Origin of the sequence: Roseibacillus ishigakijimensis, from assembly GCF_016595415.1 — a bacterium.
Taxonomy (GTDB): Bacteria; Verrucomicrobiota; Verrucomicrobiia; order Verrucomicrobiales; family Akkermansiaceae; genus Roseibacillus; species Roseibacillus ishigakijimensis.
In genome coordinates, this window is the sequence record NZ_JAENIO010000030.1 from 1 (window position 1) to 50,561 (window position 50,561).

Here is a 50,561-nt window from a genome sequence, read left to right on the forward strand (position 1 = left end):
CTCCCCCCTCCCCGCACTGTCCTATTCTGAACGCATCGATTTTCAGCTTGTCGAAAAAGAGCTTTGGAGAACTCGAAACCCCACCCCCTCAGCGAGCAGAGCAATCATTTTCGCTTGGGCGTGCTCTTCAATGGGGAACCCCTAGGGATTCGCCCCCCTACCCGGTAGGAGGATGGCGAGCAGGCGGGCGAAAAAGTGTTGCCCGTTTGTTGCCCGTTTGCCCCTGCTTTGGGCTGCATTTTACCGCAATTCGACTGCTTTTTTGAACAAATCAGGCAGTCTCTAAAAATGCGCGTAACTTGTTGAAAATCTGGCAGAGGGAGAGGGATTCGAACCCTCGGTGACATTCCTGCCACGCACGATTTCGAATCGTGTGCCTTAAACCGGACTCAGCCATCCCTCCGATGCGTGCGGAGGCGGAAGCTACTATGGGAGCTGCCGTTTTGACAAGTCCTCATTTAGTGAGTTTTCACCGGTATCCGGAGCGGGGGGAGTGAAGGTGAGGGGATCGGTCTTTTGCCAAATGCGCCAGCAGAGGGTGAAGCAGGCAGCCGCGAGACCGGCGGCGAGGCCCCACCAGACGCCGACCGCCCGCCATTGCCAACCACTGGAGAGCCAGATGGCGATGGGGATACCACAGAGCCAGTAGGCGACGAAGCCGATGAGGGCGGGCACCCGGGTGTCGTGCAGACCGCGCAGGAGGGCGCTGGCGGTGATTTGCAGGCTATCGAAGAGTTGGAAAAGGCCGACCACGACGAGGATGGCGGCGGCGAGGGAGATGACGGCGGGTTTCTCGTTGAAGAGGGAGGCGAGGTTGTCGCCCAAGGTGAGAAAAACAGTGGCGGAGAGGAGGGCCCAGAAGGCGGCGATGAGCCAGCCGGACAAGACGATGGGGCGGAGTCGATCGGGTTCCTGGCGTCCGGCGGCTTCTCCGATGCGCACTCCCAGGGCCATAGCGAGGCCGAGGGGGACCATGAAGGCGGTGGCGGCGCACATGAGGGCAATCTGGTGGGCGGCAAGAGCGGTTTCGCCAAAGCGGCCGATAAGAAGGGCGGCGGCGGAAAAGGCGGCCACTTCGCAGGTCATCTGGATGCTAGCGGGAAAGCCGATGCCAAAAAAGCGACGGATTTCGGTTCGCCGGGGTGGGGTGAGCCAGCGTTGGGGCACCCAGTCCGCGAGGTCGCGTGATTTGATGAGCCAGGCGAGCATGCCCAGGACGATGGCGACGCGGGAGACCAGAGTGGCGATCCCAGCGCCCTCCAGACCGAGGGTCGGGCTACCAAGGTTGCCGTAGATGAGAATCCAGTTGAGGAAGATATTGAGGACGACGCCGGCGAGAAAGATCCAGAAGGCGGGCCAGGGGCGGTCCATGGCATCGGCGTGGCTTTTCAGCGCCATGGCCATGAGGGCGGGGAGGAGGGAGCTCATGATGAGCAGGTAGAAGGTGGGGGTGCGGGCAACGACTTCCGCAGGTTGGTCAAAGCGATCGAGAAAGGGGGTGAGCGCGCAGAAGAGCAGGGCGAGGAGGGCACCGAGAACGGTGGCGACTTGGAAGCCATGGCGGCAACTGGCGCGCCCGGCGGCGGGTTGGTTGGCCCCCCGGGCATTGGCGGTGAAGACCGAAATCGCGGTGAGCACGCCGATGCCGAAGACGAAGGGGAGATAGAACAGGGAGTTGGCAAAGGTCAGGACCGCGAGCTCGGTGACGCCTACTTGACCCAGCATGACGGTGTCGGCGACCCCCAGCAGCATTTGGCTGACTTGCCCGATGACGAGGGGAAAGGCGAGCTTGAGGGTGAGGCGGGCTTCTTGGGCGAGGATCATGGGCGGGTGGAGAAGTAAGCGGGGCAGCCCCTCTTTGGGAAGCGGGAAGATGGCGCTCTTTTCTTCCTTCCTTCGGCGGGCCTGCAACTGGGCAATTTGCGGGATTTAGCGGATTTTTCCGTGCATTTTGCCCGATAATGAAAGGAGGCTGCTGCGTTAAGGAGTGGACCTCAGGGGATCATTGGCTAGGCTGGGGTGGAATGCTTGCTGCGAACCCCCTGCGAACTGATATGAAACGACTGATCATGGTATCCAACCGCTTGCCGGTAAAAATTTCTGCTGATGGAACGGCTACTCGAACGGCGGGAGGGCTGGCCTCCGCGCTGGAGGGTGCGGAGCTGGAGGTGGAACAGCTGTGGGTGGGCTGGCCGGGAGGGGCGGAAGAGGACTTCGCGGATACCGGGGCGATTGCGGATCAATTGCGGGAGCAGGGAGTGTGGCCGGTCTTCCTCTCCCAGAAGGATTTGGATGGCTTTTACGAGGGGTATGCCAATTCCACTCTCTGGCCATTGTTGCATTATATGGTGGAGCGCACCCACTTTTCCCAGGAATGGTGGGAGGCCTATGTGCGCGTGAACCAACGCTTTGCGGACAAGGTCCTCGAGGTGGCGGAGGAGGGCGATATGATTTGGGTGCACGATTATCATCTCTTCCTGTTGCCGGAGCTTTTGCGAGGCACGGGCAAGAATCTTCGCGTGGGCTTTTTCCTGCACACTCCCTTCTGCAGTAGCGAGATATTTCGGGTTCTGCCTCATCGCGCCGAGTTGTTGCGCGGCTTGCTGGGAGCGGATGTCATTGGCTTCCACACCCATTCTTATCTCCGCCATTTCCGGTCTTCCCTTTTGCGGGTTCTGGGCTTGGAGTCGGCGATGGATCGCATTTGGCACGGGGGACGGGAGGTGCGCTTCCTGGCGGCTCCCATTGGCCACAATCACATCGGATTCGAGAAGTGCATGCAGCGGGATGACTTTGAGAGCATTGTCGAAACACATCGCAAGGAGTTGAATGGCAAGAGATTGGTTCTCAGTGTGGAGCGGCTTGATTACACGAAAGGGGTGCCGCAGAAGCTGGCGGGAATCCGGCGATTTTTGGAAAACAATCCCTCCAAGCGGGAAGAAGTGGTCTTTGTGCTCATCTCGGTTCCCTCGCGGCAGGGGGTGGAGGAGTATGACCAGCTGACTGAGGAGGTGCAGCGTTCAGTGGGCGCGATCAATGGCGATTTCGGCGGGGTGGGTCATTCTCCCGTGCAGTTCCTGCACCGGGGGTTTCCTCCTCAGGATTTGGCCGCGCTCTATGCCCTCTCGGAGGTGTGCCTGGTGACACCCCTGCGCGATGGCATGAACCTCGTCGCCAAAGAGTTTCTCGATTGCCAGCGGGAGGAGGTTTCCGGCCGGCCGGGGGTGCTCATTCTGAGTGAATTGGCTGGCGCGGCGGAGGAGCTTTCCAATGCCATCCAAGTCAATCCCCACAACACCGACGAGGTGGCGGGAGCCATTGCGCGGGCTTTGGAGATGCCGGATGGGGAACGGCGCAAGCGCATCCAGTCCATGCAAAAGCGTCTGCGCCTCCGCCATAGTGGTCCTTGGGCGCAGAGCTTCGTGGAGGAGCTCGACCGGGTGCCGGAGCGGGAGCAGCGGGTCGCCATCGCCGAGATGGTGCCTTTGGCGAAAAAGATAGCGGCCAGCTGGCGGGAAGGCCAATCGGTGGGGCTCTTTTTGGATTATGATGGCACTTTGCGGGACTTTACCGATAAGCCGGAGGATGCGGTGCCCGATGAGGAGCTGCCTCCTCTGCTGCAATCGCTGGCAGAATTGGAAAGGATGAAGGTGGCCATCGTGAGCGGGCGTCCCCCGGCTTTCTTGCAAGAGCACCTCGGTGGCTTGGGGCTGACCCTGGTGGGCGAGCACGGCTACCGGTGGTTGGGTGAAGGCATGACGGAGTGGGAGCTGCTCAATCCCCATGTGGACATCGACTGGCGGCACCAGATTCGCGAGCATCTCGAGGAGGCCGCGCTCTTTACCCCGGGCACCCATGTGGAGGAAAAGCAGTCGGCGGTGGTCTGGCACTATCGCAATGCCGAGCCCGAGTTCGGGGCCTGGCGGGCGCGGGGGCTCCTCGACGAGCTCACCGCCATGGCGGCCAATATGCCGGTGACGGTTCATCATGGGAAAAAGATCGTGGAGGTCTCCAGCCTGCAGGTGAGCAAAGGAGCCGCAGTGGATCATCTTCTAGATCGCTGGCAGAGCAAGATTGCCTTCGCAGCCGGGGATGATCAGACAGATGAGACCATGTTTGCCCTCACCCCGAGCGCGAGGGAGTTCTATACTGTCAAAGTTGGTTCTGGCTCGACCCGTGCTGATTATCGGACCGATACCAGTGGCGTGCGCGTCTTTCTCGAAAGCCTGCAGCACGAACTTTCCCACTCAAGCAACCGATGACCGACCTCAAAAGTAATCCTTCTTTGCCTGACCTTTCCGACGATTATCATATGGCTCTCATTGGCAACGGGCGCACCTGCGCTCTCGTCGATGCCGTGGGCTCCATTGTCTTTGCCTGCCTGCCGGACTTCGATTCCGGCACCGTTTTCGCCTCGCTCTTGGATGAGCAAAAGGGCGGCCGTTTCGGCATCGCGATGGTGGATGGGCAAGTGGTGTCGCAGCAATATGAGCGGCATACCAATATTCTCGTCACTCGCTTTCAGGGAGCGGCGGGCATCTTCGAACTGATCGATTTCATGCCGCGCTACACCACTGATAGCCGAGTGGAGAGTCGGGAGGACGTGAGCTCCGATATCGTCCGGGTTTTGCGCGTGGTGGAAGGGGAACCGCAGGTGAGAGTGACCTTTGATCCAAAGCTGGAATATGCCCGGGGGGAAACTTGGGTGGAAGAGCACGGGCAGGGCCTCAAAGCCACCACCCACTGGGAAGGTCCCAGCTGTGAGATCTATGAATCGGTCTATCTCTGGACCAACCTGGATGCAGGAGCGATTCGGCGGGGAGAGGGGTTTTCCCTGAAGAAGGACGGGTTTTTGCTTTTGAGCTATCACGACAAGGTGCAGGTGCCCAATCCCGCGCGGGTGGAACTCATGCTGCAGCGGACGCGCGCCTACTGGATGCTCTGGGTGGAGCGCACCCACAAGACCAAGCTCTATCAGGAGGAGATGATCCGGAGTGCACTGCTGCTGAAGATGCTGCAATTCAGTCCTTCCGGTGCGTTGGTGGCGGCGGCCACCACCTCGCTGCCCGAGACCATTGGGGAAGAGCGCAATTGGGATTACCGCTTTTGTTGGATTCGCGATGCCTCCATGACCGTTGCGGTCTTGCATAAGATCGGGCACCCCTCCATGGCTTCCCGGTTCATCGACTGGATGTTGCAAACCATGCCCACCAAGGATGATTCTTTGCAAATCATGTATGGGATCCGCGGGGAGAGGGAGTTGACCGAGAAGTCTCTCGACCACTTGTCCGGTTACCAAGGCTCTCAGCCGGTGCGCATTGGCAATGCTGCCTACACCCAGAATCAGCATGATATCTACGGGGTGATGCTGGATGTCATCTATCAGGATTTGATGCTGCGGCGGCGCACTCCCGAGTCCCTCGACCAGATCTGGACGCGGGTGCGTTCGGTGGCCCGGATTGTCCTCGCCACCTGGCAGGAGCCTGATCGGGGAATCTGGGAAATCCGGGGCGAGAAACGGCATTTCGTTTTTTCCAAGATGCTTTGCTGGGTAGCGATTGATCGGGCCATCAAGATTGCCGAGCTGCTCGGCAAGACCACTTGGGCCGACTCCCAACGCCCCGCCCTGGCGCGCATCCACGAGGATATTCATGCCAAGGGCTGGTCAGAGAGCAAACAAGCCTTCGTGCAAGCCTACGGGGCGGACGACCTCGATGCCTCGAACTTGCTGATGGCCGAGTATGGCTTCATCGATCCCACTCATCCTCGCTTCGTTTCTACCGTCGAGCAGTCGGAAAAGGAGCTCTGCGAAGATGGCCTCATGTTCCGCTATCGCAATGAGGATGATTTCGGAAAGCCTCAGAGTGCCTTTACGGTCTGTTCCTTCTGGATGGTGAAAGCCCTGGTCCAAATCAAGCAAAAGGAGCGGGGGCGGGAGATGTTCGAGTCCCTGCTCGCGGCTGCCAACGAGCACAAACTCTACGGTGAGGACCTCGATATCAGGACTCGACGCCATTTGGGCAACTTTCCGCAGGCCTATTGCCATCTTGCCCTCATCGATTGCGCGCTGGCTCTTTCCGCCGAGGAAGATGACGAACTCATTCAGTCCTGATCACTGGACGCGGAGGATGACCTTCTCGGTCAGTTGAAAGTCCTCGATGAGGCAGACCTCGACCTTTCGCTCTCCCGCGCGATAGGCGAGGTAGGCTGTCGCGCCTTCGGCGAGGAGTTCGGCGGCAAAGGCCTTGGCTTTTTCGCCTTCGCCTTCCGGAGAAAGGGGGCAATCCAGAATGCGGAAGGGATCCTCCGTCGCGACGAGATAGAGCGAGGGGTGGAAGCCCTCGTAACCTTGCCGGGCGACCACTGCTTGCATCAGCTCCTGGTAATCCTCGTAGCTCATTCGCTAGCAGGCGGCTCGGCTGGCGGGGCTGGGGCGGAGGTGGCGGGGAGAGCGCTCTCCTCGCTGCGCCGCTCCAATTTCAAATCTTTGGAAATGAGAACGAAAAAGGCGCCCGAACCCAAAAAGGCAATCAGCAGCAGGATGGCGAGGGTGAAGTTCATCATCGTTCTCATGCCCCGACTCTATTGCAGGCTAAGACCGGAGAGCAAGGGCGGGGTAGGAAATTTCTCTCGGATGGAAAAACGCGAAAAAGCCCTGCCCGGAGTCTTTCCCGGCAGGGCTTTCGGTTGCTAGACGGAAAAATGCAAGCACCCGGGGGATCAGGGCGCACTTCCTTCTTTGACCCGAATCAGAAGGGTGGACGTTGTCGAAAAGTCCGTGCTCAAAATGATATCTTGGGCGCTTCCGGTAGCGGTGAAAGTGGACTCGGCAAGGGGGCTGAAGGTCATGGCTCCGGGTTGCAGGGTCTCAAGGTGATAATCCTGTCCCGCGCTCAGGCCTGCCACCTTGAGGGTCGTTTCTCCCGCCGAGGGATCGACCGTGATGCCGTCGATTTCAAGGCCGCTAGTCACCGGGGTGTTGACGGAGGCAAAGGGGAGGACGAGGGCAGGGGCCGGATCGCTTTCATGCTCCTTCATTGTGATTCCATGCCAACGGTTGCCATTGGAAGCATCGAGGAAAAGGGTCACCAGTCCGTCCTCGTCTCGTTCGAGGAAGGTCGACAAATCCAAATTCTTGGGATTGGAGATGAAAACTCCTTCCCCATTGGGCGTGAAAGTGCCGAGTAAGACCACTTGGCGGGGATCAGACGCAAAGACGTTGCGCACGCCGCGCTCGGCCTCAATGATGCCGGGGGCGTTGGCGTAGCTGGTGCTGGTCTCGTCCCAATCTTCGCCCGCACTTCCATCGAGGAGTCCGTAAACGTTGATCGTGCCTCCTGTGCTGGAGGCCCAGGGCACATGCAAGCGGAGTGCTGCCTGGCTCAGGTCGCCGCTCAGCAGTGAGATGTCGAAGCGGAGCAAGGGAATGTGCAGCCGGCTGGAGCGGTTGTTGCGGATAGCGATGGCTGCCACCTCTCCAAAAGTAGAATCCGGGGTGTTTTGGTCGTCATTGGCAAGGTCGGTGTCCGCCCCGCGTCCCAATTCGGTGCTCAGGATTCCCGGATTTGGGGTCGAGCTGGCATCGCTCGGATCGGTGCCGGCCAAGTATTCGAGTAGGTTGCTGTGGCCATCACTGTCGGAGTCGTCTTGTCCGGTTTGGGTGGTTTCGTCTCCATTGAAGAAGGAGCGCTCCCAGCCCTCGGGCAAGCCATCGCCATCGGTATCCGGGGTAGAGAGAGGATCGTTCCCATTGGAACCGGCCGCAAATTCCTCGCTGTTGAGGTAGCCATCGCCATCGGGATCCCCGCTCAGAATAAGGGTCGGATCTTCCAAATCCCGCTCCCCGGGATCATCGGTGGTGCTGGTATCACCAAAGGAGTGAATTTCCCAGGCATCGCCCAAGCCGTCGCCGAAGCCGCCTTCGCCATCGTTGTCCGGGGCGTTGTTGGTTAGGGTGGGGCTGGTTTCGCCAGAAATATTGTCCTGCTCTTCCAGATTGGTCGCGAAGTCGCCATCTGGATCATCGTCGGCTCCATAGAGAGCCACCGTGCCAAAGTAGAATTCCTCGAATTCGTCATCCAAACCGTCGCCATCCCGGTCCCCCGGTCCCGAATCCCCGTTGTTTGGATCCGACCCGGCGAGGTATTCCTCCTGGGCGGTCGCGCCGTCGCCATCACTATCGTCGGAGGCGTCATCGACCACGGTGATGGCTCCGTAGACTTCTTCCTCCCAACGGTCATTCAGTTCGTCCCCGTCGCTGTCGAGAAAGGAGCTTTCATCGAGAGGATCGGTGCCCGCCGTTTCTTCCTCCTCATTGGTGTAGAGGTCGCCGTCCGGATCGTGGAGGCCATTTTGTTCGGCCAAATCAAGGAAGTAGGTGAGTTCCCAGTCGTCTTGCAGTTGATCGCCGTCTGAGTCTCCAGGCACGGAGTTGATGTTGTTCGGGTCGGAAGGGACGGGGGTCGCGGTCGCTTCCTGAAAATTGGTGGCACCATCGCCATCAAGATCATCCTCCGGAAAGTCCGAGGTGGTCAAATTCCCAAAATACTGCAGTTCCCAGCCATCGGGGAGAGTGTCGCCATCAATGTCGCCCACGACGGATTGGTTCCAGTTGGGGTCCGAGCCGCCCTCGTATTCTTCCTGATTGGTGTCGCCGTCGCCATCATTGTCGCCCGCCGGATCGGTCGCTGTCGTGGTGTTGAAAAAGTAGTGGTTTTCCCACCAATCGTTCAGGCCATCGCCAGAGCCGCCATTGTCTTCATCCAGGAAATCCAAGGCATTTTGCGGGTCGGTGCCGGCTTCTTCCTCGGCGGTATTATCGCCAAAGTCGCCATCCGGATCGTCGAGACCTGATTGGAGAGCCAGTTCTGCCTCGTCAATCACTCCGTCATTGTTCCCAAACCACTCATCCTCCCAAAGATCAGTGAGCTCATCACCGTCAATGTCTCCGGGGATCGAGAAGAAGTCATCGGGGTTTGAGCCAGCCTCGAATTCCTGAATGTTGGAGAATCCGTCGCTATCCGGGTCGTCATCTTTACCATAAGTGGTGATGTCTCCAAAGTTGCTGATTTCCCAATCATCAGGAAGGTCGTCGTTGTCGGTGTCCAAATTGGAGACGAGGGTGAGAGTCGGCATCCGGTTGACGTCGGTATCATTGTCCGAGTAGGGGAGGTATTGGGAGTTTCCGCCATGAATGATAAATGTTAGAAAGCCGTCTCCGTCAAGAGCCTCTTTAACTGCGGCCAAGAAGTCGGCGTTATCATCACCAAAAGTGACCGTCGTTCCTTCATCGCTGGTGTTGTTAAAGGTTAGTAGGTTCTGGGTCGTTCCGGTGGCGAAGTCAACATCCCCTACCACTTCTCCTTCTGCCGGATAGGCGTCGTCGATGAATGGATTGGCCGCATCGTAGCGCAAGTTCTCGTCAATGAGGGAGTCGTCGCCAAGAAAAAGTTCCAAATTGCGGCCCCGCACATTGCCGGATGAGCCTTGCGCGGTGAGGGTGATGCTGGCAGACGAAACATCGTCACCTGAGAGGCCGCTCGCGGAAACATCGAACTTCAGGACAATGAGGAGATGTCTCAGATTTCCGTTCTGATAGACGTTGTTGCGATAGGAGGTGGTGTCGAAGCCACCGTCATAAACTCCACTGTAGTTGATTTCGGTTAGCGTGCCGTCGAATCCGTTGCCATCTGCAGTGGTGATATCGACTCCCCAGGTCTGTCCGCTCAGGGCGAAACCTGCGCCGAGGGGGAGGAGGGTTTTCAAAAAGGTTGGGTTGGTTTTCATTTGCTTGAAGGAGTGAATGAAGGAGTGAATGAAGGAGCCGATGGGGCGTGCTCCGGTTATCAATCACTATCATTCAAGCGCAAAACCACTCTCCGGGGATATACCTCTTCGTGGGTATTTTCAGCTTCCCCCGAGCCAGGTGCCGGCTTGGCGGGAGTCGCGGTATTTCATGGCGGCCTCCGTGCGGGAACGGACGTGAAGCTTCTCGTATATGTGCTTGAGGTGGACCCGCACCGTTTCCACCGAGATCCCGAGCCGATCGGCGATTTCCTTATTGGCGAGGCCTTCGCAGAGCTGCTCGAGGATGTCATTCTCGCGAGGGGAAAGATTCATCTCCTCGGGGGCTTCGGCAGAGGGCTGATGAAAGGCTTCCACGATGCGCCGCGCGATCTCGGCACTCATGGGCGCTCCTCCCGTGCAGACGCCCAGGATGGCTTCGCGCACTTCGGCCGGCGAAGAGCGCTTGAGCAGATAGCCCGAGGCCCCGGCCTTGAGAGCGGCAAAAATTTTGTCGTGGTCACGGTAAACGGTGACCATGATGACTTGGATCTCGGGGAGAAATTGTTTCAGCCGAGCAGTGGCTTCGATGCCGGACATCCCGGGTAAATTGATATCCATGAGCACGACCTGGGGGCGGAAGGCATCGATTTTTTTGAGGGCATCCTCACCCGTTCCCCACACGCCGAGGCAGCGGAGGCGGTCGCTGGATTCCACGATTTTGCGGAGACTTTCACCCAAAGGGGCGTTGTCTTCGACGATTCCGACATCGATCACTGGTTGGCTATTCATAGTGGAGAAGGGGTTTTTCGGTAGAGAGGGAGAGTGAGGAGAACGGTGGTTCCCTGGCCGGGTTCGCTGGAGATTTCGCAATTTCCTCCACAGCTTTGCATCCGGCGGGGAAGGTTGGAAAGACCATTTCCACGGTGGCGGTTCTCACACGGCGTGAAGCCTTTTCCCTCATCCCGGATTTCTACAAGCATCAATTCCCGCTCCCGATCGATGGCGATGCGGAAGTGAATCACCGGGCTCTCCGAATGTTTGACCGCGTTGTTGAGAACCTCCCGGATACTGAGGTAGACGCCGTGGCGGCGGCGGGGACCGATGGGGAGATCGGGAATGTCGCGGGTGATGTCGGTGCGGAGAGTGACTTGCGCGGCATCGAGGAATTCCCGGGCGAAGGCGCTGAGGTATTCCACCAAGGAGTGCAGGCTGTCCTCGGTCGGGGTGGTGGCCCAAACGATCTCGTCCAAGGCGGTGACCACCTGTCGGGTCTTTTGGGAGAGATTTCGCAAAGCCGGACGCAGGGTGCTCTCGTCGGGGTCCTCTTCCGCGAGGGCGGAGAGGAGGGACAACTCGGTGAGGGAGGCCCCCAAATCGTCGTGCAGATCCCGGGAGATCCGGGAGCGCTCGTTTTCCAGCGCTCCCTGCAGGCGGAGCTGCTGGAGCTTGCCCTTCATCCGGCGTCGCGCGAAATAGGCGCTGAGCAGAGCGGCCAAACCCAGCGCGCTGGCCAGGGTGAGGAGCAAAAACCAGGGGGTCTGCCAAAAGTGGGGTTGCACCCGGACGGCGACGACGGTGGGCTCTTCGGTGGCGAAGCCATCGCCATTGCGGGCCGTGACGAGGAAGCGGTAGGAGCCGGGCGCGACCGCCGGGTAGCTCACCTCGCGTTGGGTGCCGAGGAAGCGGGGCGCATCATCATGGCCCTCCAGCTGCACGCGATAGGTGACCTTTTCGGGAGCACTGAGGTTCAGTCCGGTGAAGTGGAAGCCGAGTCGCATCTCGCCCGGACCGACGGTGATGTTTTTCGCCCGCAGGGGCCGCGGCTGACCATTGACGGTGATTTGATCCACCGTCAGGGAGGGGGGTGTTCTTTGGATGGGGAATCTCTGGGGCTCGATACCGGCGAGACCGTTGACGGTGGGAAACCAGAGGCGGTCTTGTTGGTCGCGGATAATGGCGGGGTGGGCCCCTCCCACGCACTCGCGGGTGGGGAGTCCGTCGGAGCGATCCAAGCGCATCCAGCCGGGGGGAGAGGCTCCCGCCAGGAGGTGGGCGAGAAGGGCCTGGCGCGAGACTTGGAGAATGCCGCCCAACGAGCCCAGCCAGAGGGCGTCTTCGTTGCCGGGAGCGATCGCGAGGCCGGTCAAGCGCGTCTCGGGCAAGCCAGAAGAGGGGGCGAGGGGGTGCCAGTGGCCATTTTTCCAGAGCAGCAGGCCTTCCCCGAGAGTGGTGGCCCAGAGCTCGTCGGAGGCGAGGGGGAGGAGGCTCGATATCCAGCGGCGACCGCCCTCGCCGGGTTCCCTCACCAGCTGCCAATTTTTCTCATGGTAGGAAAGAATGCGACCAGAGGTGGTTCCCAGATAAAGTTTGCCCCCGGGGGCAAATGCCAAGGTGGAGATTTCCTGCCCGGCCAAGAGGGGCTCCCCGGCGAAAGAGGTGATGACCTCCCGATCCCAATGGTAGAGGCCGTTGCTGCCCCCAAACCACAAATGGCCTTTTTCGTCTTCCGCAATGGCCTTGACTTTGGAGATGCCCTCCTCCCCGGTGAAGACGGGCAGGATGCGGCCATTGGGCTTGTGGAAAAGGGAGCCATCCCGGGCGGCAAACCAGAGCTGGCCCTGGCTGTCTTCCAGCATGCTGACGATGGGGCGGGGGTAGCCCCCCGAGACCAGCTCGTGGTGGGTGAGCTGTCCCGCCCGGATTTCATCGATTCCGCCACTGCGGGGGCCGATCCACCAAGTGCCGTCCCGGGTTTCCATCGCGGCGTAGGAGGCCTTGCGATAGGGTCCCTGGTCGGTGGCAAAGAGGGAGACGCGGCGGGGCCGGAGGCGCACGAGGCCTTGCACCGGACTTGCCAGCCAGAGATTGCCTTCCCGGTCAAAGAGCATGTCGTTGATCAGCAGGCGACCCTGTAGCTCGGCCGCTACCGGGTGGGCGTGGCGGCTACCAGGTGCCTGGTAGGTGAGCTCCTGGCCTGCAAGCCGCCAGCGGCCACCCTCGGGATCGAGCAATTGGTGGGGAGATTTGAGTTGTTCGTCGCGTCCCCGTTGTTGCTGGCGGGCGAGGTCCTCGCGAGAGGCGTGGGCCAGCTCGGGAGCAGGGGAGGTAATTTTCCCCTTCTCGGGAGCGACCTGCCAGAGAGTTCGACTACGAACGCAGTAGGTGGACCCTTCGTGCTGGAAAAGGCGTGTGATCACCGGCGAGGGCTCTTCTCCACCCGTGGGGGGCAGGGTTGTCTCTCGCAGCTGCCCGCTTTCTTTCTCCACTTGAAAGAGTCGGCCGTCGAAGGTGGAGACCCAAATGCTATCGTCGTTCAGAGTGAAGAGGCGGAAAAATTGCAGCCGTTCGCCCTGACTCTGGCCGGGAGGGGAGAGCTTGGCGAACTCGATGCCGTTGAATTGAGCCAAGCCTTCCGCAGTCGCGACCCAAAGGGCACCATCCCGGGTCTGGGTGAGGGAGCGAACCACATTGCCGGGGAGGCCGTCTTCTGATTGCCAAATCCGCACGAGAAATTCTTGCTTCTGTCCGGCTGCACCGAGCGCCCCTGCGAGGAGGAAGCAGACGAGCAGAAGGAAGGGTTGCATGAGGATGGAATCTGCCCTTCCGGCCGCCCCCTGTCGAGCCCCGGAGCGAGGAAAGTCATTGCCCCGGGAGGCGAATAACCCTTTTGGGGTAAGGGTTTGAGCCTCGCTCTGCCGAAATGCAAAAACTTGCCCTTTGCCTGATAGCTGGGGAGGTCGCGGTCGGTAGGAGGGGCAAATGACGAGGGGAAAAACAACGTTGGCGGCACTCTTCCTCCTGCTCCTGACGGGGCAGGGTGCGGAGCAGCTCGGCCGGGGCTTGGTGGCGGTGAAAACGGACAAGGGCGAGGCCTTTGTCAGCTGGCGGGCCCTGGCCAGTGAGGCCGGAGATGCTGTCTACGAGCTTTATCGTATCAATGGTGACCAGGAAGAGCGGGTGGCCCTTCCCGGGCCCGGGACCAATTATCTCGACCCTTCTCCCGCCCCCTCCTATCGCGTCTCTTTGGCCGGAGAAGAGGGGGGGATGACGGTTGAGCTACGGGAGGAATCGTATTGGGAAATCCCTTTGCAGGAAAAGGAGGGCTATCGCGCCGGGGACTGCTCGCTTGCGGATCTGGATGGTGATGGCGAGTATGAATTTGTCGTTCATTTTGTGGGTGAAAGCCGTGACAATGGTTCTGCCGGGATGACCAGTCCCCCTATTTTGGAGGCCTACGAGTTGGACGGCACCTGCCTATGGACCATCGAGCTCGGGCGCAACATTCGTGAGGGCGAGCATTACACCCAGTTCATGGTCTACGACTTGGATGGAGATGGGCGGGCTGAGGTCGCTTGCAAGACTGCCGATGGCACCCGCGATGGGGAGGGAAAGATCATCGGAGATGAGGCGGCTGATTGGGTCAACCGGGAGGAAGGGAGCAAGAGCTACGGCCGCATCCTTGCTGGCCCGGAATTTTTGACCATTTTTGAGGGGCGGAGTGGGGCGGAATTGATCACCACCGACTACTTGCCCGGGCGGGACCCCATCGATGGCTGGGGTGGGCGTGGGGGCAATGGGGGCACGGATTCCTATGGCAATCGCTGTGATCGCTTCCTCGCCTGTGTTGCCTATCTCGATGGCGAGCGACCCAGCCTGGTGATGGCGCGGGGCGTCTACGGGCGCACGGCTCTGGTGGCGTGGGATTGGCGGGAGGGGCAGCTCACGCGCCGTTGGACCTTCGATACCGGGCCGGCCTACCCTCCCTACGAAGGGGTGTCCGAGTTCGCCGGGATGGGAGGTCATTCCCTCGCGGTGGCTGATGTCGACGGCGATGGTCGCGATGAAATCGTCTATCAGGCCATGACGGTGGATGATGATGGCAGCGGCCTCTACTCCACCGGACGGCGCCATGGCGATACCTTGGCGGTGGGCGACCTCGACCCGCGTCGTGAGGGCTTGGAGCTCTATCTCGTCACTGAGAATGAGGGTCACACCGTGCGTTGGCAAACCCCGGGAGCGGGTTTGCACGACGCGGGCACGGGCGCGCCCCTCTGGACACACAGCCCGGGGCGCGACATCAGTGTGGGGCTGGTGGCCAATATCGATCCGCGCCATCCGGGGATGGAGGTCTGGGGCCATCGCACGGGGTTGCGCACCATCGAGGGAGAAGTCTTTGCGCAAGAGCCACGCCAGACGGATTGGCTGGTGTGGTGGGATGGCGACTTGATGCGCGAAATCTACGGCGGCTATCGTCTTTTCAAATGGAATTGGCAGCAGGAAGAGACTGAGGAACTCCATCGCTTTCCCTGGCCCTACGAGAACCGTCGTCGCGGGCGCTACCTCTCGCGCTGGCCCAATCTCACCGGAGACTTTCTGGGAGATTGGCGGGAGGAAGTGCTTCTGCTCGGGCCCGGGGGCAAGAGTTTGCGCCTCTACACCACCACCATTCCCAGTGAACATCGGGTCACCTGCCTGATGCAGGATCGCGCTTACCGGCTCTCGGTGGCCTTGCAGAATGTGGTCTACAACAAGGCTCCGCGTCTTAGCTATTTCCTAGAGTAAGGGGAATCACAGCAGGCGGGTGCCATTGGGCACGGGGGAGTCGGGAGCGGCCAGCACGACCGCGCCGTCCTCACGGTGAAAGCCGGTGACGAGGCATTCCGAGCGCACGGGACCAATTTGCTTGGGAGGGAAGTTGACCACCCCCAGCACCTGGCGGCCGACCAGCTCCTCTGGTGAATAGAGAGCGGTGATTTGGGCACTGGATTTGCGCAGGCCAATCCCGGGCCCGAAGTCCACCTGCAGTTTGTAAGCAGGCTTGCGCGCTTCTGGAAATTCCTCCGCGGACACGATGGTGCCGACGCGGAGGTCCACTTTGGTGAAGTCCGCCCACTCGATCGAGGGATTCTCGTCTGTCATTGCGGACCCTTTTTGGGGAAAGAACTGTCTTCAGGCAAGGATGTCATGAACCACCTTGGGCGCACTGGTTGGCCCGATGAGCCGCTGATTGAGCCCTTGATAGGGGAAAGAATGCTGGTGGGGATTGAGCCCGAGCAAATGCTGGATGGTGGCCTGGAAGTCGTGCACATGCACTGGATTCTCGGTCACCGAGTAGCCCAGCTCATCGGTGGCCCCGTAGGTGAGGCCGGGCTTCACGCCGCCGCCCGCCATCCAGGTGGTGAAGCAGTCCGGATGGTGATCGCGGCCCAGCAGTTTGGACCCGCCACGGGCTTCATTCATCGGGGTGCGGCCGAATTCTCCTCCCCAAACGACCAGGGTGTCTTCCAGCAAGCCGCGCTCCTTGAGGTCGGAGAGCAAGGCCGCGATGGGGCGGTCGGTTTCGAGGCATTTTTTGGGGAATTGGGTTTCGAGGTCATCCACTTTGGCCGTCCCGTGGAGGTCCCAGCCCCAGTCGAAGAGTTGCACGAAGCGCACCCCTTGCTCGATGAGTCGCCGGGCGAGCACGCAGTTGTTGGCAAAGGAGGCTTCGCCGGGCTTGGCGCCATATTTTTCCAGGGTCGCCGGACTTTCTTTGCTGATATCCATCACTCCCGGCACGGCCACCTGCATGCGGTAGGCGAGCTCGTATTGCTCGATGCGGGTGAGGGTTTCCGGGTCTTGGAATTGTTGCAATTCCATTCGGTTCAGTTGATTGAGAGTGTCCAGGCTGCGACGGCGAATGTCGCGGGACATGCCGTCGGGATTGGAGACATAGAGGATGGGATCGCCCTTGGCGCGACATTGCACCCCCTGGTAGACCGAGGGGAGGAAGCTGCTTCCCCAAAGTGATTTGCCGCCCGAAGGGTTCTTGCCTCCAGAGACCATGACCATGTAGCCGGGCAAGTTATTGTTCATCGAGCCGAGGCCGTAGGTGACCCAAGCGCCCATGGAAGCGCCTCCAAACTGGGCATTGCCGGTGTGCAAGAGCAGCTGCGCGGGAGCGTGGTTAAACTGGTCCGTGCGCATGGACTTGATGAAGCACAAATCATCCACGTGCTGGGCGAGGTGGGGCATGGTTTCCCCTACCCAGGCCCCCGACTCCCCATATTGCTGGAAGTCGTAAATGGAGCCCAAGAGCTTGGGACGGCCTTTGATGAAGGCAAAGGTCTTGCCTTCAATGAATTCTTCCGGACAAGGCTGGAGGTGATGCTTCATCAGCTCCGGCTTGTAATCGAACATCTCGTGCTGCGGCGGCGAGCCGGCCATGTGCAGGTAGATGACCTGCTTGGCCTTGGGGGCAAACATCGGGATCTGGGGCTGGGCCTCGGGGACGGCACTGGCCGCCCCGGCGGATTGACCGAGAAGCTGGTTCAGGGCAATCGCACCCAGTCCGGCATTGCAGCGTTGCAAAAAGTGACGGCGGGTAAGGGCCTGCGCGCGAGCCAGGCTGACTTCGTTGACGGGGTCGATTCGGTTCATCTTATTTGCAAAGGAAAGCGTCGAGGTTGAGCATGACATTGGCGACGACGGTCAAAGCGGCCACTTCGGCTGCCTCCTCGTCGCTCACGGGTTCCGGAACGGTGCCTGCCAACTGGTGGGCCTCGTCGCGGTTGTTCTGATAAGTGGGGAGAGTCTCTTCGTAGAGGGCGCGCAGGGCGTCCACCTGGGAAGAGGTTCCCTCCGTCAAGAGCACCTGGCGGAAGCCCTCTTGGATTTGCTCCTCCAGGTTGTCTGAGGACTTTTTCATGGTCCGGGCGAGGGCTTGGGCGGCTTCCACAAAGACCACATCGTTGAGAGTCATGAAGGACTGCAAGGGGGTATTGGTGCGGAAGCGGCGCAGCACGCAGACATCCCGGGAGGCCATGTCAAAGGTCTCGAAGAGGGGGTGGGGATTGGAGCGCTTGAGGTAAGTGTAAATCGCCCGCCGGTAGCGGTCCGGTCCTTCGCTCTCGACCCAGATGGTGTCGCCGAGGAAGGCGTTGGCAAAGCGCTTGATGGGGGTCGGCGGGTAGACCGGTTCACCATAGAGCTCGCGATTGAGCAGGCCGGAAACGGCGAGGGCTTGGTCGCGCACCACTTCGGCGGTCAGGCGGAAGCGGGGACCGCGGGAGAGATAGATATTGCGCGGATCCTTCTCCAGGCGGTCCGGAGTGGCCGCCGAACCCTGCTGGTAGGCGGCCGAAGTGACGAGCAGCTTGAGCAAGGCCTTCTGGTCCCAGCCCGTTTCGACAAAGCGATGGGCCAGCCAGTCGAGCAAGTCGGGGTGGGAGGGCAGGGTTCCCTGCATACCGAAGTCTTCTTCAGTCTCCACAATGCCAATGCCGAAGAGGCGTGCCCAGTAGCGATTGACCGCTACCCGCGGGGTGAGGGGATTGTCAGCGGCGACCAGCCATTGCGCCACTCCCAGGCGATTGCGGGGAGCATCGGCAGGCAATTCACCAAAGGCCTTGGGCAGAGCCGGAGAAACCTTCTGGCCCAGTTGCATGAAGGAGCCGCGGGTCATGAGATGGGTCTCGCGCTGCTTGTCGGCCGGCAAATCCTCGGTCACCGGCACGCGAATGGGCTGGGGCAGCTCTTTCTTCAGTTCCGCGATTTGCCGCTCGATGGGATTGAGGGTGTTCTCGGTGAATTTCTTGGCAGGCTCACTGACTGCGGTGGTGGCAAGGCGAACGCGACCGGCGCTGGTGCGCACCCAGGGACCCTCGAAAACCAGTTCCACTTCGAGGCGGGAGTCGGGGGCGAGGGTGACGGGAGAGGCCAGCTCCAGCACTGCTGTGCGGCGCGCGCGGAGACCTTCCTTGTCATGCTTCACCGCCCAACCGTATTTCTCGGGCTTTTCGCCGATGACCTTGCTGATGTCGTGGTTCGGCTGCGAGTGATCGGCCACGGCCTTGCTGAAGCGATGCCACTCCTGCGTGCCGTCGGCTTTCTTCTCCAGCAGCCGCACATGGGTCAGCACCACTGCGCCGCCACTGGCGCGACCAACGAATTCGTTGTGACTGACGTCGGGAATGAGCTCGAGGCGCAGGGCCGAGACGGGGCCGGCGGGCGCTGGTGCGGAGAGGCGATAAGTCGGGTAGTCCGGATTCGGGCCGCTGGCGAGCACCGAGCCGTCGTCTTGGGATTGCAGGACCACACCGTCGGTGCCCTCCATCTGGTCAAAGGTGAGAACTTGCCACGGCTTATGAGCGTCCACTTGAGTCTCCAGCTCGGCAATGCGGGCCTTGATTTCGCGGGTTTTCTCTTCGTGGCCGAAGGGCATCACCGGCATGCGCGGGCGGTCGTCGCGCTTGTCGGAGTCCGCCGTCTGGTTGAAGAAGGCGTAGAGTTGATAATACTCCTCGTGGCTGATGGGATCGTATTTGTGGGTGTGGCACTCGGCACAACGCACGGTCAGTCCCATGGTGGAGTTCACCGTCGTGCTCAAGCGGTCCTTCACCGCGATGGTGCGGAACTCCTCGTCATTGGTGCCGCCTTCGTTGTTGTTCAGGGTGAGGCGGTGGAAGGCGGTGGCGAGCTTCTGTTGCTCGCTGGCTTGGGGTAGCAAATCGCCTGCGACCTGCTCGATGATGAACTGGTCGTAAGGCATGTTGTCGTTGTAGGCCTTGATGACCCAGTCGCGCCAAGGCCAGATGTCGCGATGCTCGTCGCCGGAGTAGCCCACGGTGTCGGCGTAGCGGGCGATATCGAGCCACATGGAGGCCCAGTGCTCGCCATAGGCCGGAGAGGCGAGCAGGCGGTCGGCCGCCTCCGCCACCGCTTGCTGGGGATTCTCGCGATAGGCTTCTTTGAATGTAGAGACCTCCGCAAGGGTGGGGGGCAAGCCGGTGAGGTCCAGCGCCAGGCGACGGAGCAGCTCCACCGGATTGGCCGGAGCGGTGGGTGCCAGGCCCAGCTTCTCAAGCTGGGCGAGGACAAAGTGGTCGACCTCGTTTTGGGGCCAGGCCGAGGATGCGACTGCCGGGGGCTCGGGATTGGCGACAGGCGCGAAGGACCAGTGGGTCTCGTATTCCGCTCCTTCGCGAATCCATTGTTCCAAGAGCGCAATTTGTTCGGCGGAGAGCTTGTGGCCGTGTTCCGGCGGGGGCATGACGTCGTCAGGGTCATCGGTGAGGACCCGTTCCATGAAGAGGCTTTCCTCCGGTTTTCCGGGGATGATGACCGCATCGCCACTCTCCGGATTGGTCACTCCCGCAAAGGTGTCCAAGCGCAGATCCGCCTTGCGATCCCCCGGGTCCGGTCCATGACAGCCGATGCAGTTCTTGGAAAGAATGGGACGGATCTGGAAATTGAAGGAAATATCAGCAGCGAGACTTCCGGAGCCAAGGCTGAGGAGGAGTAGGTGACGGAGAACTCTGGACATGGTTGAAGGAGGAATCGGGGGGCAGGTAAGCAATTAAGCACCTGCCTTTTTCGGGGTTGCCGGCGGGGTCGTTTCCCGCTCTTTGCTACTTGTTTACTGCCATCCGGACCGGAAATTACCCAAAAATCGGGATTTTTGGGCCAGGGAAGAGGAGGGTTGGAGCTTGTCGGCCCCGGTTTCATTTGGCAGCTTGGCGAGTGATGGAACAACAGACTTTTGGAAAAAATCGCCCCTTGGGAAGAGGAGGGGCCGTCCTTGTTTGTCTACTCGCGCTTGCTGGGGGACCGCTCTGGGCGGAGCTGCAGGCCGACGGTTTTGCGGCTCTGGGAAAAGGCACTTCGGGAGGGGGAGAAGCCAGACCGGTCCGGGTGGCGGATGAGGCCTCTTTCCTCGCCGCGGTGAAAGGTCATGAGAAAAAGGTGATCCACGTCGCGGGTCCGATTGTTCTCAGTAAAAGTGTCTCTATCGGCTCCCACACCACTCTTTCCGGGGTGGCCGCGGATGCGGGCTTCTCGGGGGGGGCTTTCAAAATCCAAGGCGAGAACGTCATCGTGCAGGGGCTTAGCTTTGGGCCCGCGAAAGGCGACTTGATGGAGATTTCCGGGGCCCGCCGTGTTTTCGTGACCCAGTGCGATTTTCGCGATAGCAGTGACGAACTTTGTTCCATTGTGCGGGGGGCAGATCTGGTGACCATCTCCTGGTGCCGGTTTTTCTTCGAGAACCCGGATAGCCATTCTTTTGCGCATCTCATTGGCAATAGTGACAAGGCAACCGGGGATCGGGGCAAGTTACGGGTCACTCTCCATCACAATTGGTACACGACCGGGGTGCGTGGACGGCAGCCCCGGGTTCGCTTTGGCCAAGTCCATCTCTACAACAATCTTTATGATTTTGCCGACACCGGCTACGCCATTGGCACGGGCAAAGAGTGCCAGGTCCGCGTCGAAGCCACTCATTTCGCCGGAGTTCGCCAGGCGTGGAAGGACCACGGTGGCAGCAAGGATGGGCGTATCGGCTGGCGGCACCTCAAGTTTTCACAAGGCTCGCATGAGCCCGGCTACATGGAAAATTCCTTTCCGGTCTTTGAGGTGCCTTACGAGTTCCAGCCCGATCCGGTGGAGCGGGTTGCCGAAATCGTGCGCGAACGGGCGGGCCACCGCTAGCGAAAAGAGCAGCCTTCGAGGTGGTCGTTGACCAGTCCGCAGGCCTGCATCAGGGAATAGGCGGTCGTCGGCCCTACGAACTTCCACCCTCTCGCTTTCAGCTCCTTGGCCAGTCGGGTGGAGGTGGGGCTGTGGGCGGGCAGAGAGGCTTTCTCCACGTGGGCCGGGCGTTCGCTAGCCGGGGGGACGAATTGCCAGAAAAAGTGGTCGAGGCTGCCGTAGTCGCCCACCAGCTCGCAGGCGCGGCGGGCATTGTTGATGGTGGCTTCGATCTTGCCCCGATGGCGGATGATGCCGGCATCGCCGAGGAGGCGGGCGACATCCTTCTCGTCAAAGCGGGCGACTTTTTCGAAGTCGAAGTTGGCGAAGGCGGCACGGAAATGGTCGCGCTTGCGTAGAATGGTGAGCCAGCTCAGGCCGGACTGAAAGCTCTCCAAGGCGACTTTTTGAAAGAGGAGGTGGTCGTCATGGACCGGACGTCCCCATTCGTGGTCATGGTAATGGCGGTAATCGTCCGCTGAATTGCCCCACCAGCAGCGGGGCAATCCGTCAGGACCATAGGCCAAGCCCTCTGGGAGCTCACTCGTCACCAGCGGCGTCCTCCGCGTCGGCTTGATCTTCCATCACCTTTTCCTGGAAGGCCTGCATGCGCTTCTTGAGAGCCTCCTGTTCGTTCTGGGCTGCTTCCATCCCGATTTGCATGCCCTTCTGGGTCAGCTCGGGCATGGTGTGGAGGACCTTCTGGCCGAGAGGAGTTTGGTAAAAGGCGTCGAGTTCGCGCAGCTCCTCCAAGGTGAAAGTCTCGGTGTAAAGTTCGGTGAACTTGGCGATGACTGCCTCCTGATCGATATCTTCTTCCCACCAGGCGGTGAAGATCGTGTTCAGTTCGGCCACTTGGGCCTCATTGAGACCCATCTGCTCGATCATGGGCTGCAGGCTGGGTCCCATGGCGGCATGAAAGCCGACGGCCATCTGCTCGCGCACCTTCATGGTGTCGAGGAGTTGGGCGGCCGCAGCGGCTTTGGGCTCCCCGTCTTGAGCTGGTGCCAAGAGGGTGAGCAGGGCGAGAGTTGAGGAGATAAGAAGTGCTTTCATCGCACCCCCACTCTAGGTGGGTTGCTCGCCCCTGGCCATGACAACTTTTCCGGTGCGGACCGTTTCGATGATCTTGAAGGAAGAGAGCATGCCGATGGCAGCATCGATCTTCGGGCTATCACCTTGAAACATCGTGATCATGGACTTCGGAGTGAGATCGAGGGCCTTGCCGCCGAAATGGTCGACGATTTGCAGCGCTTCGGTGCGCTGGCTGGCGTCGACGAGCACTTTGACGAGGAGCATTTCCTTCACCACCGCGTTCTCGGCGGTGTGCTCGTAGCAGTGAATGACGTCGATGAGCTTGTTGACCTGCTTGATGATTTGCTCCAAGCCCTCGGGATCACCTGAGATGCCGATGGTCATGCGGGAGAATTGCTTTTTGCGGCCTTCCGAGACCACCAGTGAGTCGATGTTGAAGCCCCGTCGGGCGAAAACCTGACAAATGCGCATGAGCACGCCGGGGTTGTTGTTGACGAGAACGGAAAGAGTGTGGGCGCCGCCGCGGGAAGTGTCCTCGGCCGGGGTGTCGGTAGTGACAATCGTTTTCATGGAAAGAGTTTAAAAGTTGAAGAAAATGAAGAAGGAGACAAGGAAAAGCGGGCGACCGGAGCCGCCCGCGTGAAGGGAAGGTCTGGCTTCAGGTGGAGCCAACGGGCTTGGCCATCTTGGTCTTGGGCGGCTCGGTGATCATGTCTTCAATCGCTGCACCGGCGGGAATCATGGGGAAGACGTTCTCGGTCTTCACGCACTCGGCATGAATGAGAATGGGACCGTCGTTGTAGGCGAGCGCTTCCTCGATCTTGCGGGAGACATCGGCCGGGCGCTTGATGTTGACGCTGGGAATGTCGTAGGCGGCGGCGAGTTTACAGAAGTCGGGGTTGCCGAGGAGATCGACCCCGGATTCCCGGTTGTCGAAGAAGAGTTCCTGCCATTGGCGCACCATGCCGAGGTAGTGGTTGTTGAGGACCACGATCTTGATGGGGAGCTTGTGAATCTGCGCGGTGGCCAATTCGAACAAGGTCATTTGGAAGCCGCCATCACCAGCGATGGAAATGACGCATTTCTCAGGCTGTGCCAATTGCGCTCCGATGGCCGCGGGGAAGCCAAAGCCCATTGTGCCGGCCCCGCCGGAGGAAATCCAGTGGAAGGACTCGTCGTTCTTGTAAAACTGGGCGGCCCACATCTGGTGTTGGCCCACGTCGGTGGTCACGATGGCCTTGCCTTCGGTTTGCTCGTAAAGCTCGGCGATGACCTGCTGCATACGCAGACCACCCTGCTTGCGGTAGCTGAGAGGGAACTTCTTCTTGTAACCATCCAGGCGGGTGAGCCACTCGGCGGTCTCGAGGGGCTGCACTTTTTCCAAGAGGTGGTTGAGAGCGGCTTTGGCATCACCCACGATCTGGACATCGGGGCGGATCATCTTGTCCATCTCCGCCGGGTCGATATCGATATGGATGATCTTGGCGTCCTGACAGAATTTGTCGGGCTTGCCGATGATGCGGTCATCGAAGCGGGAGCCGACATTGATGAGGAGGTCGCATTCCACCATGGCCTTGTTGGCATAGGCGGTCCCGTGCATGCCCAACATACCCAGAGAGAGGTCATGTGTCTCGGGGAAGACGCCCTTGCCGAGCAAGGTGGAAGTCACCGGGCTGCCCAGGGTGGTGGCCAGCTGCATGAGCTCCTTGTCCGCTCGTGCAATCATGCAACCCTGTCCGGCCAAGATGACGGGGCGTTTGGCCTGAGCGATGAGAGCCGCCGCCTCCTCCACTGGAGTGGGATCGATGGTCATCGACTCGGTGGGATCGTAGCCGGGCAAGTCCAGGGGAGGATTGAGGTCTCCGGTGAAATCTCCCGAGGAAATGTCCTTGGGAATATCGATCAAAACAGGGCCGGGGCGCCCGGTGGTAGAGATGTGATACGCCTCGCGGGCGATGCGAGCGAGCGCGTTGGTGTCCTTCACCAGATAGTTGTGCTTCACCACCGGGATGGTGATTCCGAAAATGTCAGCCTCTTGGAAGGCGTCCTTACCCAACATCCAGGTCACTTGCTGGCCGCAAAGCACAATCATGGGCACCGAGTCCATCATCGCGGTCATCAGTCCGGTCACGGTATTTCCTGCCCCAGGGCCGGAAGTGACCAGCACGGCGGCGGGTTTGCCCGTGGCCCGGGCGTATCCGTCTGCCATGTGGACTGCGCCTTGTTCGTGGCGGACCAGAATAAACTTCATCTTGGTCTTGACCGTTTCGAGCGCGTCGAAGATAGGAATGGCAGCCCCGCCCGAGTAACCGAAAATATATTCGATCCCGAGGTCATCGAGGGTTTTGATGAGCGCTTGCGCGCCGTCGAGTGCTTGTTTCTTGGCCATAATTTGGGTTGAGAGGGTTTTTCGTCTCTGGTGGCTCGATTTGCAAGTCGAAAATTGTTATTTTTGGGCAAAAAGGTGATTTTTTAGGGTGCTCTCAACCTGAAAACGACGTTTTTTTCGGGAAATTGAGGTTTCTTCGCTTCTCTGGTGAGGGAAAGCGCGCCATTTTTGCCAATTGTTCTCTCCTTCGGTAAGGTGGACTCTGCGGTCTCTGGGAGGCCGTCTGCAGACTGTTTAAGGTTTCTGAAGCAAAAAGGGCCCGTTTGGGAAAAGCTTTGTGAGTTGGGGAGAGGTTTGTTTTTCAAGTGTTTTTATAAGGTCTGGTCAGGAGAAAGAGTGAAGGGGTTTGCCGTTCTTCGGAAATTCTCTTAAAGATAGAGGGAATCATTCGGGGACTATGAAAATGCACGCTTGTTTACTGGCGAGTCTGGGGGGGCTCGTCCTTGGGGGAATGTCGGTCTTTGCCCAATCGCCGCCGGTGGCGGACCCGGAGGTTTGGTTGCGAGCGGATTTGGGGGTGGTGGTCGATGGCTCTGGAGGCGTGGAGCGCTGGGAGGATCAGTCGGGGAATGGGCATCATTTCGAACAGGCCAGTGAGGACAAGCGCCCGAGCGTGGCGACGAGGGGGCTGGTGCTGGCCGGGGGGCAGCTGGGCCGTGTTCCCCGCAACCTCAATGGCAGTTCAAATTATGGCGGCACCCTGGCCACCGATTTTGTGGTCGAGGAAGCGATCGAAGTCACCGAGTTGGGGATTTTCGACCAGGATGGCGACGGGCTGAGCGAAGACATCACGGTTGCGATCTGGCAGCGTCTGGACAATGGCACTCCCGGGGATCCTTCTGATGATGCCGAGGGGGCCATTCTTTTGCAGGTGATTTTCACCCCTGCGGACTCCGGTTTGCTGGTGGGCCGGGAGCGTTGGAAGCCTCTGGCCAGTCCGCTCACCCTTGCTCCGGGCAATTACACCATCGGGGGCTGGGGCTACGGGGGGCAGCGTTACCAGTATCTGAGCAATGACAGCGGTTGGCCCCGGCAAGCGGTGCGGCGGGTGGGGTCGCGCAACTCCGCCAGCAATGCGCCGGGGAGCTGGGGAACCAGTTTTTCGACGCTGGATGATCGCTACCTGAGTGCGGCCAATTTCCGCTTCCAGCTGGCAGGGGAGACTCCGGTCGAGCGGCCCGCTCTCCGCTTCGATGGGAGCAATGATGGTCTTCAAGCTGTCGAGACCCTGGCCCTGGGTCGGCCGGGCAGCGTTTTCGCCGTTTATGAGCGCGATTGGAATGACAGCGGTTTTGTCCTCCAAAATAGCGCGGGCAATCATTGGTATCTGGACCACGATACCGCCTATGCCCTGGGTTCGGTGAGCCAGCGCAATCGCGACTGGCGGCAGCCCTGGCGGGTGGAGGTGGCCAGCCTTGCCAGTGAGACCCGGGCCTTTGTGCAAGGGGAGGACTGGACGGACAACCCCGCTCCCAACAATGCCGTCCCCGGTCGCCTGGCCTTGGGGGGCGGGGCCGGACGGTCCAATTCCCCGCTGGCGGTCCGCATCGCCGAGGTGCTGGTTTATGAGCGGGAGCTGACTGCCAGCGAGCGCTGGGAGGTGAATGCTTATTTGGCGGAACGCTACGAACCCACTCCTGTGGCGGTGGCCAACCCGGAAATCTCTCCGGCGGTGGCCGTGGGCAGCGGCCCGGTGGAGGTCACCCTCAGTTGTCCCACCCCGGGGGCGGAAATCCGCTACACCCTCGATGGCTCTGAACCCACGGCGGCAGACTCGCTCTACAGCGCTCCCTTCACTGTGGCCCGGGGCAGCGAGGTGCGGGCGCGCGCCTTTCTGGCTGATCATCCGGCGAGTGGAAGCGCGGCCCGCTATTATGAAGACAGTGCGGCGAGTGAAGTGCCGGTGGCCAATGCCGTGATGTGGCTGCGGGCGGGACTGGGAGTCGAGCGCGATGAAAAGGGGCTCATCCGCCGTTGGCAGGACCTGAGCGGCCACGGCAATGATCTCACCCAGGAGATTTCCGCGCTCCGTCCCACTTGGCGCGAGCGGGGAATGGAGGTTGGCCAGGGGCAGGCAATTGTGCCCTCCTCCCAATCGACCGCTGGGGGTCACAACTTCAATGGCACTCTGGGCATGGATTTTGTGGTGGATGAGGAAATTTCAGTCACTGAAATGTTGGCTTTTGACCATTTGGAGGATGGTTTTGCCTCCAGTGTGACGGTGGCTATTTGGTCGCGCAACGATGGGGGCACGACTCTCACCCCCCAAGACGATACGGCGGGGAGCTCTCTCATTGAAATGGAATTCACCCCGGCCGATCCCGGAATTCTCGGGGAAGGGGGTTTCCGCACCAAGGTATTGCCCGCTCCGGTGACCCTGCCTCCTGGCGATTACACTCTTCTGGCCTGGGGCTTCTCGGGCTCCAATCGGTATCACAACAGCTCCAATGGGAGTTGGAGCCGGGGGCAGGGGGTGGAGTTTGTCAATCGCTCCCGCAATGGCTCCGGGGCCGGGGCTTGGCCCACGACGATCGATTCCCATCCGGTGAAGTATGAGGCCTCGGGCAACTTTCGCTTTGTGCGCAGCGGGGCCTCGCCGACGTCCTACCCGACAGTGACCTTTGATGGCTCCAATGATGGCCTCATCGCCGTGGAGGGCTCGACCCTGCCCGCCGAGTCCACGGTCTTTACCGTCTACAATCGACGGGGGACGGACGCTGGCTATGTGCTGCAGAGTGCGACCAGCAATGATTGGTGGTTCTTGCGGGATGACGGGGCTTATCTGGATGGCTGGATCAACAATCGTGCCATCCCCCGGGGGCAGATCACGGTCGCTTCTTTGCGGATGACGGCGGGCGGCAGCGACTTTTTCATCAACAGCGACCTCTGGAATGAATTCTCCACCCGCACGGGAGCTCCCGGGCGCCTGACCCTCGGGGGCGGGGAAGGGCACTCCATCGATCCTCTCTGGGTTGATGTCGCCGAGGTGGTGGCCTTTGAGCGCGCGCTCTCCGAGGATGAGCGGCTGCAGGTGGAGAACTGGCTGCGCACCCGTTACACGGGCAGCGACCCCGTGGTGCCGGCGGTGGTCTTTTCTCCTCGCGGGAATTACGGAACGGGCGCGGTCACGGTGGGCCTGGAGGCTCCCCTGACGGGCACGGAAATCCGCTTCACGACCGACGGCAGCGAGCCTGATGCGGGCAGCAATCTCTACGCCGGGCCGCTCACCGTCGCTCGCGGCACTCTTCTCCGCGCGCGCGCTTACTTGGGCGGGGTGGCCGGTCCCCTCGGCGAGGAGTTCTACGGTGAGGAGAGTGCTCTGGAGCTGCCCGTGGCGGGAGCGCGCATGTGGTTGCGCTCTGATCGGGGACTGACCTTGGATGCGAACGAGGGCGTCGTGGAGTGGCAGGATTTGACCGGAAACGGCAATCATGTGCGACAGGGCATTGCCGAGCTGCGCCCGCACTGGCACCCGCAGGGCTTGCGGGGGGAGGAAGGCCTGATTCAGGGCACCGGTGCGCCCGGCAACCGGAATTATGGCGGGAGTCTGGGCGAGGACTTCACTGTTTCCGAGGCCGTCGAGGTCACGCATCTGGGGGCCTTCGATCATTTGGGTGATGGCTTCTCCGGCACCATCACGGTGGAGCTTTGGTCCCGTGACGACCAAGGCACAGCCAGCCGGAGCGACGATAGCGGGACAACTCTTTTGGCGAGCGAAACCTTCACTGCGGCCGCTCCCGGCGAGTTGGTAAAGACCCAACAGCGGCTCAAGGCTCTCGCCAGTCCCGTGACCCTGCCGCCCGGTCACTACACCGTCTTTGCTTGGGGCTATACGGGAGGGGACCTCTATTACGAAGGTGGGGGGGCCACGACTCTTTCCGATGACAGACTGGCTTTCACGGGGGCGATCTACCACGGCACGGGCGGGATGTTCCCTTCCATCGTCGATGGGGGGGGCGCTCTGGACTACCACGGGGCCGCCAATTTCCGGATTTTGCCCGAGGGCGAAAGTTCGGCCGTCCCGGCCCTGGTCTTCGATGGCGTGAATGATGTCTTGCAGGGGGGGGAGGAGATGGATTTCGGGCGTCCCTCCACCGTGCTGGTGGTCTTTGAACTGGATCGCGAGGACTCCGGTGATGTCTTGCAGAATACCAGCGGCTTCAATTGGTCGATTGACCGGGGCGGCTACTATGTGAATGGCTGGGTGCGGGACGAGAACTTCGCGCTCCAGCAGCCCACTCTCGCTGCGATGGTCAATGGACCGGATTTCACCACGGCCTGGCGCAACGGGCAGGAGGTGACGACCAACCGATCGCTGGCCAGTGCCAATCCCGGGCGCCTTCTTCTCGGAGGAGGGGAAAATGGCGTTTCGACCAATCCTCTCGCCGTGCGTATCTCGGAATTGCTGGTCTACGACCGGGTCCTCGATGAGACCGAGATGAATGAGATTTCCAACTATCTCGCCGCTCGCAATGGCCTCTATCAGCCCAAGGCTGAAATTCCTGAAATCGGGCCGCTGGCGGGCTATGGCACGGGGTCGGTGGAGGTCGATCTTTCTTCCGTCACCCCGGGGGTGGAGATTCGCTACACCTTGGATGGCAGTGAGCCGACGGCTTCCTCAGCCCTCTACGCCGGACCTTTTTCGGTCCCCCGGGGCACGCTGGTGCGCGCGCGGGCTTTCGGTCCCGGTCTGGCGGCCAGTCCCATTGCGGAGAGCTTCTTCGGCGATCTGGCCGCCCATCCTCTCCCGGTCACCGATCCCGCTCTTTGGCTGCGAGCCGATGTGGGGGTGGAATTGGATGAAGCGGGCCGGGTGGAGCGCTGGCGAGACTTGTCGGGATTCGGCCGCGATGCCTCCCAAGTGTCTTCCGAGCGAGCACCGGTGCGGGAGAGAAGCCAGTTTGGAGGTCAAGGACAGTCCCGGATTCTTGCCCCTTATTCCGCGGCAACCGCGCCTCATACCTACAATGGTTTCCTCGCTGCCGATTTTCAGGTCGATGAACCGGTCGAGGTCACCCACCTGGGAGCGATGGACTCCGATGGCGACGGTATCGCCGGGTCTATTACCGTGCGCCTCTTCCGCATGGATGACGGGGGAACCAGCGGAAATAGCAGTGGCGATCGGGCGGATGATACGCTGGGGGAAGAGTTGGCCGCGATGACCTTTACCAATGCTGAGCCGGGAGTGCTGGAGGAAGGGGTGCGCCTCCGTCCTTTGGCTGCTCCCGTGTTGCTGGAACCGGGGACTTATACCCTTTACGCCACGGGTTATGTGGGGGCGGACAGATATCTCAGCCAGGATTTGAATAACCAGCCCCAGCACTTTGGCATCACTTATCTCAATCGCAGTCGCTACTCTGTTCTCGAAGAAGATTTGTTCCCGGGCATCCCGGTGAATGATGATCGTTATCTCATGATGGCGAATGCCAAGTTCCGCCCGGCGGGCTTCGACCAGACCGCGCCAGCGACCGACGTGGTGGTTTTCGACGGTATAAATGATGGCTTGCTCGGTCCGGATGATTTTCTGGTCGAAAGACCCTCCACCATTTTCCTTGTCTTTGAACAACGGGAGGGAAGATCGGGTCGCCTGCTGCAAAGTGGCAGTGGCGCGAACTGGCTCCTGGGCACCTATTCTTCAAACCGTCATGGCTATTATGCCAACGGCTGGGTCTACCTGGATAGCTTCTTCCTCGGTCAACCTGCTTTGGCCATCGCTGAGCAAGGAGAGTCGGTGAGCCGCTACTTCCTCAATGGTTATCAGCTAGCGGAGACCCCCAATATCCTGGGAAATCTCGGTCGCGTGGCTCTGGGGGGAGGGGAAGGAACCTACAGTGGTGAGACGGGCAATACCGCGCTGGCCGAGGTTCTCATCTATGATCGGGTCTTGACCCCGGGAGAACGGCAGGAGGTCTCCCGCTATCTCTCGCACAAGCACGGACTGGCCGCCCAGTCCCTGCCCGAGCCGACCATGAGCCCGCTGGGGGGACTCTATGCCTCCAGCCAGAGTGTGACCCTGACCCCGGCGGTAGCGGGCGCGGAGGTGCGTTACACTCTGGATGGCTCCGAGCCTGATGAGAGTTCGGCCCTCTACACCGGCAGCTTGACCGTCTCGGCAGACACCGTGGTCAAAGCCCGCTCGTATCTGGCGGGTTACCGGCCCAGCCCGGTGAGCGAAGGGATTTTTTACATCGATTCCTCCGCTCCCGAGCCTCCTTCCCGAGCCGACATGCTTCTCTGGTTGAGTGCCGCGAAAGGTATCGAGAGCGATGGCGCGGGAGTCTCACGCTGGCGCGATCTTTCCGGTCAAGGAGCCGACGCGCTGGCTCTGGAGGTGAGCCAATCTCCCCAACTCGAGCCTGCCGCAATCGGCTCGGGGCCGGGCGTGGTCTTCGATGGTGTGGACGATCATCTTTCTCTGGCCCCCGGATACGAGGACTTTAGTCGGGGAGTGACGGCGATCTTCGTCTTCAATCCCGATGAGAACCTGACCAGGTGGGGGCGCTTGCTGGAGCTCGGACAGGGACAGAATAACGACAATTTGATTTTTGCTCGCAACGGCACGACCACCGATTTTGCTTACATCACTCGGGTGGGAGGTGCGTGGGATGAGCTGGTCGCTCCCAATGCCTTCCGCTCCGAAACCGCGCAAATCCTCACCGTGGTGCAGGCTCCGGATGGTCAAACGCGCATCTTCCGTAATGGTAATCTGGAAGTGGAGGAGGCCGTCAACATGCCCTCCAATGTTCTGCGGCACCTCAACTATTTGGCCCGGAGTAACTGGGTTTCCGATCAGTATTATTCCGGTGCGATCGGGGAAGTGATTCTTTATCAGTCTGCTCTTGATGATTTTGAGCGGGAAAACTTTGAAGCCGAGATTCGCGCAAACTATGGCATCGCCAGTTCCGCGACCGGGATCGTGGGGATTTCTCCCGATAGCTCGCCTCTTTATCCCTCGGGAGTGACCGTCACGCTGCAAAGCAGCACGCCGGGAGCGACCATCTATTACACCCTGGATGGCTCCGTGCCGGATGAAAGCGCGACTGCTTATGCGGCCCCCTTCACTCTCACGGGGTCCGCGCGGGTGCGGGCCCGGGCCTTTGCCGCCGGGCTGAATCCAAGCAACCTCTCGGAAGCCACCTACCTCGTGGGTGATCCGCCGGGAGGGGGGGACGGCTTGCTGGGCACCTACTACAACAACGATGACTTCACCGGTTCTTCGTTGGTGCGCCTGGATCCCAATGTCGACTTCAACTGGGGAAGTGGCAGTCCGGATCCGGCCATCGACCCCGACTCCTTTTCGGTGCGCTGGACGGGAAAAATTCTCGCCCGCTTCACGGAGGATTACATTTTCTCCACGCGGGACGATGGCTCGCGCCTGCGCATTGACCTCAATCAGAACGGCACTTTTGAGGACGAAAGCGAGCTCCTCATCGATGAGTTGGATTCCTCCAGCCTCGTCGAGCGGTTCGCCGCCCCGGTGTCGCTGGTGGCTGGTGAACTCTACGATATCGAGCTGGAGTATGTGGAGGAAACCAGCACGGCTTTCATGAGTTTCCGTTGGCAATCCTTCAGCGAACCCTTTGCCCCCGTCCCGCAAAGCCAGCTCTTCAGCAATGCCGAGTTCACTCAGACCGTGAGCACCCCAGTCATCTCTCCCGCCGGAGGCACCTATACTGAGGCCGTTGAAGTGACCATTGCCACCGCGACGGAGAACGCCACTCTCTACTACACCGCTGATGGCACCGACCCCGATGAAACTTCTGCCGTGTATACCGGACCCTTTATGGTGGCGGCAGATTCCGAAGTGCGGGCTCGCGCTTACAAGGCGGGCTTCAATCCCTCGGGCGTGGCCAGCGAGTTCTACGATATCGATGCCCAGCCGCCGCTGATCACCTCTTTTGATTGGAACGGCAGTCCGCTCCTCGGCGGGGAAGTCTTTGCGGCCACGGGCGAGCTTTCGGTGACCGCGACAGACAACCAGGGGGTGGCCAGCGCCGAGTTCTTCTACCGGCCTGTGGCGGGCACGAGCCGGGTGCTGCTCGGGCGCGATACCAGTGTCGGCAACGGTTTGCGCAGCAGTTGGAATGTTGGCAATCTTTCCGATGGTTCCTATGAACTTATTGTCAGGGTCTACGACACGGCGGGGACCTACTCGGAGGAAAGCCTCACTATCTCCATTGCGCTGGCTCCGCTGCCTGCCCCGAGCATCACCCAGCCGCTTGATGGACTGGAGGTCGAGGTGCCTACCGTGAGCCTGCGAGTCGAGTCGCAGCCTTCAGCCAATGTCCGCATCCGGCGCGACGGGGTGTTGATTTTCTCGGGCTATACCAATTCCTCCGGGGTGCTCACTTACCATGCCACCTTGCCCACCGGCCTGAGTTCCTTTGTGGCCACCGCCGTCAACCGGGCGGGCAGCAGCGCTGATTCCAATATCGTCTCGGTCACGCGGGTGCGCGAGTTTCCCCAGCTCACTCTTAGCTTTCCGGATAATACCTTGGTGGAAGGCATGCCCATGCGGGGCACGCTTTCTCTCCCCACGGCCGCTCCCGAGGAGGTGACGGTCAGCCTCCGCACCACTCATGCAGGGGAAATTCAAAGCCTTCCCTTGGTGACCATTCCGCTGGGGGCTTCCAGCGTGGAGTTTGATTTCGTTCCCATTCAAGATTCGCGGGTGGAGGCCCCGCTGAACCTGCAGGTGACGGCGACCGCCCTGAATCACCGCGATGGCGTCGCCAGCTTGCTCTTGCTGGATGATGACACCCCGGTGCTCACTTTGGAAGTGGACGAGACCACGGTCTCCGAGGGCGCGGGCACCGTGACCGCGCGCGTGCGACGGGGCAGTGCGACCGGATTGGCCCAATTGGTCTACCTGAGCAATTCCGCGCCCGATCAAGCGAGCGTGCCAACTTCGGTCACGATTCCAGCCGGGGCGACCGAGATTGGCTTTGTGGTCAATGTGAATGACGATTTGCTGGCAGACGGCAATCAAATGGTGGACCTGCAGGCCAGTGTGCGCGTGGGTAATCAGGTGGTTTCCACCTCCGCGGTGGTGAGCTTGGAAGTGCGTGATAACGAGGGGCCTTCCTTGACCCTGATTTCCAATGCGAGTTTGCTCAATGAAGGCAGTCTCAATACTTTCACTCTGCGTCGTTCGGGAATCTCTACGGCCCAAGCGGTGACCGCGACCTTGACCCAGATGCCGGAGGGCGAGATCAATTCTCCGGCGACCCTCACCATCCCGGCTGGAGCGGAGGAAGCGACTTTCACCGTCACGGCTCTGGAGAGCGCCGCCAGCGGGACCCGCAACGTCATTCTGCGGGCGGCTGCGACAGGGTATACCGATGGCTTGGCGCGCTTTGCGGTCACCGATGTGCTCTTGCCTGATTTGGCTGTTGATCGTTTAACGGCTCCCTTGACCGCGCGCACGGAGTCGACCATCGCGGTCGATTACCGGGTGCGTAATCTCGGGCTGGCCGACTTGCGCGAGACCACCTTTTTGGAGCGGGTTTACCTCTCGCTGGACCCGTCGCCCAGCGGGGATGATGTGTTGGTTCGCCAGGTCGAGCAGAGTGGGGATATTTTGGCCGGGGGAAGTTATTCCCGCAGTGTTTCCCTCTTTGTGCCTCGCGAGGTGGGGACCTATTATCTCATCGCCACCCTCGACCCGGTCAATGCGGTGGCGGAGGTTCTGGAGACCAACAACACCACGGTGCGGGCGATTCCCCTGGAGGTCACTGCTGCCTACTCGGCGGTGGTCTCGGCGCATGAGACCGTGATCCCGGCCAACACCCCGATTGAGTTCACTGGCTCCGCCACGAAGGGGGATGGCTCGGCGGCAGCCAATGCCATGGTCAATATCCACATCGGGCGGGGGGATTCCGAGCGTGTCATCTCCGCCTTTACAAACTCGGTGGGTCAGTTTGCCACAACCTGGACTCCGCTCCCCAACGAGGGTGGCTCCTACACCATCGGCGCGACCCATCCCGGGACGTCCGTTGCCCCGGTGCAGGATGCCTTCGATATCTTGACCATTGGGTTCGATCGGCCTCCCCCGGTGCGCTTGGACGAAGGAGAAACGGTGGTGGTGGAGACCATCCTGCGCAATCCCAACAATGTCGATCTCACCGGAGTTTCCGTGGCGGTGATAGGTGATGTGCCGAGCGGGTTGACCATCGCTCCCATGGTCCCGAATACCACTTTGGCCGCCGGAGCAGAGATGACGGTTGCCCTTTCAGTTTCGGCCGCCAGTGGTTTCTCCGGCAGCGGGCAGTTTGGGCTCGAGGTGACCACCGCAGAGGGGGTGGCCCGTGGGCAACGTTTCTCCATCCAAGCCGATTTGCTTGTTCCGGCGCTGAGCTTTGTGCCGTCCAGCTTGAATGCCTCGGTGTTGCGAGGGGGCTCGAAGGTGGTGAACCTGCAGGTGACCAATACCGGAGGTTTGGCGACGGGTGCGGTGCAAGTGCTCTTACCAGAGGTTTCTTGGATCAGCTTGACCTCTCCGGCCGTCATTTCCAATTTGGCCCCTGGAGAAACCACTTCCGTCGATATCCTGTTGGCCCCCGGCGTGGATGTTCCCCTCAATCTTTATTCGGGAACCCTCGTCCTCCGGCCTGAGAATGGACGGGACCGATCAGTCTCCTACCGCTTCCGCGTCGTCTCCGATTTGACGGGTGACTTGGCAATCGAAGTGGTGGACGAACTCTACTACTTCACCGAAGCTGCTCCCAAGCTGGAGGGGGCCAAGGTGACGGTGCGGGATGCGATTTCTTCCTCGCAAGTGGCCTCCGCGACGACTGGAGTCGATGGGCTGGCCCTCTTCGAGGACTTGCCGGAAGGCTGGTATCGCGTGGAGGTGAATGCTCCCGAGCACGATCGCTTTTCGGGCAATTATTATGTCAGTGCCGAAGAGGTCAGAACGGAGCAGATTTTCATTTCCAAGCAGTTGGTCAAGGTGTCCTGGACGGTGGAAGAAGTGGAGATCGAGGATGTCTATCGCATCAAAATCGAGACCACTTTCGAGACCAATGTGCCTGCCCCCGTGGTAGTGGCCTCTCCCAACCGCTTTGACGTCGAGGATTTGGTTGCCCTGGGTCAATCCAAGGTCGTCAATGTCACCTTGACCAATGAGGGTTTCATTGCCGCGCAGGAGTCGGCCTTCCGCTTCACGGATCATCCCTTCTACAAGTTCCAACCCTTGGTGGAGAATATTGGCACCATCCCTGCCAAGTCCTCGCTGGTGGTGCCCGTGACGATCACGCGGGTGGGAGTCTTCGGGGAGGATGGTTCGGTGGTGACCCTGGACAAGGCGGGTAAAAACAAAGGACTGGAAACCGCCAAAGGTCTGCCGAAGTCGACGAGCGTGCCTTGCAATGCTGCTGGAGCCGTGGACTACAGCTATCCGTGTGGACCCCACTTGGTGGACAAGGTGGTCGCCCTCGTCGTCAGTGGCGTGCAGGGCAACTGCGGGGGAGCGGGAGGAGGTTCAGGGGGCTATTACGGCTTCGTCGGCTGGTTTGGCGGGGGAGGTGGTGGCGGCGGCGGCGGTGGCGGGGGACCAGGGATTTCCTCGAATAGTTTCAGCTCTCCCGACCCCTGCACGCCTCTTTGCATTGCCCGGGCGACCTTGGATTGTCTGGTGGGGTTCACTCCTCTGGGATGCCCTTATGCAATCGCCAACTGTATCGCTTCAGAGGGTGATCCCCTGACTTGCGCAGGAGCAGCCTTTTGTTGGGCTGGTCCGGTGGCCAATAGCCTGTTTTGTGTGGGAGGCTACATCAATTGCTACATCAATTCTCTTAACTCTTCTTCTGCCAAATCCTTTCCCAGTGGTGAAAAATCGGCCGGGGCAGTGCTTTTCTCGGAAGAGCAACGGAATTTTGATCCGGCCGTGGCATCTGCATTCGATCGACTGAATACGATCCTCGATATGCAAGAGGTGATTCTTGGCTCCGCCGATAGGGTCCTGTTGCAACGGGAAGCTCGCTACAAGGGCTGGTTCGAAGCCATGGGAGCCGCCAGCTCCAACGGGAGTCCTGGAGATCGAGTTATCACGGCCGATGAGCAAGCCGACCTGGCCAATATCGTGGCTTCCGAGGGCCTTGATGCGGCTGAGACTGATGCCATCATTGCCCGGTGGAACCGGACCATGAATTATTGGGAGGAGGGGGTCTTGGAAGTAGAGGATGTTCCTTCCGGTCAGAGTGTGGACTTCATTCCTCTCAGTGATTGGCAGGCCGCATCGGCTCTGGTGATTGATGCCTATGCGGTCAGTCAGACCAAAGGATACTTGGACCCCTTCGAGGAATTTGTAGATGCCTTTGGCGATTTGCGGGAAGCGCTGGAAGGGGGACAGGGAGGCACCTGTGCCACCGTCAAAATCGAGCTGAGTCAAGATTTGATGCTCACGCGCACCGCCTTCGAAGCGAGCCTGGTGCTCGAAAACGAAAGAGAGGATAGCACGGTCTCCAATATTTCCTTCGAGATGATCATTCGCGATGAAAGCGGACAGCCGGCCGATGATCTTTTCAATATTCAGGATCCGGAATTGACCGGCCTGTCCGCAGTGGATGGCACTGGTGAGATTGCGGTGGCCAGCACGGGACGGGCCCGCTGGACCTTGATTCCGCGGGATACTGCGGCGTTGGAAGAAGAGCGCATCTACACGGTGGGTGGAGTGGTGACCTATGTGCAAAATGGCACCGAGTTCACCATCCCGCTTGAGAATGTGCCCATCACCGTGCGTCCGGATGCGTCCCTTTCCTTGAAATATTTCCATCAGCGCGATGTCTTCAGTGACGATCCGCACACCGATGCCATCGAGCCCGCCATCCCTTACAAGCTGGCCGTCCTGGTGGAAAACAGCGGCTATGGCACCGCGCGGGACCTGAAGATCATTTCCGGCCAACCGGAAATTGTGGAGAATGAGAAAGGGCTCTTCATCGACTTCAAGGTCATCGCCACTCAAGTTGACGGCCAATCGGTGACTCCTTCCCTGACGGCCAATTTTGGTGACTTGGGGCCCCAGGAGAGCTCGGTGGCCACTTGGTTCCTGACCTCCACACTGCAAGGTCTCTTCATTGACTACGAAGCCACCTTCGAGCACGTGACGGGTCTCGGCGACGAGCGCATCTCTTTGCTGCAAAATGTGGAAATTCACGAGATGATTCGCTTGATTGAGGCCAAGGACGGTTCTCCGGCCTTCCTCGTCAACGACGTCGTGGATGTGAACGATTACCCGGATACCATCCATTTCGAGAATGGCGACATTGAGCTCGTCACCGTTCAGGAGAGTGGCACCGTGACGGGGAGCCTGGGAGGGGGGAACCTGACGGTGACCCTCGACACCGGAGCCTTCACCGGATGGTCTTACCTGCGCATTCCCGACCCAGGGGATGGGGCCTATCGCTTGGTGGGGGTGACTCGCCAGGATAACGCTGTTTTGCCCTTGGATTTCAATGCCTGGACCAGCGACCGAACTTTCATTGGCCGGGGCCGTCGTCCCGTTTACGAGAACATTTTGCATCTGGTGGACTGCGATAGCCCGGGGCAATACACCTTGCGCTATGAGGTCGATCCGGAGGCCGATTCGCTGCCTCCCAGCAGCGCTGTCACCGCCTTGCCAGCGACGAGTTCCGCCAATATCCCCGTGGTCTGGAGTGGCACCGACAACGTGGGAATCGCTCTCTACGACATCTATGTCTCGACCAACGGAGGTCCTTGGACCCGCTGGAAGAGCAAGACGACCGCGACCGGAGCCGTTTATCCCGGCACCGTAGGGGAGACTTATTCCTTCTACTCCATTGCGCTGGATGCGGCGGGGAATCAGGAAAGCAAAAGTCCCGTGGGGGAGGCGACTACGGAGGTGGTTGATGACAATCAGCCGCCCGTTCTCACCGCCATCGCGGATCAGACCATTCAAGAAGGAGAAACCTTCTCACTGCAAGCGAGAGCGACCGATCCTGATGGTAGTGCGAGCGATATCCGCTACTCGGTGGGCTCCTCGGCCACGGGGGTGACCATTGATCCTGTCACGGGCCAAATGCGCTGGGTGACGGGCGAGAACTCGGGTGGCACCGTGGTGACCGTCGTGGTGGTGGCGAGGGATGCCAATGAACCTGCCGGGGTGGCCAATGAGGAGTTCACCATCACCGTGCAGGAGGTCAATAGTGCCCCGATTCTCAGCCAGGTCCCTCCCCAGACCATCGCGGCGGGGGGGCTCATGCTTGTGGGCTTCACTGCCAGCGATGGCGATTTGCCGACCCAGGCTCTGAGCTTCTCGCTGCTCGATTCCCCTGCTGGAGCCGGCATCGATGCCGCAACTGGAGTGCTCTCCTGGAGTCCCGCCAATGGCGATGCCGGTCGGAGCCATGTCTTCACCGTGGCGGTGACTGATAGTGGCATCCCGGCCCGGACCGCGCAGACGAGCTTCTCGGTGACTGTGCCCGAGCTGGAGAGTGATTTGCCACCGGTCTTTACCACCTTGCCGGTTCTCCTTTGGCTGGAAGGCCGTAGTTACACCTTCGAGGTGATGGCGAGTGATCCCGATGGCGACGCGGTCGCGCTGAGTGCCAACCTTACCGGGGCTCCGGGGGCGAGCTTCTCCGACTTGGGCGCCGGGACCGGGCGGGTGAGCTGGGACACCACGGGAGTGGCCGCCCAGAGCTATCTCATCCCCTTGACGGCCACCGCGAACGGGCTCTCGACCAATGGGCAACTGCAGATTCGAGTGGAGGAGGAAGACCTCTACTGGTCTTGGGCGAGCGAGATGTTCGGGGAGGTCCTGCCTGCGGGAATCACGGAGGCCGACCTCGCACTGGAGGCTAATCCTGATGGCGATGGACGGGCGAATGTGCATGAGATGGCGCTTCTCACCCATCCGCTCAAGGATGACGAGCCTCCCATTGCTATCCAACTCCTGAACCAAGAAGGCTTCCGGGTCGTTCAGGTCAGCCTGCATCGCCGCAAGGGATCCGAGGATTATGTCCGTCTCGCTCCCCAGCGCAGCGATGATTTGCAGGGTCCTTGGCAGGCCATTCCCTCCTATGACTACGGAGCTGATCTTGATCGGAATGGCGATGATGACTCTCGCCCCGAGACCGAGTCGGTGGATTTCTCCATCTTCCAATTCGGGGCTGAAGAAGACTGGGATCCGCGCGAATTCTTCCGCATCCAGTCGACTGTGATTCCTGCCAACTAGAATTCCGCAACTTTGATTCGTTATGAAAACACCCCTCCTCTTGCTCACCGTTCTGTTGTTACTACCCGTTCTTTCGGCTCAGGAATCGCCGAGGTGGCTTGTGCCCGAACGCCAGGCCGGGGGGATTGCCCTTCTCGGTTCGGCCGGGGAACCGGTCACCACGGCGGTGCTGGATGTCGGGCAAGGGCAGTATCTCAGTGGGGATTTCCTCGCCACTTCTCTGGTTGCTTCCCGTTGGCAGGGAGCAGATGCCCTTCCTGTGGGCGGGGGGGTGGTCGGGATGGGGCTCCGTGTCGCGCCCAGTGCCGGGGTCGCTGCCTGGACCTTGACCATGGATGTCTCGCGTCCTGGCGAGTGGTTTCTGGTCGTGGGCGGGCTCTTTCGCGATGATTCTTTCGCCCACGGCCCGATTGAGATTCTCGCTTCTTCCGCTGCCGGGACCGTGCCCCTCACCTTTTTGGGGAGTGGCACTTGGAATGACGGCGTTTCGCACTTGACCGGGGCCTTGGATTGGGATGCGGGCACGGGGAGTCTCTCTCCGGCAGTCGGCAATCAGGGTGATTCCGGTCTCGCCTTCTTCTCTCTTTCTAATGAGACGGGGGAGGTGGAATCCCTCGCTCTTTCGATTGCCCAAGGGTTTCCGCAGGGCGCGGGAGATGAGATTTTCGTCGCCGTCGGCTTCGAGCCCATTCCCGAGCCTTCCGTGATTGCTCTCATCGCACTTGGCCTCGGCAGCTTGTGGCGGCGGGTGCGGTGAGTAAAATTTCGCTGCTGCCTGACGGAGGTTTCTTTCGCCCTTTCGGCGCATTGCGCTAGACTGGGCCGTCATGGCGAGAGTGGATTATCCGGCGGTGGTCGGGGATTTGATTGGGGAATTGAAGCGTCTCCCGGGCGTTGGTCCGCGGAGCGCGGAACGCATTGCGATCTGGCTCTTGCAAAATGAGAGGGCCAAACCGCTGGAGCTGGCCGCCGCTCTCCATTCGGCAAAGACCGAGGTGCGCAATTGCCCGGTCTGCGGCTTTTTCGCGACGCTGGAAGGGTGTCCCGTCTGTGACGACACTCGTCGGGAGGATAGTCACATCTGCGTGGTGGAGCAGCCCGCCGAGGTGCTGCCCATCGAGCGCTCGGGGGCTTTCAAGGGGCGTTATCACTGTCTGGGTGGCAAACTTTCTCCGCTCGACAACGTCACCCCTGAGGACCTGCGCATTGGCCCCCTCGTGCGCCGGGTGAGCGAGAGCGCGGAACCGGTGGAAGTCGTGCTCGCCGTCGGTGCTGATGTCGAGGGAGAGGCCACTGCCAGCTATCTCGCGGACGTGCTGCGGGGAAAGAATTGTCAGGTCACGCGTCTGGCCCAGGGCCTGCCAGCTGGAGGCGGCCTGGAATTTGCCGATGATCTGACCCTCACCCGCGCTTTCGAGGGGCGAAAGCATTTTTAGCACGGCTCCAAAAAAAACCCGGAGGACACGAGGGTCGTCCGGGCGATTTGGGAAAAGCTTTTTTCCTAGTCGGTGGGGAGCTCGATGAAGCCCTCCAGCTTGCGGATGCGGGTGGGGTGGCGCATTTTCCGCAGGGCCTTCGCTTCGATTTGGCGAATCCGTTCGCGGGTGACTTGGAACTGGCGGCCCACCTCTTCCAGAGTGCGGCTGTAGCCATCCTTGAGTCCGAAGCGCTGCTCGAGGACCTCGCGCTCGCGTTCGGTGAGGGAGTCGAGCACTTCGATGATCTTGTCCTTCAGCATGGCAAAGCCCGCTTCCTCCATGGGGTTGTCGGCGGCCTTGTCCTCAATGAAGTCGCCAAAGCTGGTGTCGTCGCTATCCCCGACGGGCGCTTGCAGGGAAATGGGCTGCTGGGCCATCTTGAGAACGGCGCGCACGCGCTCGACGGGAAGGTGAATCTCCTCTGCGATCTCGTCCGGAGAGGGCTCGCGGCCATACTCCTGCACCAGCTGCTTCTGCACGCGCATCAGCTTGTTGATGGTCTCGATCATGTGCACCGGAATGCGGATGGTGCGGGCCTGGTCCGCGATGGAGCGGGTGATGGCCTGGCGAATCCACCAAGTGGCGTAAGTCGAGAACTTGTAACCCCGGCGGTATTCGAATTTCTCCACCGCCTTCATCAGGCCCATGTTGCCTTCCTGAATGAGGTCGAGGAAGGAGAGGCCGCGGTTGGTGTATTTCTTGGCGATGGAAATGACGAGACGGAGGTTGGCTTCCACCATCTCGGTCTTGGCTTTGTGAGCTTCCCGCATCCAGTGGCGCAGGTCGCTCTTGGTCTCTTCAAAGGACTCAGTCGTGCACCAGGTTTCTTGCTGGATTTCGCGCAGCTTGGTCTCGAATTCCTCGGCATCCTTGCCACCGGCTTCCACTTTGCGGGTGTAGCGCCAGAACTTGGTTTCGTAGTCATCAATGCGGTCGCAAAAGTCCTCCACCACTTTCTGTTTGAAGTAAAAGCGGCCGTATTGACGGGCCAGGCTGGTGAGGTTCTTGGCAAATTCCTCTTCCAGTTTCTTTTTGCCCCGGGGATTTTTGGCGGAAAGCTTGCGCCAGATGGAGGAAGTCTCCTCATGCAGGGTTTGCACCGAGAGGCAGAGCTTGGGCAAGATTTTCATGTAGCGCTCCCGGCTCTCGATTTTCTTGTCGAGAATCACGCGGTCGAAGCGCTCCTTGCCGCGCTCCAGCTTCTGCGCCAGTTCGAGATAGCATTGCGCCACGTAGCCAAAGCGGTGGAGATACTTCTGCACGTTGATCTCCGCGTCCTCGATGCGTTTGGAGATCTCGACCTCCTGCTCGCGAGTGAGGAGGGGGACTTGTCCCATCTGCTTAAGATACATGCGGACGGGGTCGTCGAGAATGTCCAGTTTCTCCGCCTTGCCGTCGTCGCTGGTGGCTGAGTCGTCGCTTTTCTTGTCCTTGAAGCGGTCGACATCGGAGGCGTCGATGATGTCGAACTCCATGCTGCGCAGGCGCTCGTAAATACCCTCGATGTCGGCGGGCTCGACCATGTCCTTGGGCAGGAGGTCGTTGACGTCATCGTGGGTCAGATAGCCCTGTTCCTTGGCCAGCTTGATGAGCTCGCGGATGACTTCCTGGATTTCCGGAGAGTCGAGGCGGCTTTTCGCCTTTTTGGGGGCAGAAGCGGCTTTCTCTTTGGGCGCTGCTTCTTTCTTGGCGGGAGCTGCTTTTTTAGCGGGCTTGGCCTCGGTCTTCTTGGCCGCGGCTTTCTTGGCCGGTGCTGCCTTTTTGGCTGCGGTTTTCTTGGCAGCAGGCTTTTTCGGAGCAGTTTTTTTGGAAGCTGTCTTCTTTTTAGCCGTAGAGGAGGTTGTCTTTGTTGCAGCTACCTTTTTTTTCGCCATGATTTTGTTGGAAGATGAGAGCTAGGGGCGCCTTGCTTGCGAAAAGCGACAATTCACCCATAATAGCAAGCGGAGAAGCCCGCAAGGGCCGAGACTCATGGACAAGGTTTCCTGATTCGTCAAGGACTATTGCTGTCGCGCAGCATCTTGTTGATTTCGTTGGCTTCGTTTAAGAGTTGTCCGATTTTTTCCGCGTCCAGGTGCGCTTCTTTGAGCTGGGAAGAAATTTCATTCAGTCGTTTTTGCAAAGACTTTTTGGCCAACTGGTTGAGGGCGCGGATGGCGTGGTCGAGGGGGCTGGCGGGGGCGGGTTTTTCCAGGGCGTCGGCCAGGGTGAGGCCCTCTTCCGGGGGAAGTTCGCCGAGAAAGCGGTTGAGCGCCGCCGGGTTGCCCGGATTGGGGCGGTGCCCCAGAATGCGGGCGAGACTTTCCGCCCCCGAAAGGCCGGAGACGGTCTCGAGCAGGCTTTCGGTCTGCTCGCAAAGCCAATCCTGCACGGTCAGGGACTGCAGGGCGAGCTGGCAGAGGAGGAGAACGGAGGGCTCGTAGACCTTGGCCTCCACGCGGGCGGGCTCGTCTTCCGCCGGGCTCTGATAGACTTTCTCGGCCTTGGTGCGGGCAAAGGTTTCGCGAAATTCTGGCAGTCCAAGTCCCAGGCGGGTGGCACAATGGGCCATCAGAGAATCCCGCGTGACTGGATCGCTGATTTTTTTCAGGTAGATGGCGAGGGTTTTGGCCAGATTGGCTTTTTTGACCGGTTGGCTCAGGTCGGTGGTGAGGATGGCGTGGTCGATTTGGTAGTCGAAGAATCCGCTCGCCTTTTCCAGCAGGGCGCGGAAGGCCTCCGGGCCCCGGGCTTTGATGAGGGAGTCGGGGTCTTCTTTCTCAGGGAGTGGGGCCACTTTCACTTCCAGCCCGGCTTCGGAGAGTTCGTTGAAGGCCTTGCCCACGGCCTTGTGTCCGGCCGCGTCGGAGTCGTAGCAGAGGATGGCGGTGTCGGTGTAGCGCTTCAGCAGGCGGGCATGGTCACTGGTCAGGGCGGTGCCGAGCCCGGCAATGGCGTTTTCCAGCCCGGCTTCGTGACAAGCGATGACGTCGATTTGTCCTTCGCACAGGAGGGCGAATTTTTCCCGGCCGATGGGGCGGCGGGCTTTGTCGAGACCAAAGAAGACCTTTGATTTCTTGAAAAGAGCGGTCTCGGGGGAGTTGATGTATTTGCCCGATTTCTTGTCCTCCACCAGCTGGCGACCGGAGAAGGCGATGATGTCGCCGTAGTCGTTGTGGATGGGGAACATGAGGCGATTGCGGAAGCGCACGTAGAGCCCCGCGCGGGGATTTTTCTCATCGCGGGGGGAGGCCATGCCGGTGCCGCAGAGCTCGCGGCCGTTGAAGCCTTCTTTCTTGGCCCAGGCGAGGAATTGGCGGGGATCATCGGGCATCCAGCCGACCAGCCAATGCTCCGCCATCTCCTTCCCGTAGCCGCGGCTGCGCAGGTAGGCCCGGGCGTGGCGGGCTTCGGGATCCTTCACCAGCAGCTCATGCATGTGGCGGGCGGCCTTGTTTTGGAGCTCGAGCAGGCGGGAGCGCTGGCGACGGGCCCGCTCGGCTTCGGGGTTCTCCACTTCTTCGATGATGGTCACGCCTGCCCGTTGGGCCAGCTCGCGCAGGGCATCGGGGAAGGGCATGTTTTTGAAATTCATCAGAAAGGCGATGGCATCCCCGCTGGCCTGACAGCCGAAGCACTTGTAGCGCTGGGTGGCGGGGGTCACGTAGAAGGAGGGGGACTTTTCGTTGTGAAAGGGGCACAGGGCGCGGAATTGCGAGCCCGCCCGCTGCAAGGGGACGTAGCCGTTGACCAGATCGACGAGGTCGGTCTGGGCGAGAATCAGTTCTTTGGTCTCGGGAGGGATGGTGGCCACGGTCGGGACCCAGTTAATCTGCTCCGCCTGCCGTTGGCAAAGGGAAGGAGAGAGATTTTTTCGGTCGCGGGGTCGGATTTCGTTGACCTTTTTCCTTTTCGCTTGGTCTCTAGCGCGCAGACCCGATTGAAAATGAATCCCAGCAAGACCTTTTCCCTCCTTCTCGCCAGTGCTCCCGTCCTCTTGGCCGCCACCGAAAAGCCCCTCGATCTGGAGGAAAAAATCGATCTCTCCGGAGTGGTCACCGGCTCGCCCTGGGAGGTCACTGCCGCTGCCAGCGTGGCCTTGGCGCAGGGCAATGCCGAGAGCCTGGCCTATTCCCTGCAAGGTCTGGCGACTTACGAGGGGCCGCAATGGGAGGGTTTGTTGGGTGCTGACTACTTTTATGCTGAAAATGAGGGCGTGACCTCCACCGATTCCTTGCGCTTGTTCGGGCAAGGCCAGCGCCTGTTGGGTGAGCGTTTCTACCTGGGAGCGGCCGCGAGTTATCTCCAGGACGAGCTCGCCGACCTCGACTATCGGGTCGATGCCGCCGGGGTGCTGGGTTATCATTTCCTCAAGGATGATCGCACGAAGCTCTCCTTTGAGTTCGGTCCCGGCTATGCCTGGGAGCAGCAGGGCGACGAGCGCGATGACTTTGTGACGCTGCGTTTCGCGCAACGCTTCGAGCACGAACTGAGCGTGCGTTCCAAGGTGTGGCAAAGTGTGGTCATGACCCCGCGGGTGGAGGATTTCGGCGACTACTTTCTCACCTTCGAAGCTGGAGTGGAATCCCGTCTCAGCGAGCACTGGGCCTGGCGTGCCAGCCTGCGCTACCTTCACGACAGCACTCCCGAGGCGGACAAGGAGGAGGGGGATCTGGCCCTGCTCTTCGGCCTCTCTTATGCCTTGGGGGGGCTTCCGGAAGCCGCTGAAGAAGGTCGCCGCACTCTGAAGCCTGTCGAGGAGGCGGCCACCGACCCCAAGATGGGCTGGGTCTCGACCGCCGCGCTGGGTCTCTCTTTGGCGAAAGGAAACTCCGACAGCCTGCAGGGCAACGTGGCTTACCACAGCGCCTTCCGCAGCGAGCGTCGCGAGTTCTTTTTCGATGGCTCCTACGCCTATGGCCAGAGCGATGGGGATACCTCCACCGACGCGCTGGCCGCCGATGCCCGGTTCAATTGGCTTTTCAACGAGCGCCTCTACCTCGGCACCGGGGTAGGGTATCTGCGCGATGACGTTGCGGAGGTGTCCTACCGGCTCACTCCCAATGTCCTGCTCGGTTATTACCTGCTCAAGAACGAGACCATGACCCTCGCCCTGGAGGGTGGACCGGCCTATGTCTTTGAGGAAGTGGATGGGGTGAGCGACAACTACTTTGCCTTGCGGGCGGCCGAGCGCTTCACTTGGAACATCGGTCCCCGTCTCGACTTCAAGCAATCGCTGGTGGTGGATATCGACCCCAGTGATGCCGACAATACCCTCACCACCCTCAGTGCCCATCTCGACGCCGACCTCAGCGAGAAACTGGCCTGGCGCTTGGCCGGGACCTACGTCTATGACAATCAGCCCGGAGAGGGGCTCAAGGAAGAGGACCTCACTCTGACTTCTGGGATCGCTTACGAATTTTAAGGGGAGGCTTTTCTCTTGCCGACTCTGGAGTCGGCTTCAAAGGCATAGGAACAAGGGTTCAAGATGGCTTCGATAGTGAACTCGGAGGTAGCAATAGGACTTCTCCGTGACCCTTGTTCTTCAGTTTTTTCTTGATGTGGGAAAGTTCTTCACTTGTGAGTTCTCGGCTATCGAGGACTTCAATGAAAAAGAGCGGTGCTTCACTGATTGAGGGGATGCCTTCTTTTGGGGCTGAGTAGACGGGGCTAAATTGATAGCCCTTTTTTGGGAAATAGCTCTCAAACTCACGCGCCAGCTGCTCTCCTTCATCTAAAAAGTTCTGCAGTTGAGACCATTCCTGTTGAGTCATGCTCGAAGATTGGGTGTTTTCTTTTTTGCATGCGCTAGACAGGATGGCTATCGCGAGAAAGAGTTTGATAGAGAGCGGCTTCATAGGGCGTGCTTTGGTTGAGGCAAGAAGAGGCTCTACCTCCTCCGCTTGGCGCGATCGAAGCGGGAGCTGCGGCTGTTGGAGGAAGCTTGGGCCGAAGGTTGCGTTGGTTGCGGACGCTGGGACGGGGTCTCTTTGCTCGGTTCGGTGGCCTGGTGCGCGGTAGCGGTGGCTTTGACCGGTTGGCGGGTTCTCTTGGCCGTGGTTTTTTTCGCAAAGGCAAATTGCGGCAAGTGCCAGCCCATGCGGGTGATGAGGGCATCGGCGAGCATGAGGAGAAGGGCGGCGAGAGCCAGGGGGACACGCAAGTCCGAACTAGCGGTCAGAGGAGGGTGTTGCCAGGCTTGGGAGAGGTCGAGGAGTTCGCGGCCTCCGCTGGCGAGGGAGGTGGCCCGCAGCTCGGCCAGCCGCGTGGGGTCGAAGTCCCATTCGGTGGAGGAGCCCACCGCGAGGGGGCCAAAGGAGAAGGCGTGGGGCCCGGCTTGCACCGCGCCCCGGATGACGGCGCCTTCTTCCAGCTCCCGGGTCAGGCTGAAGTGTCCGGGGGCCAGCCGCTGCCAGGTCACTTCGTAGGGCTGGCCACTGCCTTCGCCATCAAGGAGCTTGATCACGGGGGGGTGGAGGGCAAAGATGGGATCCCATTCCTCCAAATCGTAGTGCAAATCGAGGGTGAGGGTGGTGCCTTCCAGCCGGTGGCGGAGACCGAGACCGGGGGGAATGGCATCTCCGGCCAGCCAATTGGTCACCGATTGCAGGAAGTCGCCGTAGCCAGGCCATTGCCGCGTCCTTTGGGAAAATTCCCCGCCCAGCGGAAAGGAGATTGCCATCGTGCGCCCAAGCCCGCGTCGGGCATGGGCCACCAGTGGGGCCAGATATTCGTCCTGGGCCACCAGCAAGGTGGTGGCTTCGGGCCGGGCATAGGAGAGATTGTAGCCATCGACTTCCTCCAGCCAGGCGATTTCCTTTTGAAAAATCTCTGCCCCCCGCCCGCTGGCCAGAGTGCCCACCGGGTCGTTGAGAAAGGCTGACCGCGCAATGGTCACCGTCTCTTGGGCAAAGAGTTTGGGAATATCGAGAGGCTTGTCGGTGAAGAAGATGCGGCCATTGCCTCGGGTGGCGATGTCTTCCAGCAGGGCGGCATCGGGGTCGGCCTTGGTGCCGAGACCAATGACCGAGACCGTGGCCCCGGCATTCTCCATCTCTTGCAGGAGAGTCTTGTAGTTGCCCGGTTCTTCACTATCAGCGGCGTCGGAAAAAAGGATGATGTGCTTGGTGCCCACTTGTGAGGTCTTCAGCTGGTCCCAGGCCGCCTTGAGCCCGCGGTAGACGAAGATGCCACCGCCTTGCGATTGCATGCGCAGGGCTTTGTCGATGAATTCGTTCTTGCGATTGCCAATGCGGGTCAAAGGCAGGATGCGGTGGGGCTCGGAGTCCACCGCCAGCAGGGCCACCTCATCCATCGCTCCCAGCAGCTTGATGGCCTCGGCGGTGCCGTTATTGGCCAGCTGCATTTTGGTCACCGGTTTGCCGGCCGCAGGCACGGTCATGGCCATGGAGCCGGAGCGGTCGATGATCACGGCCATCGCGACCGAGAGCTTGCGGTGCTCGTTTTTCAACTCCATGGAGACGGGCAAAAGCTCGTCGAGAGCGGATTGAAAGTAGCCGCCAGCCCCGAAGGACTGCTTGCCGCCAGCCATCAGAAAGCCGCCTCCTTGCTCCTGCACATAAAAGGGTAGGGCGGCGAGGAAGTCGCCGGGAATTTCAAAGGCAGGGACGTTGTTGAAAATGACTGCTTTTGCTCCGGAGAGCTGGCCCGGGCGCAGGGTGGCGGGGTCGCGCACGACGTCCAGGGTGTAGCTTTGGTTGACCAGCACCTGCTCCAGCGGGTCGGGCTCGTATTTGCTCACCAGCAGCACGCGGGGCCCGCCGGTGATGGTGATCCAGCGCTCGGTTCCATTGTTGCCCGGGTGGGCATCGGGGATGGGAGGCTCTGCGGCGGCGGGAACGATTTCCGCCCGATAATGGTAGGAGCCGGTTGCCGCCAATCGGTCGGTGAACTCGCTCTGCGCCACTCCGTTGACCAGAGTCACGAGGGTCTCGCTGAGCAGTTGATCGTTGCGGTAGATTTTGAGGGGCAGCTCCTTGTCCTCGGCTCCGCGCACCGTGAGGGACAGGACAAAGGGCTCGCCGCTCTGGGCTTGGTCGGGCAGGACGAGACGAGTGAGGGCGTAGTCGTCGGTGGTCTCGTCGCGCACCAGGCGATAGTCCAGAGGCACCCCGCGGGCTTTCAGCTGGGCGGTGGCGGCGGCGAGCGATTCGGTGGCGAAGCCGTCGGTAAAGGCTAGGACCCGGGCGGGCCGATCGTCCTCGGCCAGCGCGAGGGCATTCTGGATGGCCAGTCCGGTGCGGGTGAGCTTGCGCGAGCCGGTGTAGAGCCCCCGGTCGTTTTGCTCTTGCGCGATGACTTCCGCTCCGTAGTCGATGAAGCGCAGCCTATCCTTGCGCCCCGGACGGCTTTTTTCCAAAAGCTCCCGCCACTCCGGCAGCCCCCGGTCGATGAGGTCCTCAGTGGAGTCCGAGCGGTCGAGAAGGACCCAGAGGTCGAGCACCTTTTGTTGGCGACTGTGGTGGGGGTCGGCCAACAGGAGGGTGAGGAGGGCCAGCAGGAGGAGACGCAGGGGACGGAAGAGGCGGAGGCGCCGCCAGACTAGCCCGAGCACCAGCAGCGCGGGGAAGAGGAGCAGGAACTCGGGGTGGGCAAAGGACACGGCGGCGCGGGGAAGGCGGGCTAGAGAATGGTGACGATTTCGGTCTTCACCGAGTTGGCGAGGAAGCACTCCTCATGGGCCTTGTGGTGCAGTTCGGCGAGCTTCTCGGCGGAAACCTCCACCCCGTCGGCGAAGGTGACTTGCGGGTGGAGCTCCACCCGGGTCAGGACGGGTTTACCCTTTTCCCCTTTCTCCAAGAGGCCCACGGCCTCGTCCTGGTAGCTTTCAACGGTCAGTTTTTGCAAAGAGCAGAAGGCGAGGAAGGTGAGCATGTGACAGCTGGCGAGGGAGGCGGTGAAGACTTGCTCGGGGTCGGGCAGTTCGGCCTCGCCCTGATACTCGGCTGCCGCGCTGCAGGGGAGGCGGTGGCCATGGCCAAAGCTGACCTCGTGATTGCGGGAGAATTCCTTGTAAGTGAAGGGGGCTTCGTCGCGGGTCCAGCTCAGGTGGGTGGTGTGTTGGGACATGCCACTACTGTGGCCAGTGCAGAGGGGTTGGCAAAGTGGAAAATGGAAAATGGGACGGGGCTTGGGGGGACGGGGCTGCGGTTCAAAAGACAAAAAAAGCGGC

Annotated in this window: 26 protein-coding genes and 1 tRNA gene; 8 read left to right on the plus strand and 19 right to left on the minus strand. The window is 60.5% G+C overall.

Annotation, left to right across the window (positions count from 1 at the left end; translation table 11 throughout):
• Positions 1–311 precede the first annotated feature (311 nt).
• Both JIN78_RS11670 and JIN78_RS11675 read right to left on the minus strand, forming a co-directional pair.
• Positions 312–403: transfer RNA gene (locus JIN78_RS11670), tRNA-Ser, on the minus strand.
• Between the two features lie 23 nt (positions 404–426).
• The gene (locus tag JIN78_RS11675) at positions 427–1,824 is read right to left on the minus strand and encodes an MATE family efflux transporter (RefSeq protein WP_200392155.1); all 1,398 of its coding nucleotides are present in this window, start codon (positions 1,822–1,824) and stop codon (positions 427–429) included.
• A 230-nt stretch (positions 1,825–2,054) separates the two neighbouring features.
• Here JIN78_RS11675 and JIN78_RS11680 point away from each other — a divergent pair, with 230 nt between their 5' ends.
• Complete coding sequence (locus JIN78_RS11680; RefSeq protein ID WP_200392156.1) at positions 2,055–4,262, plus strand: bifunctional alpha,alpha-trehalose-phosphate synthase (UDP-forming)/trehalose-phosphatase; 2,208 nt, start codon at positions 2,055–2,057, stop codon at positions 4,260–4,262.
• A complete protein-coding gene (locus tag JIN78_RS11685) occupies positions 4,259–6,112 on the plus strand; it encodes a glycoside hydrolase family 15 protein (protein ID WP_200392157.1) in 1,854 nt (617 codons plus the stop codon). The genes JIN78_RS11680 and JIN78_RS11685 overlap by 4 nt, the downstream gene beginning before the upstream one ends.
• Here JIN78_RS11685 and JIN78_RS11690 read toward each other — a convergent pair whose 3' ends face one another.
• From JIN78_RS11690 to JIN78_RS11710, 5 genes are all read right to left on the minus strand, one after another.
• Positions 6,113–6,400, minus strand: a complete 288-nt coding sequence (locus JIN78_RS11690) for a hypothetical protein (protein WP_200392158.1) — start codon at positions 6,398–6,400, stop codon at positions 6,113–6,115.
• Entirely contained in the window at positions 6,397–6,573 is a 177-nt protein-coding gene (locus JIN78_RS11695) for a hypothetical protein (protein WP_200392159.1), read from the minus strand. The genes JIN78_RS11690 and JIN78_RS11695 overlap by 4 nt, the downstream gene beginning before the upstream one ends.
• Positions 6,574–6,720: 147 nt before the next feature.
• Positions 6,721–9,786, minus strand: a complete 3,066-nt coding sequence (locus tag JIN78_RS11700) for a CBM96 family carbohydrate-binding protein (protein WP_200392160.1) — start codon at positions 9,784–9,786, stop codon at positions 6,721–6,723.
• 120 nt (positions 9,787–9,906) lie between these two features.
• Positions 9,907–10,575: a response regulator gene (locus tag JIN78_RS11705; RefSeq protein ID WP_200392161.1), complete on the minus strand. Its 669-nt coding sequence runs from the start codon at positions 10,573–10,575 to the stop codon at positions 9,907–9,909.
• Positions 10,572–13,370 carry a sensor histidine kinase gene (locus JIN78_RS11710; protein ID WP_200392162.1) on the minus strand — a complete coding sequence of 933 codons (2,799 nt, stop codon included), beginning with the start codon at positions 13,368–13,370 and terminating at the stop codon, positions 10,572–10,574. The genes JIN78_RS11705 and JIN78_RS11710 overlap by 4 nt, the downstream gene beginning before the upstream one ends.
• Positions 13,371–13,566: 196 nt before the next feature.
• On the opposite strand from JIN78_RS11710, the gene JIN78_RS11715 reads away from it, so the two are divergent.
• A complete protein-coding gene (locus JIN78_RS11715) occupies positions 13,567–15,348 on the plus strand; it encodes a rhamnogalacturonan lyase (RefSeq protein WP_200392163.1) in 1,782 nt (593 codons plus the stop codon).
• Positions 15,349–15,354: 6 nt separating this feature from the next.
• On the opposite strand, the gene JIN78_RS11720 is transcribed toward JIN78_RS11715, so the two are convergent.
• The 3 genes from JIN78_RS11720 to JIN78_RS11730 are packed head-to-tail and all read right to left on the minus strand — an operon-like array spanning position 15,355 to position 20,089.
• Positions 15,355–15,705 carry a tRNA-binding protein gene (locus JIN78_RS11720; protein WP_200392164.1) on the minus strand — a complete coding sequence of 117 codons (351 nt, stop codon included), beginning with the start codon at positions 15,703–15,705 and terminating at the stop codon, positions 15,355–15,357.
• A gap of 30 nt (positions 15,706–15,735) precedes the next feature.
• Positions 15,736–17,205, minus strand: a complete 1,470-nt coding sequence (locus JIN78_RS11725) for a DUF1501 domain-containing protein (protein ID WP_200392165.1) — start codon at positions 17,203–17,205, stop codon at positions 15,736–15,738.
• Position 17,206: 1 nt separating this feature from the next.
• Positions 17,207–20,089: a PSD1 and planctomycete cytochrome C domain-containing protein gene (locus JIN78_RS11730; protein ID WP_200392166.1), complete on the minus strand. Its 2,883-nt coding sequence runs from the start codon at positions 20,087–20,089 to the stop codon at positions 17,207–17,209.
• A 200-nt stretch (positions 20,090–20,289) separates the two neighbouring features.
• On the opposite strand from JIN78_RS11730, the gene JIN78_RS11735 reads away from it, so the two are divergent.
• Positions 20,290–21,252 (plus strand): pectate lyase family protein, encoded by a 963-nt coding sequence (locus tag JIN78_RS11735; RefSeq protein WP_200392167.1) that lies wholly within the window; start codon positions 20,290–20,292, stop codon positions 21,250–21,252.
• On the opposite strand, the gene JIN78_RS11740 is transcribed toward JIN78_RS11735, so the two are convergent.
• The 4 genes from JIN78_RS11740 to ilvB form a co-directional block, all read right to left on the minus strand.
• Positions 21,249–21,842, minus strand: coding sequence for a DNA-3-methyladenine glycosylase I (locus JIN78_RS11740; RefSeq protein ID WP_307833001.1), 594 nt, complete (start codon positions 21,840–21,842; stop codon positions 21,249–21,251). The genes JIN78_RS11735 and JIN78_RS11740 overlap by 4 nt on opposite strands.
• Positions 21,832–22,347 carry a DUF2059 domain-containing protein gene (locus JIN78_RS11745; protein WP_200392168.1) on the minus strand — a complete coding sequence of 172 codons (516 nt, stop codon included), beginning with the start codon at positions 22,345–22,347 and terminating at the stop codon, positions 21,832–21,834. The genes JIN78_RS11740 and JIN78_RS11745 overlap by 11 nt, the downstream gene beginning before the upstream one ends.
• A gap of 12 nt (positions 22,348–22,359) precedes the next feature.
• Positions 22,360–22,896, minus strand: coding sequence for an acetolactate synthase small subunit (gene ilvN, locus JIN78_RS11750; RefSeq protein WP_200392169.1), 537 nt, complete (start codon positions 22,894–22,896; stop codon positions 22,360–22,362).
• Positions 22,897–22,984: 88 nt separating this feature from the next.
• The gene (gene ilvB / locus JIN78_RS11755) at positions 22,985–24,715 is read right to left on the minus strand and encodes a biosynthetic-type acetolactate synthase large subunit (protein WP_200392170.1); all 1,731 of its coding nucleotides are present in this window, start codon (positions 24,713–24,715) and stop codon (positions 22,985–22,987) included.
• 397 nt (positions 24,716–25,112) lie between these two features.
• On the opposite strand from ilvB, the gene JIN78_RS11760 reads away from it, so the two are divergent.
• From JIN78_RS11760 to recR, 3 genes are all read left to right on the plus strand, one after another.
• On the plus strand, positions 25,113–39,911 hold the full coding sequence (locus tag JIN78_RS11760) for a chitobiase/beta-hexosaminidase C-terminal domain-containing protein (RefSeq protein ID WP_200392171.1): 14,799 nt from the start codon (positions 25,113–25,115) through the stop codon (positions 39,909–39,911).
• Positions 39,912–39,933: 22 nt separating this feature from the next.
• Positions 39,934–40,668: a PEP-CTERM sorting domain-containing protein gene (locus JIN78_RS11765; protein WP_200392172.1), complete on the plus strand. Its 735-nt coding sequence runs from the start codon at positions 39,934–39,936 to the stop codon at positions 40,666–40,668.
• 70 nt (positions 40,669–40,738) lie between these two features.
• Positions 40,739–41,347, plus strand: a complete 609-nt coding sequence (gene recR, locus JIN78_RS11770) for a recombination mediator RecR (protein WP_200392173.1) — start codon at positions 40,739–40,741, stop codon at positions 41,345–41,347.
• A 65-nt stretch (positions 41,348–41,412) separates the two neighbouring features.
• Here recR and rpoD read toward each other — a convergent pair whose 3' ends face one another.
• Both rpoD and dnaG read right to left on the minus strand, forming a co-directional pair.
• On the minus strand, positions 41,413–43,263 hold the full coding sequence (rpoD, locus tag JIN78_RS17765) for an RNA polymerase sigma factor RpoD (protein ID WP_200392174.1): 1,851 nt from the start codon (positions 43,261–43,263) through the stop codon (positions 41,413–41,415).
• 119 nt (positions 43,264–43,382) lie between these two features.
• Positions 43,383–45,182, minus strand: coding sequence for a DNA primase (gene dnaG / locus JIN78_RS11780; RefSeq protein ID WP_200392175.1), 1,800 nt, complete (start codon positions 45,180–45,182; stop codon positions 43,383–43,385).
• 132 nt (positions 45,183–45,314) lie between these two features.
• Between dnaG and JIN78_RS11785 the strand changes: the two genes are divergently transcribed.
• The gene (locus tag JIN78_RS11785; RefSeq protein WP_200392176.1) at positions 45,315–46,793 is read left to right on the plus strand and encodes a DUF481 domain-containing protein; all 1,479 of its coding nucleotides are present in this window, start codon (positions 45,315–45,317) and stop codon (positions 46,791–46,793) included.
• A 58-nt stretch (positions 46,794–46,851) separates the two neighbouring features.
• On the opposite strand, the gene JIN78_RS11790 is transcribed toward JIN78_RS11785, so the two are convergent.
• From JIN78_RS11790 to JIN78_RS11800, 3 genes are all read right to left on the minus strand, one after another.
• Positions 46,852–47,226, minus strand: a complete 375-nt coding sequence (locus JIN78_RS11790) for a hypothetical protein (RefSeq protein WP_200392177.1) — start codon at positions 47,224–47,226, stop codon at positions 46,852–46,854.
• A 32-nt stretch (positions 47,227–47,258) separates the two neighbouring features.
• Positions 47,259–49,991 carry a vWA domain-containing protein gene (locus JIN78_RS17770; protein ID WP_200392178.1) on the minus strand — a complete coding sequence of 911 codons (2,733 nt, stop codon included), beginning with the start codon at positions 49,989–49,991 and terminating at the stop codon, positions 47,259–47,261.
• 20 nt (positions 49,992–50,011) lie between these two features.
• On the minus strand, positions 50,012–50,561 hold a 550-nt coding region (locus JIN78_RS11800), incomplete at its 5' end, for an OsmC family protein (RefSeq protein WP_234037958.1).

What these genes read in the sequence shown, in the direction of transcription:
- JIN78_RS11675 (WP_200392155.1), bottom strand. Translation starts at nt 1,824, where the DNA reads ATGATCCTCGCCCAAGAAGCCCGCCTCACCCTCAAGCTCGCCTTTCCC.
- JIN78_RS11680 (WP_200392156.1), top strand. Translation starts at nt 2,055, where the DNA reads ATGAAACGACTGATCATGGTATCCAACCGCTTGCCGGTAAAAATTTCT.
- JIN78_RS11685 (WP_200392157.1), top strand. Translation starts at nt 4,259, where the DNA reads ATGACCGACCTCAAAAGTAATCCTTCTTTGCCTGACCTTTCCGACGAT.
- JIN78_RS11690 (WP_200392158.1), bottom strand. Translation starts at nt 6,400, where the DNA reads ATGAGCTACGAGGATTACCAGGAGCTGATGCAAGCAGTGGTCGCCCGG.
- JIN78_RS11695 (WP_200392159.1), bottom strand. Translation starts at nt 6,573, where the DNA reads ATGAGAACGATGATGAACTTCACCCTCGCCATCCTGCTGCTGATTGCC.
- JIN78_RS11700 (WP_200392160.1), bottom strand. Translation starts at nt 9,786, where the DNA reads ATGAAAACCAACCCAACCTTTTTGAAAACCCTCCTCCCCCTCGGCGCA.
- JIN78_RS11705 (WP_200392161.1), bottom strand. Translation starts at nt 10,575, where the DNA reads ATGAATAGCCAACCAGTGATCGATGTCGGAATCGTCGAAGACAACGCC.
- JIN78_RS11710 (WP_200392162.1), bottom strand. Translation starts at nt 13,370, where the DNA reads ATGCAACCCTTCCTTCTGCTCGTCTGCTTCCTCCTCGCAGGGGCGCTC.
- JIN78_RS11720 (WP_200392164.1), bottom strand. Translation starts at nt 15,705, where the DNA reads ATGACAGACGAGAATCCCTCGATCGAGTGGGCGGACTTCACCAAAGTG.
- JIN78_RS11725 (WP_200392165.1), bottom strand. Translation starts at nt 17,205, where the DNA reads ATGAACCGAATCGACCCCGTCAACGAAGTCAGCCTGGCTCGCGCGCAG.
- JIN78_RS11730 (WP_200392166.1), bottom strand. Translation starts at nt 20,089, where the DNA reads ATGTCCAGAGTTCTCCGTCACCTACTCCTCCTCAGCCTTGGCTCCGGA.
- JIN78_RS11735 (WP_200392167.1), top strand. Translation starts at nt 20,290, where the DNA reads ATGGAACAACAGACTTTTGGAAAAAATCGCCCCTTGGGAAGAGGAGGG.
- JIN78_RS11745 (WP_200392168.1), bottom strand. Translation starts at nt 22,347, where the DNA reads ATGAAAGCACTTCTTATCTCCTCAACTCTCGCCCTGCTCACCCTCTTG.
- ilvN (WP_200392169.1), bottom strand. Translation starts at nt 22,896, where the DNA reads ATGAAAACGATTGTCACTACCGACACCCCGGCCGAGGACACTTCCCGC.
- ilvB (WP_200392170.1), bottom strand. Translation starts at nt 24,715, where the DNA reads ATGGCCAAGAAACAAGCACTCGACGGCGCGCAAGCGCTCATCAAAACC.
- JIN78_RS11760 (WP_200392171.1), top strand. Translation starts at nt 25,113, where the DNA reads ATGAAAATGCACGCTTGTTTACTGGCGAGTCTGGGGGGGCTCGTCCTT.
- JIN78_RS11765 (WP_200392172.1), top strand. Translation starts at nt 39,934, where the DNA reads ATGAAAACACCCCTCCTCTTGCTCACCGTTCTGTTGTTACTACCCGTT.
- recR (WP_200392173.1), top strand. Translation starts at nt 40,739, where the DNA reads ATGGCGAGAGTGGATTATCCGGCGGTGGTCGGGGATTTGATTGGGGAA.
- rpoD (WP_200392174.1), bottom strand. Translation starts at nt 43,263, where the DNA reads ATGGCGAAAAAAAAGGTAGCTGCAACAAAGACAACCTCCTCTACGGCT.
- JIN78_RS11785 (WP_200392176.1), top strand. Translation starts at nt 45,315, where the DNA reads ATGAATCCCAGCAAGACCTTTTCCCTCCTTCTCGCCAGTGCTCCCGTC.
- JIN78_RS11790 (WP_200392177.1), bottom strand. Translation starts at nt 47,226, where the DNA reads ATGAAGCCGCTCTCTATCAAACTCTTTCTCGCGATAGCCATCCTGTCT.